Origin of the sequence: Pseudoxanthomonas koreensis (assembly GCF_010093225.1) — a bacterium.
GTDB lineage: Bacteria > Pseudomonadota > Gammaproteobacteria > Xanthomonadales > Xanthomonadaceae > Pseudoxanthomonas > Pseudoxanthomonas koreensis.
This window is the reverse complement of sequence record NZ_PDWM01000025.1, coordinates 1-46,398: the sequence shown is the minus strand read 5'-3', so window position 1 is coordinate 46,398 and position 46,398 is coordinate 1. Positions and strand designations below refer to the sequence as shown.

Annotated in this window: 44 protein-coding genes, 1 other RNA gene, 1 pseudogene and 1 riboswitch; of the genes and pseudogenes, 16 read left to right on the top strand and 30 right to left on the bottom strand. The window is 70.6% G+C overall.

Annotation, left to right across the window (positions count from 1 at the left end):
• The first annotated feature begins 97 nt into the window (after positions 1-97).
• The 11 genes from CSC64_RS09130 to coaE all read left to right on the top strand — a co-directional run bounded on the left by CSC64_RS09130 (position 98) and on the right by coaE (position 6,927).
• Positions 98-1,357, top strand: a complete 1,260-nt coding sequence (locus CSC64_RS09130) for a type II secretion system F family protein (RefSeq protein WP_162435008.1) — start codon at positions 98-100, stop codon at positions 1,355-1,357.
• A 346-nt stretch (positions 1,358-1,703) separates the two neighbouring features.
• Positions 1,704-1,925 (top strand): hypothetical protein, encoded by a 222-nt coding sequence (locus CSC64_RS09125; RefSeq protein ID WP_238389903.1) that lies wholly within the window; start codon positions 1,704-1,706, stop codon positions 1,923-1,925.
• Positions 1,926-2,226: 301 nt separating this feature from the next.
• The gene (locus CSC64_RS09120; protein WP_162435006.1) at positions 2,227-2,457 is read left to right on the top strand and encodes an addiction module protein; all 231 of its coding nucleotides are present in this window, start codon (positions 2,227-2,229) and stop codon (positions 2,455-2,457) included.
• Positions 2,454-2,753, top strand: coding sequence for a type II toxin-antitoxin system RelE/ParE family toxin (locus CSC64_RS09115; RefSeq protein ID WP_162435005.1), 300 nt, complete (start codon positions 2,454-2,456; stop codon positions 2,751-2,753). Before CSC64_RS09120 ends, CSC64_RS09115 begins: the two co-directional genes overlap by 4 nt.
• Positions 2,754-3,127: 374 nt before the next feature.
• Positions 3,128-3,406 (top strand): BrnT family toxin, encoded by a 279-nt coding sequence (locus tag CSC64_RS09110; RefSeq protein ID WP_162435004.1) that lies wholly within the window; start codon positions 3,128-3,130, stop codon positions 3,404-3,406.
• 5 nt (positions 3,407-3,411) lie between these two features.
• On the top strand, positions 3,412-3,660 hold the full coding sequence (locus CSC64_RS09105; RefSeq protein ID WP_162435003.1) for a BrnA antitoxin family protein: 249 nt from the start codon (positions 3,412-3,414) through the stop codon (positions 3,658-3,660).
• A gap of 395 nt (positions 3,661-4,055) precedes the next feature.
• Positions 4,056-4,919 carry a prepilin peptidase gene (locus tag CSC64_RS09100; protein WP_162435002.1) on the top strand — a complete coding sequence of 288 codons (864 nt, stop codon included), beginning with the start codon at positions 4,056-4,058 and terminating at the stop codon, positions 4,917-4,919.
• A gap of 200 nt (positions 4,920-5,119) precedes the next feature.
• Entirely contained in the window at positions 5,120-5,401 is a 282-nt protein-coding gene (locus tag CSC64_RS09095) for a type II toxin-antitoxin system RelE/ParE family toxin (protein ID WP_162435001.1), read from the top strand.
• Positions 5,402-5,413: 12 nt separating this feature from the next.
• Positions 5,414-5,710 (top strand): HigA family addiction module antitoxin, encoded by a 297-nt coding sequence (locus tag CSC64_RS09090; protein WP_162435000.1) that lies wholly within the window; start codon positions 5,414-5,416, stop codon positions 5,708-5,710.
• Between the two features lie 291 nt (positions 5,711-6,001).
• Positions 6,002-6,295: a HigA family addiction module antitoxin gene (locus CSC64_RS09085; protein WP_162435013.1), complete on the top strand. Its 294-nt coding sequence runs from the start codon at positions 6,002-6,004 to the stop codon at positions 6,293-6,295.
• Complete coding sequence (coaE, locus tag CSC64_RS09080) at positions 6,292-6,927, top strand: dephospho-CoA kinase (protein ID WP_162434999.1); 636 nt, start codon at positions 6,292-6,294, stop codon at positions 6,925-6,927. The genes CSC64_RS09085 and coaE overlap by 4 nt, the downstream gene beginning before the upstream one ends.
• A gap of 17 nt (positions 6,928-6,944) precedes the next feature.
• Here coaE and CSC64_RS09075 read toward each other — a convergent pair whose 3' ends face one another.
• The 4 genes from CSC64_RS09075 to CSC64_RS09060 all read right to left on the bottom strand — a co-directional run bounded on the left by CSC64_RS09075 (position 6,945) and on the right by CSC64_RS09060 (position 13,457).
• Positions 6,945-7,994 (bottom strand): GSU2403 family nucleotidyltransferase fold protein, encoded by a 1,050-nt coding sequence (locus tag CSC64_RS09075; RefSeq protein ID WP_162434998.1) that lies wholly within the window; start codon positions 7,992-7,994, stop codon positions 6,945-6,947.
• Between the two features lie 230 nt (positions 7,995-8,224).
• On the bottom strand, positions 8,225-9,175 hold the full coding sequence (locus tag CSC64_RS09070) for a Nudix family hydrolase (RefSeq protein WP_162434997.1): 951 nt from the start codon (positions 9,173-9,175) through the stop codon (positions 8,225-8,227).
• 332 nt (positions 9,176-9,507) lie between these two features.
• The gene (secA, locus tag CSC64_RS09065; protein ID WP_162434996.1) at positions 9,508-12,258 is read right to left on the bottom strand and encodes a preprotein translocase subunit SecA; all 2,751 of its coding nucleotides are present in this window, start codon (positions 12,256-12,258) and stop codon (positions 9,508-9,510) included.
• Between the two features lie 257 nt (positions 12,259-12,515).
• Entirely contained in the window at positions 12,516-13,457 is a 942-nt protein-coding gene (locus CSC64_RS09060; RefSeq protein WP_162434995.1) for a M23 family metallopeptidase, read from the bottom strand.
• A gap of 10 nt (positions 13,458-13,467) precedes the next feature.
• Here CSC64_RS09060 and CSC64_RS09055 point away from each other — a divergent pair, with 10 nt between their 5' ends.
• The gene (locus CSC64_RS09055; protein ID WP_162434994.1) at positions 13,468-13,950 is read left to right on the top strand and encodes a DciA family protein; all 483 of its coding nucleotides are present in this window, start codon (positions 13,468-13,470) and stop codon (positions 13,948-13,950) included.
• 276 nt (positions 13,951-14,226) lie between these two features.
• Here CSC64_RS09055 and lpxC read toward each other — a convergent pair whose 3' ends face one another.
• The 17 genes from lpxC to rsmI form a co-directional block, all read right to left on the bottom strand.
• On the bottom strand, positions 14,227-15,138 hold the full coding sequence (gene lpxC / locus CSC64_RS09050; protein WP_162434993.1) for a UDP-3-O-acyl-N-acetylglucosamine deacetylase: 912 nt from the start codon (positions 15,136-15,138) through the stop codon (positions 14,227-14,229).
• 264 nt (positions 15,139-15,402) lie between these two features.
• On the bottom strand, positions 15,403-16,662 hold the full coding sequence (gene ftsZ, locus CSC64_RS09045) for a cell division protein FtsZ (RefSeq protein WP_162434992.1): 1,260 nt from the start codon (positions 16,660-16,662) through the stop codon (positions 15,403-15,405).
• Positions 16,663-16,850: 188 nt separating this feature from the next.
• Positions 16,851-18,086 (bottom strand): cell division protein FtsA, encoded by a 1,236-nt coding sequence (gene ftsA, locus CSC64_RS09040; RefSeq protein ID WP_162434991.1) that lies wholly within the window; start codon positions 18,084-18,086, stop codon positions 16,851-16,853.
• Positions 18,083-18,856, bottom strand: coding sequence for a cell division protein FtsQ/DivIB (locus CSC64_RS09035; protein ID WP_162434990.1), 774 nt, complete (start codon positions 18,854-18,856; stop codon positions 18,083-18,085). The genes ftsA and CSC64_RS09035 overlap by 4 nt, the downstream gene beginning before the upstream one ends.
• Complete coding sequence (locus CSC64_RS09030; protein ID WP_162434989.1) at positions 18,853-19,854, bottom strand: D-alanine--D-alanine ligase; 1,002 nt, start codon at positions 19,852-19,854, stop codon at positions 18,853-18,855. The genes CSC64_RS09035 and CSC64_RS09030 overlap by 4 nt, the downstream gene beginning before the upstream one ends.
• A complete protein-coding gene (gene murC, locus CSC64_RS09025) occupies positions 19,851-21,302 on the bottom strand; it encodes a UDP-N-acetylmuramate--L-alanine ligase (RefSeq protein ID WP_162434988.1) in 1,452 nt (483 codons plus the stop codon). Before murC ends, CSC64_RS09030 begins: the two co-directional genes overlap by 4 nt.
• Entirely contained in the window at positions 21,299-22,369 is a 1,071-nt protein-coding gene (gene murG, locus CSC64_RS09020; RefSeq protein WP_162435012.1) for an undecaprenyldiphospho-muramoylpentapeptide beta-N-acetylglucosaminyltransferase, read from the bottom strand. Before murG ends, murC begins: the two co-directional genes overlap by 4 nt.
• A 44-nt stretch (positions 22,370-22,413) precedes the next feature.
• A complete protein-coding gene (gene ftsW / locus CSC64_RS09015; RefSeq protein ID WP_162434987.1) occupies positions 22,414-23,805 on the bottom strand; it encodes a putative lipid II flippase FtsW in 1,392 nt (463 codons plus the stop codon).
• The gene (mraY, locus tag CSC64_RS09010) at positions 23,805-24,890 is read right to left on the bottom strand and encodes a phospho-N-acetylmuramoyl-pentapeptide-transferase (protein WP_162434986.1); all 1,086 of its coding nucleotides are present in this window, start codon (positions 24,888-24,890) and stop codon (positions 23,805-23,807) included. Before mraY ends, ftsW begins: the two co-directional genes overlap by 1 nt.
• Positions 24,880-26,310: a UDP-N-acetylmuramoyl-tripeptide--D-alanyl-D-alanine ligase gene (locus CSC64_RS09005; protein WP_162434985.1), complete on the bottom strand. Its 1,431-nt coding sequence runs from the start codon at positions 26,308-26,310 to the stop codon at positions 24,880-24,882. Before CSC64_RS09005 ends, mraY begins: the two co-directional genes overlap by 11 nt.
• Entirely contained in the window at positions 26,307-27,776 is a 1,470-nt protein-coding gene (locus tag CSC64_RS09000) for a UDP-N-acetylmuramoyl-L-alanyl-D-glutamate--2,6-diaminopimelate ligase (protein WP_162434984.1), read from the bottom strand. The genes CSC64_RS09005 and CSC64_RS09000 overlap by 4 nt, the downstream gene beginning before the upstream one ends.
• Positions 27,773-29,623, bottom strand: coding sequence for a peptidoglycan D,D-transpeptidase FtsI family protein (locus CSC64_RS08995; RefSeq protein ID WP_162434983.1), 1,851 nt, complete (start codon positions 29,621-29,623; stop codon positions 27,773-27,775). The genes CSC64_RS09000 and CSC64_RS08995 overlap by 4 nt, the downstream gene beginning before the upstream one ends.
• Positions 29,620-29,883: a cell division protein FtsL gene (ftsL, locus tag CSC64_RS08990; RefSeq protein ID WP_162434982.1), complete on the bottom strand. Its 264-nt coding sequence runs from the start codon at positions 29,881-29,883 to the stop codon at positions 29,620-29,622. Before ftsL ends, CSC64_RS08995 begins: the two co-directional genes overlap by 4 nt.
• Positions 29,880-30,857 (bottom strand): 16S rRNA (cytosine(1402)-N(4))-methyltransferase RsmH, encoded by a 978-nt coding sequence (gene rsmH, locus CSC64_RS08985; protein WP_162434981.1) that lies wholly within the window; start codon positions 30,855-30,857, stop codon positions 29,880-29,882. The genes ftsL and rsmH overlap by 4 nt, the downstream gene beginning before the upstream one ends.
• A gap of 14 nt (positions 30,858-30,871) precedes the next feature.
• Positions 30,872-31,318 carry a division/cell wall cluster transcriptional repressor MraZ gene (mraZ, locus tag CSC64_RS08980; RefSeq protein WP_162434980.1) on the bottom strand — a complete coding sequence of 149 codons (447 nt, stop codon included), beginning with the start codon at positions 31,316-31,318 and terminating at the stop codon, positions 30,872-30,874.
• A 444-nt stretch (positions 31,319-31,762) separates the two neighbouring features.
• An RNA gene (gene rnpB / locus CSC64_RS08975) (RNase P RNA component class A) lies at positions 31,763-32,207 on the bottom strand.
• 185 nt (positions 32,208-32,392) lie between these two features.
• On the bottom strand, positions 32,393-33,214 hold the full coding sequence (gene rsmI / locus CSC64_RS08970; RefSeq protein WP_162434979.1) for a 16S rRNA (cytidine(1402)-2'-O)-methyltransferase: 822 nt from the start codon (positions 33,212-33,214) through the stop codon (positions 32,393-32,395).
• A gap of 158 nt (positions 33,215-33,372) precedes the next feature.
• Between rsmI and CSC64_RS08965 the strand changes: the two genes are divergently transcribed.
• From CSC64_RS08965 to CSC64_RS08950, 4 genes are read left to right on the top strand one after another with little or no spacing between them, the layout of a single operon-like run.
• Positions 33,373-35,106: a penicillin-binding protein activator gene (locus tag CSC64_RS08965; RefSeq protein ID WP_162435011.1), complete on the top strand. Its 1,734-nt coding sequence runs from the start codon at positions 33,373-33,375 to the stop codon at positions 35,104-35,106.
• 7 nt (positions 35,107-35,113) lie between these two features.
• Positions 35,114-35,494: a YraN family protein gene (locus CSC64_RS08960; protein WP_202922346.1), complete on the top strand. Its 381-nt coding sequence runs from the start codon at positions 35,114-35,116 to the stop codon at positions 35,492-35,494.
• A 36-nt stretch (positions 35,495-35,530) separates the two neighbouring features.
• On the top strand, positions 35,531-36,916 hold the full coding sequence (locus CSC64_RS08955; protein WP_162434977.1) for an FAD-binding oxidoreductase: 1,386 nt from the start codon (positions 35,531-35,533) through the stop codon (positions 36,914-36,916).
• Positions 36,913-38,103 carry a MalY/PatB family protein gene (locus CSC64_RS08950; RefSeq protein ID WP_238389901.1) on the top strand — a complete coding sequence of 397 codons (1,191 nt, stop codon included), beginning with the start codon at positions 36,913-36,915 and terminating at the stop codon, positions 38,101-38,103. Before CSC64_RS08955 ends, CSC64_RS08950 begins: the two co-directional genes overlap by 4 nt.
• A gap of 124 nt (positions 38,104-38,227) precedes the next feature.
• Here CSC64_RS08950 and thiL read toward each other — a convergent pair whose 3' ends face one another.
• The 9 genes and pseudogenes from thiL to glyA form a co-directional block, all read right to left on the bottom strand.
• Positions 38,228-39,253 (bottom strand): thiamine-phosphate kinase, encoded by a 1,026-nt coding sequence (gene thiL / locus CSC64_RS08945; protein ID WP_162434976.1) that lies wholly within the window; start codon positions 39,251-39,253, stop codon positions 38,228-38,230.
• Between the two features lie 66 nt (positions 39,254-39,319).
• The gene (gene nusB / locus CSC64_RS08940; RefSeq protein ID WP_162434975.1) at positions 39,320-39,790 is read right to left on the bottom strand and encodes a transcription antitermination factor NusB; all 471 of its coding nucleotides are present in this window, start codon (positions 39,788-39,790) and stop codon (positions 39,320-39,322) included.
• Positions 39,787-40,253, bottom strand: a pseudogene (gene ribH / locus CSC64_RS08935) (6,7-dimethyl-8-ribityllumazine synthase). The gene nusB and the pseudogene ribH overlap by 4 nt, the downstream one beginning before the upstream one ends.
• A 130-nt stretch (positions 40,254-40,383) precedes the next feature.
• Positions 40,384-41,478: a 3,4-dihydroxy-2-butanone-4-phosphate synthase gene (gene ribB, locus CSC64_RS08930; protein ID WP_162434974.1), complete on the bottom strand. Its 1,095-nt coding sequence runs from the start codon at positions 41,476-41,478 to the stop codon at positions 40,384-40,386.
• Entirely contained in the window at positions 41,475-42,098 is a 624-nt protein-coding gene (locus CSC64_RS08925) for a riboflavin synthase (protein ID WP_162434973.1), read from the bottom strand. Before CSC64_RS08925 ends, ribB begins: the two co-directional genes overlap by 4 nt.
• A gap of 200 nt (positions 42,099-42,298) precedes the next feature.
• A riboswitch (FMN riboswitch) is annotated at positions 42,299-42,514 on the bottom strand.
• 295 nt (positions 42,515-42,809) lie between these two features.
• On the bottom strand, positions 42,810-43,946 hold the full coding sequence (ribD, locus tag CSC64_RS08920) for a bifunctional diaminohydroxyphosphoribosylaminopyrimidine deaminase/5-amino-6-(5-phosphoribosylamino)uracil reductase RibD (protein ID WP_274381668.1): 1,137 nt from the start codon (positions 43,944-43,946) through the stop codon (positions 42,810-42,812).
• Complete coding sequence (locus CSC64_RS08915) at positions 43,943-44,422, bottom strand: GNAT family N-acetyltransferase (protein ID WP_162434972.1); 480 nt, start codon at positions 44,420-44,422, stop codon at positions 43,943-43,945. Before CSC64_RS08915 ends, ribD begins: the two co-directional genes overlap by 4 nt.
• A gap of 8 nt (positions 44,423-44,430) precedes the next feature.
• A complete protein-coding gene (nrdR, locus tag CSC64_RS08910) occupies positions 44,431-44,970 on the bottom strand; it encodes a transcriptional regulator NrdR (RefSeq protein ID WP_162434971.1) in 540 nt (179 codons plus the stop codon).
• 49 nt (positions 44,971-45,019) lie between these two features.
• Positions 45,020-46,273 (bottom strand): serine hydroxymethyltransferase, encoded by a 1,254-nt coding sequence (gene glyA / locus CSC64_RS08905; RefSeq protein ID WP_162434970.1) that lies wholly within the window; start codon positions 46,271-46,273, stop codon positions 45,020-45,022.
• Positions 46,274-46,398: the final 125 nt, after the last annotated feature.

Below are 46,398 nucleotides of genomic sequence, written 5' to 3'. Positions count from 1 at the left end.
GGCGGAGAGCGGGATGGGGTGGCGTGTCAGGCGACGCTTTAGCGGCTACCATGCGGCGGAAAGCCGGTGCGGGGAATGCCGGCGGGGAGACCTGAGCATGTCCGCGACCCGTAGCGCCGTGAAGAAAACCGTGCCCGTAGACCGGGCCACCAGCCAGTTGGTGCCCTTCGTCTGGGAGGGCACCGACAAGCGCGGCATGAAAATGAAGGGCGAGCAGCCGGCCAAGAACGCCAACCTGCTCAAGGCCGAACTGCGCAAGCTGGGCATCACCCCGACCGTGGTCAAGCCCAAGCCCAAGCCGCTGTTCGGCTCGGCCGGCAAGGTCATCGCACCCAAGGACATCGCCTTCTTCAGCCGGCAGATGGCCACGATGATGAAGTCCGGCGTGCCGATCGTGCAGGCGCTGGAGATCATCGGCGGCGGCCACAAGAACCCGCGGATGAAGGGCATGATCGACCAGATCCGCACCGACATCGAGGGCGGCTCCTCGATGCACGAGGCGATCAGCAAGCATCCGGTGCAGTTCGACGAACTGTTCCGCAACCTGGTCCGCGCCGGCGAAGGCGCCGGCGTGCTGGAAACGGTGCTGGACACCATCGCCAGCTACAAGGAAAACGTCGAGGCGCTGAAGGGCAAGATCAAGAAGGCGCTGTTTTACCCGACGATGACTATCGCCGTGGCAATCCTGGTCAGCGCGATCCTGCTGATCTTCGTGGTGCCGCAGTTCGAGGCCACTTTCCGCGACTTCGGTGCCGACCTGCCTGCCTTCACCAGGATGATCGTGGCCGCGTCGGATTTCATGGTCGGCTACTGGTGGATGATCCTGATCATCGTGGTGGGCGCCATCTTCGGCTTCATCTTCTTCTACAAGCGTTCACCCGGTTTCCAGCACTTCCTGGACAAGGTCGTGCTGAAGATCCCTGTGATCGGCGAGATCATGCACAACAGCGCGATCGCCCGTTTCGCCCGCACCACCGCGGTGACCTTCAAGGCCGGCGTGCCGCTGGTGGAAGCGCTGGAATCGGTGGCCGGTGCCACCGGCAACACCGTCTACGAAAAGGCGGTCTACCGCATCCGCGACGACGTGGCGGTGGGCTACCCGGTCAACATGGCGATGAAGCAGACCCACCTGTTCCCGCACATGGTCATCCAGATGACCGCCATCGGCGAGGAAGCCGGCGCGCTGGACACCATGCTGTTCAAGGTGGCCGAGTACTACGAGCAGGAAGTGAACAACGCGGTCGACGCGCTGGCCAGCCTGATCGAGCCGATGATCATGGTGGTGATCGGCATCCTGGTCGGCGGCATGGTGATCGGCATGTACCTGCCCATCTTCAAGCTGGCCGCGACGATCTGAGGGCCAGAAAAGGGGCCAGGGGAAATATCCGCTTGGATGCGGGCTTCCGGGACGAGCAGGTTCGCTCCGCCCCGCCACCACAAACCCCGCTCCGGCGGGGTTTGTTTTTGGCCGGACCGCCGCGCTCCTTGTAGGAGCTCCATTCATGGGCGACCCGAGGGAGCCGGATCGCAGCTGCGCTCAACGCGACCTGTCCGGAGGGGCCGCGTTGGACATGGTGCCTTCCGACGGCGTCGGGTCGCCCCCTGAAGCGGGCTCCTACAAGGGGGCGCTCGCGGCGGGAGAGAAGGAGCCCTTTTGGGGCTTTGTTCCAGTCCATACCCGGGAGTTGTAGGAGCTCCATTCATTGAGCGCCTGCTGGGCCTGGCTTAAAGTGCCTCATATGCTTTCCCGCCTTTTCCCCTCCAAGCCGGCCAAATCCAGCCCGTTCTCGGAGTTCATCCGGACGGCGTCTGCGGCTGAGAAGAAGCGGGTCTATGCCGACGTCTTGAAGAAGGCCACCGAGCGCCAGAATCAAGTCGAAGCGAAAGCCAGGGCCAAAAAGGGGCCAGAGGAAATATCCGCTTGAATGCGGGCTTCCGGGACGAGCAGGCCCACTCCGCTCCCTTACACAAACCCCGCTTCGGCGGGGTTTGTTTTTGGCCGGACCGCCGCGCTCCCTGTAGGAGCTCCATTCATGGGCGACCCGAGGGGGCTGGCGCGCAGCTGCGCTCAACGCGACCTGTCCGGAGAGGCCGCGTTGGACACGGCGCCTTCCAACGGCGTCGGGTCGCCCATGAATGGGGCTCCTACAAGGGGGTGCTCGTGGCGGGAGAGAAGGAACCCCTTTGCGCGTTGTTCCGGTCCATACCCGGGAGTAAGCTGACTGCATGGACATTTCCATCGAACAGATTGCCGAGGCCGCTCTCTCGCTACCGAGCGATGCCCGCGCGCTCTTGGCCGACCGCCTGGTCGAAAGCCTTGATCCCTTGGCCGATCCGGATGTTCGTAGCGCCTGGGCGGCGGAAGCCCAGCGCCGGCTGGCGGATCTTCGCTCGGGCAAGATCAAGGCCATTCCCGCCCATGAAGTGCTGGCCCATGTCCGCTCGCAATCCAAGTGAAGCCGGTCGAATTCCATCCGGAAGCGGCCGCCGAGCTTGAGGCAGGCGTCCGCCACTACGAGCAACAGCAGCGAGGCCTGGGCGAACGGTTCATTGCGGCAATCGAGTTCTCGCTGAGCGGCATTATCGAATCACCGCATGCCTGGCCAGTCCTGGAACGTGATGTGCGCCGCAAGCTGGCCCGTGTGTTTCCCTATGCGGTCCTCTACTCCGACGAGCCGGATCGCATCCTGGTTTTGGCAGTCATGCACTGTCACCGGAAGCCAGGGTACTGGCGGGTCCGAACCGACCGATGAAGCCCGGGGAAGGGGCAAAGAGAAATATCCGCTTGATTGCGGCCTGCCGGACGAGCAGGTTCGCTCCGCTCCGCCACCACAAACCCCGATTCGGCGGGGTTTGTTTTTGGCCGGACCGCCGCACTGCTCCCTGTAGGAGCCCCATTCATGGGCGACCCGAGGGGGCTGGATCGCAGCTGCGCTCAACGCGACCTGTCCGGAGGGGCCGCGTTGGACATGGTGCCTTCCGACGGCGTCGGGTCGCCCCCTGAAGTGGGCTCCTACAGGACGCCCCTCCGATTCTGGGTAGCGCGGCGATCTGGAGTCCAGCTCCCCTGAGCAAGGAGATTGGACGTGAATCTTGCAAAAGCCCCTTTCGTACATACAATGTGCATATGATCAAGTTCGATTGGGATCCGGCCAAAGCCGCATCGAACCTCAAGAAGCATGGCGTCTCCTTCGAGGAGGCCCAATCCGTGTTCTACGACGAGCTTGCTATCCAGTTCTACGACGAATCACATACATCTTCAGAAGATCGCTTTCTCATGCTTGGCATGAGCAGTGGCGCACACCTTCTGCTCGTCTGCCACTGTGAGCGTGGCAGCGGCAGCACCATCCGGATCATTTCTGCTCGCAAAGCCACAAAAACAGAAAGCTCCTACTACGGGCGGTGATTGACATGAAAGCCGAATACGACCTCTCCAGGATGAAGTCCCGCAGCAACCCTTACGCATCCAAGCTCAAGAAGCCTGTGACCATGCGCCTCTCGGAAGACGTAGTGGACTACTTCAAGGGCATGGCCAATGAAGCCGGGGTCCCCTATCAAAGCCTGATCAATCTTTACCTGCGCGATTGCGTCATGAAACACCGCAAGGTGCAGATCGCGTGGCCCGCCGAGAAAAAGGGGCCAGAGGAAATATCCGCTTGAATGCGGGCTTCCGGGACGACCAGGTCCGCTTCGCTCCGCCACCACAAACCCCGCTTCGGCGGGGTTTGTTTTTGGCCTGGACCGCCGCACCGCCCCCTGTAGGAGCCCACTTCAGGGAGCGACCCGGGGGAGCCGGATCGCAGCCGCGCTCAACGCGACCTGTCCGGATGTGCCGCGTTGGACATGGTGCCTTCCGACGGCGTCGGGTCGCCCCCTGAAGTGGGCTCCTACAAGGGGCGCGTGTAGTCGCAGATGCGCCCGATGCACTCGCTGTTGGCAGCGAGGTAGACACCGGGAAAGGGGCCAGAGGAAATATCCGCTTGAAAGCGCTTGTTTCCTCTGGCCCCTTTTAACCCGTACTCTTCCGGCTTGGTTCATCTCGTCACCGGGCACGCATGGCCTTCCTCGACACCCAGCCGATGCTGGGCTACCCCCTCGCCGCCGCCGTCGGCCTGGCCGTGGGCAGCTTCCTCAACGTGGTCATCCTGCGCCTGCCGCGGCGGCTGGAGTGGGAGTGGAAGCGCGACGCGCGCGAGGTGCTGGAGCTGCCCGAGCTCTACGACCCGCCCCCGCCCGGGGTGGTGGTGGAGCCTTCGCACGACCCGGTCACCGGCGACCGGCTGAAGTGGTGGGAGAACATCCCGGTGTTCAGCTGGCTGGCGCTGCGCGGGCGCTCGCGCTACAGCGGGCAGAAGATCTCGGTGCAGTATCCGCTGGTGGAGCTGCTGACCGGCCTGCTCACCGTGTTCTGCGCCTGGCGCTTCGGTTTCGGCTGGCAGGGCTTCGGGGCGATGGTGTTCACCTGGTTCCTGGTCGCCGCCTCGGGGATCGACCTGCGCACGCGGCTGCTGCCCGATTCGCTGACCCTGCCGCTGATGTGGCTGGGCCTGGTGGCCAGCATCGACAACCTGTTCATCCCGGCCAAGCCGGCGCTGCTGGGCGCGATGGCCGGCTACGTGTCGCTGTGGAGCGTGTGGTGGCTGTTCAAGCAGCTCACCGGCAAGGAAGGCATGGGCCACGGCGACTTCAAGCTGCTGGCGGCGATCGGCGCCTGGGTGGGCCTGAAGGGCATCCTGCCGGTGATCCTGCTGTCGTCGGTGGTCGGCGCGGTGATCGGCTCGATCTGGCTGGCCATGAAGGGCCGCGACCGCGCCACGCCCATCCCCTTCGGCCCCTACCTGGCCATCGCCGGCTGGATCGTGTTCTTCTGGGGCGAGCAGATAATCGGCGCCTATCTGCGCCTGGCCGGCCTGGGCTGAGGGCGGCTTCTTGTAGGAGCCCGCATGAGGGCGACCCGACGCCGCCTGGTGGCCGCCTCGTTGAACGCGGCCGGCGCCGGAGGCGGCGCGTTGAACCCCGCGTCCCCCGCGCTTCCGGGTCGCCCTCATGCGGGCTCCTACAGGGGGTGGTGCCCATGGTGACGTTGCGCGATACTAACGCGATGCGTTAGTATACGTCCATGTCAATCCTGTCCTTCAAGTGCAAGGACACCCGGTACCTGTACGAGGGAGGCCGGTCGCGTCGATTCATGAACATCGAAACGGTCGCCATGCGCAAGCTGGCGATGCTCAACCGGGCCGCCGCGCTCGACGACCTCCGGATACCACCCAACAATCACCTGGAAGCCCTGCGGGGCGACCGCGCCGGCCAGCACAGCGTCCGCGTGAACCGGCAATGGCGTATCTGCTTCGTCTGGACGGTCAATGGCCCGATGGATGTCGAGATCGTCGATTACCACTGAGGAGAAGCCAACATGCGCAAGGTTCCCTATCCGCATCCGGGCGAGATCCTGATGCACGAATTCCTGGAGCCGATGGGCATCAGCCAGTACCGGCTTGCCAAGGAAATCGGTGTACCGCAGCGCCGGATCGGTGAAATCGTGGCCGGCACCCGCGCCGTCACCATGGATACTGGGCTGCGCCTGTCGCGCTTCTTCGGCATGTCCGAAGGTTTCTGGACCGGGCTGCAGCTGGATTACGACGCGGCGACGGCGAAGGACGCGTTGGCCGAAGAGCTCGCCCGTATCCGCCCCTGGGCAACAGCGGCATAAAACGCGCCTGTAGGAGCCCGCATGAGGGCGACCCGACGTCGCCTGATCGCCGCCTCGTTGAACACGGCCGCTCCGGAGGCGGCGCGTTGAACCCCGCGCCCCCCACGCTTTCGGGTCGCCCTCATGCGGGCTCCTACAGGGGGAGGCGTTGCTTCCGCCAGGCCAGGACCCGACAGGTTTTTACTCGCGCTTGCGCTGTATCGCTTACCGATATACGATCCAGCCATGGCGATCAGGAGCTTTCGCTGCAGGGATACGCAGGCGTTGTTCCAGCGCACCACTGAGGTTCCCATGCCTGCCCTGCCCCCCCTCCATCCCGGTGAGATCCTGAGCGAGGAATTCATGCGCCCGCTTGGGCTTTCCAGCAACGCACTGGCTCGTGCCATCGGCGTTACGCCGGCGCGCGTGAACGAGATTGTGCGTGGGCGGCGCGGTGTGAGCGCCGATTCGGCCTTGCGCCTGGCGCGGTTCTTTGGCACCTCCGTCGAGTTCTGGATGAATCTCCAGCATCGCTATGACGTGGAATGCGCACGCGATGCGCTTGGCGACGAGCTGGAGAAGATCCGGCCGATACGGGCAGCATGAGCAACCTCATCATCGGCCTCACCGGCGGGGTGGCCTCGGGCAAGAGCGAGGTCACCCGGCGTTTCGAGGCGCTGGGCGTGATCGTGGCCGATGCGGACGTGGCCGCGCGCGCGGTGGTCGAGCCCGGGCAACCGGCGCTGGCGGCGATCGCGGCGCGTTTCGGCACCGGGATCCTGCTGGCGGACGGGCGGCTGGACCGGCGCCAGCTGCGCGAGCTCGTGTTCGCCGATATGCAGGCGCGGCGCGACCTGGAGGCGATCACCCATCCTGCGATCCGCGTGCTGCTGCGCGAACAGTGCCTGGCCGCGCCGGGGCCGTATGCGATCGCGGCGATCCCGCTGCTGGCCGAGGCCGGCGGGCGCGCGGGTTATCCGTGGCTGGACCGGATCGTGGTGGTGGACGCGCCGGTGGAGCTGCAACGGGCGCGGCTGATGCGCCGCGACGGGGTGGACGAGGCGCTGGCGCAGCGGATGATCGATGCCCAGGTGACGCGCGAGGCGCGGTTGGCGATCGCCGACGAGGTGGTGGTGAACGACGGGCACCCCGAGCACCTGGATGCACGGGTCGCCGAGCTCGACGCCCGCTTCCGCGCCATGGCTAAAAAGGGGACGGAGGCAATTAATCGAGATTAATTGCCTCCGTCCCCTTTTCAGCTGGAGGCCGGCCACCGCTCGGCAATCATCGGCTGCCGGGCGGCTAGACGCTCCATCGCCTTGCCGAACCGGCTACGCCACCCCGGCCCCCGGGCCTGGACCTCATCGGTCGCCTCCTGCAGCCGGTCGGCATAGCCCTGGTCCAGCATGCACTCGACCAGGGCCGCCGCCTGGGCCAGGTCCTTGTTGGCCTTGGGCCGCTCGCTGACCGGTCGCTCGCCAGCGACGATCATCTTGTGGACGGCGAACCTGGCCGGATCCGGCACGTTCACCACGACAGCCCCCTGGCCGGACAACAGTGCCGCATGCGCGGGCTGTTCCAGCAGGAAGTCGAGGAACCTGAGCGGTTGCAACGAGACCTTCAGGTTGGGCGCTTCGACTACCGCGTCATTGCGGCGCAACGGAGTGAGGAAGTCCAGGCGAAGGTCCGGCTCGACGGGGCTGACATACGTACCCGAGGGTGCACCTCCCAGGCCCAGGGAGGGAAGGAAGCCCATTTCCAGGCTCTCGATCGCGGTGCGCGGGTCCACATCCACGTCCGCCGGAAGGGCGACCGCGATATTGCCGCGACCGGCGTGGGCGAAGTCGATATCCAGGGTATGCGTGGGCTGTATCCAGTGCACGCCCAGCAGGTTTCCGAGCGCGACGAAGGCATGGCTGCCGACAAGCAGGCCACCCGCGCGGAAGAAGCCGGCATCGCCGATCTGCCGGATGATGCGGAAATGCTTTGGCGTGATGCTCGCGCACCCGTGCGCCAGTGCCGCGGCGGCCATGCGGGGGATGCCGGTTCCAGGCGGCTCGGCCGCCCGGGCCTTCAGCAGTTCCAGCTGCGCGGAATCCGGGCCCACGTATATCTGCCGGACCTTGCGGTCCAGCGCGTCGCGGTACGCGAAGTACCAGTACCGCTTGCCCTTGATGGTCTTGGACTGGAAGGAGCCGTTGAGCGAAGCCACACTGCGGTGCAGGTCGGCATGCCTGGCTGCTTCGTATGCCTCGCTGTAGGCTGCCTGGGCCCCTGCAGGCAGCTCCCGATAGAGGGCTGGCATGTGTTCCTCCGAGTTATACAACGGGGCGGCTGTCCGTTGTATAACATAGGAAGTTATACAACTCCACGGCCAGCGTTGTATAACCGATTGCCCGACTCCGCTCTTGTAGGAGCCCGCATGAGGGCGACCCGACACCGCCAGGTTACGCGGTGTTGAACGCAGCGCATCCCATAGAAAGGGGACGGAGGCAATTAATCGGGATTAATTGCCTCCGTCCCCTTTCTACGTTTTTACGACGGCCAGAGGCTGCGGATGGCGGCGATGCCCTGGGCGCCGTGGCGGCGGGCGGTGGGCAGGTCGGCCGGGGCCAAGCCGCCGATGGCGTAGATCGGCAGGGCCACCTGCTCGCGCAACGCGACGAACCCGTCCCAGCCCAGCGTCGCCGCACCCGGGTGCGTGGCGGTTTCATGCACCGGGCCGAGCACGGCGAAGTCGCAGCCCAGGGCCTGGGCCTGGCGCAGCTCGTCCAGGTCGTGGCACGAGGCGCCCACCGGCTGGCCGGCCGGCAGCGGGCGCCCGCGCAGGCCGGCGAGCTGTTCGCTGCCCAGTTGCACGCCGGTGCCCAGTTCGGCGGCCAGGGCGATGTCGCGGTTGAGCAGCAGCCCGGCGCCGGCCTGGCGGCAGTCGTCGGCGACCACGCGGGCCAGGGCGGCGGCGGCATCGGCGGGCAGGCCGCGCGCGCGCAGTTGCACGCGGCCGATGCCGGCCTCCAGTGCGCGCTGCAGCGAACGGCGCCAGGTGGCCGGGTCGCTGCCGGGTTCGGGGGTGACCAGGTAGCGGTCGGGCTGGCGCAGGGCGCCGACCACGGGCACGTCGGCCGAGGGCATGGAATAGCGGGCCAGGCGGTCGGGGGCGACCCAGGTCAGGGCCTGGCCTTCGCGTCCGCGCGGGGTGCCGGTCCAGCTCGGGATGGCGCGCACTTCCAGGCGCAGGCGCTTGCCGGGGTATTCCTGCGGGACTTCGATCAGGGCCTCGCCTACTTCGACGTCGATGCCCAGTTCTTCCTGCAGTTCGCGGATGAGGGCCTCTTCGGAAGTCTCGCCCGGCTCGCGCTTGCCGCCGGGGAACTCCCACAGGCCGGCCAGGTCACTGTCCTCGCCGCGCCGGGCCAGCAGCACGCGGCCGCGCGGGTCGGTGATGACGCCGGCGACGACGTGGATGGAGCGCAGAGGGGAATCCATCCCCCGAGCTTAACCGGGTTTTTTTGTAGGAGCCCGCATGAGGGCGACCCGGCGTCGGGGAATTGCCGCGGTCGACGCGGGGGTTCCGGAGCGGCCGCGTTGAACACCGTGCCGCCAGGGCGGCGTCGGGTCGCCCTCATGCGGGCTCCTACAAGAAGCGGAGGCCGGCCGAAGTGACGTTCAACGCCCCCTCCCCCAGCTCAAGCCCCCCTTGGTAAGGGGGGCGCGCCGGCAGGCGCAGGGGATCGGAAGTAAGGACCGTGTGCCCGAGGTCCGCACAGCGGACCTCGGGTGCGCAGGCCGCAACGCGGCCTGCGCCACGGGCAAATCAGCTAGCTGATTTGCCCGTGACAGTGCTTGTACTTCTTGCCGCTGCCGCAGGGGCACGGGTCGTTGCGGCCGACCTTGGGCGCGTCGCGGACCACGGTGCCGGCGGCAGCGGTACCCATCACCGCGGCGTGGCGCTCGCGCTCGATCGCGGCCACTTCGTCCTCGGTGTCGTAGCCCTGCGCGGTGGCGTGCTGGAACTGGGCCTGGCGCAGCTGCGCCTCGGCCTGGGCGCGCTCCTGCGCCTCCAGCGCGGCCACTTCCTCCTCGCTGCGGATGCGCACGCGCGCCAGCAGCGCCACCACCTGGTGCTTGACGTTGTCCAGCATCTCCGAGAACAGCTCGAACGCTTCCTTCTTGTACTCCTGCTTGGGCTGCTTCTGCGCGTAGCCGCGCAGGTGGATGCCCTGGCGCAGGTAGTCCATGCGCGCCAGGTGCTCCTTCCAGCCCTGGTCGAGCACGTTGAGCATGATGTGCTTCTCCAGCGCGCGCGCGGTCTCCGCGCCGAGCTGCTCTTCCTTGAACGCGAACATCGCCTCCACCGCGCCCTGCACGTGCTGCTCGATGCCCTCGGCGTCCAGCTCCTCGGCGGTCTTCGCCAGGCCCTGCAGGTCCAGGTCCAGGCCCAGTTCGCCCTGCAGCGCGGCCTCCAGGCCCGGCAGGTCCCACTGCTCGTCCACCGACTCGGCCGGCACGAAGCGCGCGACCATCTCGCCGATCACGTCGCCGCGGATGCCGTCGATGTTGTCCTTCACCGACTCGGCGTCGAGCAGCTCGTCGCGCTGGGCGTAGATCACCTTGCGCTGGTCGTTGTTGACGTCGTCGAAGTCGAGCAGGTTCTTGCGGATGTCGAAGTTGTGCGCCTCGACCTTGCGCTGCGCCTTCTCGATCTGGCGGCTGACCAGCTTGTCCTCGATGACGTCGTCTTCCTTCATGCCCATCATCCGCATCGCCTTCTGCACCCAGTCGGAGGCGAAGATGCGCATCAGGTTGTCTTCCAGCGACAGGTAGAACCGGCTCGAACCCGGGTCGCCCTGGCGACCGGAGCGGCCGCGCAGCTGGTTGTCGATGCGGCGCGACTCGTGGCGCTCGGTGCCGACGATGTGCAGGCCGCCGGCGGCCTTGACCGCGTCGTGGCGCACCTGCCATTCGCGCTTGGCCTTGGCCTTGTCCAGGGCGCTGGCCTCGTCGCCCATCTCGTGCAGCTCGGCCTCGAGCGAGCCGCCGAGCACGATGTCGGTGCCGCGGCCGGCCATGTTGGTGGCGATGGTCACCGCGCCGGGGCGGCCGGCGTTGGCGACGATCTGCGCTTCGCGCTCGTGCTGCTTGGCGTTGAGCACCTCGTGGGCGACGCCGGCCTTGGCCCGGTACTCGGAGAGCATCTCCGAGGTCTCGATCGAGGTGGTGCCCACCAGCACCGGCTGGCCGCGCTTGAAGCAGTCCTCGATGTCGGCCAGCACCGCGCGGAACTTGCCCTCGCGGTTGAGGAACACCTGGTCGGGATGGTCGTTGCGCTGCACCGGCTTGTGGGTCGGGATCACCACCACTTCCAGGCCGTAGATGCTCTGGAACTCGTAGGCCTCGGTGTCGGCGGTGCCGGTCATGCCCGAGAGCTTGCCGTACATGCGGAACAGGTTCTGGAAGGTGACGCTGGCCAGGGTCTGGTTCTCGCGCTGGACCGGCACGCCTTCCTTCGCTTCCACCGCCTGGTGCAGGCCGTCGGACCAGCGGCGCCCGGCCAGGGTGCGGCCGGTGAATTCGTCGACGATCACCACCTCGCCGTCGCGCACGATGTAGTCCACGTCGCGCTGGAACAGCGCGTGCGCGCGCATCGCCGCATTGAGGTGGTGGACCACGGCCAGGTTGTTGGCGCCGTACAGGGCCTCGTCCTCGGCCAGGATACCGGCGCGGCGCAGCAGCGCCTCGGCGTGCTCCATGCCCGCTTCGGACAGGTGCACCTGCTTGCCCTTCTCGTCGACCCAGAAGTCGCCCTCGCCTTCCTCGGTTTCCTGGCGGTGCAGCTGCGGCACGATGCGGTTGACCCGCACGTACAGTTCCGGCGATTCGTCGGCCGGGCCGGAGATGATCAGCGGGGTGCGCGCCTCGTCGATCAGGATCGAGTCCACTTCGTCGACGATGGCGTAATGCAGGCCGCGCTGGAAGCGGTCGGCCTTGCTCAGCGCCATGTTGTCGCGCAGGTAGTCGAAGCCGAATTCGTTGTTGGTGCCGTAGGTGATGTCGGCGTTGTAGGCTTCCTTCTTGTCGCCGTGCGGCATGCCCGGGTAGACGACGCCCACGCTCAGGCCCAGCCAGTTGTAGAGCTTGCCCATCCAGGCAGCGTCGCGGCGCGCCAGGTAGTCGTTGACGGTGACCACGTGCACGCCCTTGCCCTGCAGCGCGTTGAGGTACACCGGCAGGGTCGCGACCAGGGTCTTGCCTTCGCCGGTGCGCATCTCGGCGATCTTGCCCAGGTGCAGGACCATGCCACCGATCAGCTGCACGTCGTAGTGGCGCATGCCCATCACCCGGCGGCTGGCCTCGCGGCACACCGCGAAGGCTTCGGGCAGGACCTTGTCGAGGGCTTCACCACCGGCGATGCGCTGCTGGAATTCCGGGGTCTTGGCCTTCAGCGCGTCGTCGGAGAGCTGCTTCATCTCCTCTTCGAGCGCGTTGATCTTCGTGACGAGGCGGTCCAGCTGGCGCAGGAGCCGGTCGTTGCGGCTGCCGAAGACACGGGTAAGCAGTTTGTTGATCATCGATGAGGCCGGTTGGGAATGAACGCCCCGCGGGCCGGGCCGCAGGGCGGCGCGGCGACCGGGGCACAGGGACCCGGCCGGGCAACATGACATTGTAGCTTGGGTCGCCGGGCGGGGAATAAAAGGGGGACGGAGGCAATTAAGCGCATGCGCTTAATTGCCTCCGTCCCCCTTTTATTCCCCCTTTTATTCCCCCTCACCAACGAAAAAGCCCGCCCCTTGCCGGGACGGGCTCTTCTCGCTACACCTTCGCGCAATCAGCCGCGGCTGCGCTTCGCCACCGGCGCACGCCCGTCGGCCAGGAACTTGCGCGGGTTCACCACCTTGCCGTTCTCCCACACCTCGAAGTGCACGTGGGCGCCGGTGGAGCGGCCGGTGGAGCCGGCCTTGGCCACCTGCTCGCCGGCGCGGACCAGGTCGCCGACCTTCACGCTCAGGCGCGAGTTGTGCGCGTAGCGGGTCACGTAGCCGTTGCCGTGGTCGACCTCGACGGTGGTGCCGTAGCCGCTGCGCGAACCGGCATAGCTGACCACGCCGTCGGCCACCGACATGACCGCGTCGCCGACGTTGGCGTCGAAGTCGATGCCCTTGTGCATGGCGCGGCCGCGGCCGAACGGGTCGGCGCGGTAGCCGAAGCCCGAAGTGATGTAGCTGCGCCGCACCGGCGAACGCACCGGCAGCGCGTTGTTTTCCAGCTCGCGATCGAACAGCAGCGACTCCATCACCGACAGCTGGCGGCCGGAGGCTTCGAACTGGCGGGAGACGTCGTCCAGACCGGTGGTGAGCTCGTCCAGCGGCATGTCGCGGGCGGCGTCGCCACCACCCTGGCCGGGGGTGTCGTGGAAGTTGAATTCGCCGTCCTCAAGCTGGCCGGCTTCGGTGAGCCGTTCGCCGAGGGCGTTGAGGCGGTTGGCCTGGGCCTGCAGTTCGCCCAGGCGCGCGGCCAGCGCATTGATTTCCTGCTGCGACTGGCGCTTGACCTGCTCCAGTTCCTGCGCCTGTTCGGCCAGCTTCGACTCTGTGTGCGAGGCGCTGGCCAGGCCGATGCTGGCGCTGGCGCCGAGGCCGAGGACGGCGCCGGTGGCCACCAGGGCCGCGCAGGCGACCGCGGGGCGCCGCGAGGCCAGTCCGCGCAACCGGTCGGCCAACCCACTGGCCTGGCTGTCACGCGGGTTTCTTACGATGAATTTATAGCTCATGCTTTCGGGTATGCCTGATTCGAAGCCCAACGCCCGCACGGCGGCCGTCCCGCGTTCCGCGGCCGAGGCCGCTTTGGCGGATGGAACTGGCGCCACCTTGCGCCGAGCACTCTGGCTCGATGCGCTGGACCAGCAGTTGCGTCCCCTGCTGCCCCCCGGGATGGCCGGCCATTGCAGGCTGGCCAACGTATCCGGCGGACAACTCGTTTTTGTCACCGATTCGCCGGTCTGGCGGGCGCGCCTGCGCCTGTCCGAAACCCAGCTCCTCGATGCGGCCCGCTCCGTCGGGCTGAACCCCACCGCAGTCATCGTCAAAACGACTACCGGCCCGCTGCAGCCGCCGCTTCCGGCGAAAACAGCGCCCCCCCTGGTTTCAGCGACCGCCCGGCAAGCCGTGAGCGACGCACTGGCATCCCTGCAGGAATCCGCTCCCTTGGATTCCTCGGATCCCGGGGCTCCTGCCCCGGGGTCTTCAAGCGGCCGCTCAACGTAGTGTCTCGACGCCAGCGGCCAACCTGGCGGGCATCCTATCGTCACATTCCGCTCACGTCGTTAGCGATTAGTTAAAAAATCGTTACGCTGGCGGCGGCAGCCGGATGGGGTTCACGGTTCGTGAAAGTCCGTGAGGGCGGATCGGACCTTCCAGACTGAACAGGCTGTTCAGGTTTGGAGCAAAAAGGGGACGGAGGGAATTAAGCGCTTGCGCTTAATTCCCTCCGTCCCCTTTTCACTGCGCGGAAGACGCCGCGTTCAACGCGCCGGCCTCGCCTCACGCCAGCGCAGGCGTGCCGTAGGCCAGCGGCGCTTCGGCCGCGACGTCGTCGAAGCTCACCTTTTCCCACGCCGTGGCGTCGGCCATCAGCGCGCGGGCGAGCTTGTTGTTGAGCGCATGCCCGGACTTGTAGCCCTCGTACGCACCCAGGATCGGCGCGCCGACCAGGTACAGGTCGCCGATCGCGTCGAGGATCTTGTGCCGCACGAACTCGTCGGCGTAGCGCAGGCCGTCCTCGTTCAGCACCCGGAACTCGTCGAGCACGATGGCGTTGTCCATCGAGCCGCCCAGGCCGAGGTTGAGCTCGCGCATGTACTCCAGGTCGCGCATGAAGCCGAAGGTGCGGGCGCGCGAGATTTCCTGGATGTAGGCGGCGGTGGAGAACTCCAGCCGGTGCCGCGACTGCTTGGCCGGGATCATCGGGTGGTCGAACTGGATGGTGAAATCCAGCCGGAAACCGTCGAACGGGGTGAAGCGGGCGATCTTGTCGCCGTCGCGCACTTCCACGTCCTTGAGGATGCGGATGAAGTGCTTGGGCGCGTCCTGCTCGGAGATGCCGGCGGACTGCAGCAGGAACACGAACGGGCCGGACGAGCCGTCCATGATCGGCAGCTCGGCCGAGGACAGTTCGACGATCATGTTGTCCACGCCCAGGCCGGCGGCGGCCGACATCAGGTGCTCGACGGTCTGGATCCTGGCTTCGCCGCAGGTCAGGCCGGTGCACAGCGTGGTCTCGGTGACCAGGTCGGCGGCGGCGGGGACTTCGACCACCGGGTCCAGGTCGGTGCGGCGGAACACGATGCCATGGTCGGCCGGCGCCGGGCGCAGGGTCATGTAGACCTTGTTGCCGCTGTGCAGGCCGACGCCGGTGGCGCGGATCGTGTTCTTGATGGTGCGCTGCCGGGTCATGGGGTCACCGTGCGACGGAAAACTTCCGTATCGGGGTCGCGTGAAGGCGCTGAGAATATCACGCGTTTAGCTGAATCTTAACGGAGCGGAGTGCGCGGACCCTGGCGTGAAAACCTGCCGGGCCTTGCGGCCCGGCAGCAAAGGAACCACGGACGCCGGGACTGCAGCGCGCCATGGCGGGCGCGCCCCGGGTGTTGCGGGCCGTCGCGCGGGATACCGGCGACGGCTGTGTTTCCACGCTGCCGGCCGTGGCCGGCGGCGTGTTCAGTCCGCCTGGCGGCGCAGGAACGCCGGGATGTCCAGGTAATCGTTCGGCAGGTCGGCCGCCGCCGGAGCCGAGGCCGCGGGAGCGGACGCACCGGCGCTGGCGGCACCGCGACGCAGGCCCAGGGCACCGACCGCGCTGGCCACCGGATCGGTGCCGAAGCTGTCGTCGATCGGCAGGCCGGTGGTGCCGTCGCGGATCACCCGCATCTGCGGACGCACCGCATCCTGGCGCTGGCCGAAGTCGGCACGGGCGCCGAACTCGCGGTCGCTGCCGCGCACCGGCTGGCGCACGGCGGCGCGGTTGAGGCCGGTGGCGACCCCGGTCACGCGCACTTCGTCCTGCATGTCCGGGTCGAGCACGGTGCCCCCCACCACGGTCGCGTCCTCGGAGGCGAAGCCCTCGACGGTGCGGCCGATCTCGTCGAACTCGGCCATGGTGAAGTCCGGGCCGGCGGTGATGTTGACCAGGATGCCGTTGGCGCCGGCCAGGTTGACGTCGTCCAGCAGCGGGTTCTGGATCGCCGACTCGGCCGCGGCCTGGGCACGGTCGTCGCCGCGCGCGGTGCCGGTGCCCATCATCGCCAGGCCCATCTCGCTCATCACCGTGCGCACGTCGGCGAAGTCGACGTTGATCAGGCCCGGGCGCACGATCAGGTCGGCGATGCCCTGCACCGCGCCCTGCAGCACGTCGTTGGCGGCGCGGAACGCCTGCACCATGGTGGCGTTGCGGCCGAGCACGGTGATCAGCTTCTCGTTGGGGATGGTGATCAGCGAGTCGCAGTGCGCCGACAGTTCCTCGATGCCCTTGAGCGCGACCTGCATGCGGCGGCGGCCCTCGAACGGGAACGGCTTGGTGACCACGGCCACGGTCAGGATGCCCATCTCCTTGGCCAGCTGCGCGACGACCGGCGCGGCGCCGGTGCCGGTGCCGCCGCCCATGCCGGCGGTGATGAACACCATGTCGGCGCCGTCCAGCGCGGCGATGATCTGCTCGCGGTCTTCCAGCGCGGCCTGGCGGCCGACTTCAGGGTTGGCGCCGGCGCCCAGGCCCTTGGTGACGTTGCCGCCGAGCTGCAGCTGCATCTTCGCGCCGCAGTTCTTGATCGCCTGGGAGTCGGTGTTGGCGGTGATGAACTCAACGCCGTCGACGCTGCTGTTGACCATGTGCGCCACGGCATTGCCGCCGCCGCCGCCCACGCCGATGACCTTGATCACCGCGTTCGGAGCCATCTTCTCGATCAGTTCGAAATGTGCCATGTCCGTTGTCCTCTGTTTATAAGTGCCGGCTTTCTGTGTTCCGGCGTTCTTGTCGGGTACTGCCTTGTCGCCTTTCGTGCTTCGGGGTGTTGCCGGGTGCCGCCATCTGTCACGTCTTCGCTTCGCCTGTCGCGGTCATGCCCGCTCCTACAAAAGCCGCGGCATTGCATGCGCCGCGGGGTGCATCGTCAGAACTCGCCGCCGTACCACTTGAAGATCTTCCTGAAGAAGCTGCCGGCGCGGCCGCTGGGCAGCGACGGGCGGCGCGGGTGTTCGATCTGGCTGCCCATCAGCAGCAGGCCCACGCCGCTGGCATGGACCGGGTTGCCGACCACCTCGCCCAGGCCGGACACGTGCTGCGGGATGCCGATGCGCACCGGCATCTGCAGCATTTCCTCGGCCAGTTCGATCACGCCTTCCATCTTCGAGGCGCCGCCGGTCAGGACCATGCCCGCGCGGACCAGCTCCTCGAAGCCGGAGCGGCGCAGTTCCGCCTGGACCATCTCGAAGATCTCCTCGTAGCGGCCCTGCACCGCCTGCGCCAGCGAGGCGCGCGGCATCCGCCGCGGCGGGCGGTCGCCGACCGAGGGCACCTGGATGCTTTCCTCGGCGGTGGCCAGCTGCGCCAGCGCGCAGGCGTAGCGGACCTTGATCTGCTCGGCCTCCGGAGTGGGCGTGCGCAGCATGTGCGCGATGTCGTTGGTGACGTGGTCGCCGGCGATCGGCAGCGAGGCGGTGTGGCAGATCGCGCCCTGGATGAACACGGCGATGTCGGTGGTGCCCGCGCCCATGTCCACCAGCACCACGCCCAGCTCGCGCTCGTCGGCGGTCAGCACCGCGACCGAGGACGCCAGCGAGGACAGGATCAGGTCGTCCACCTGCAGGCCGCAGCGCTGCACGCACTTGGTGATGTTCTGCGCCGCCGACTGCGCGCAGGTGACCAGGTGCGCGTGCACTTCCAGGCGCACGCCGGTCATGCCGACCGGGTTGCGGATGCCTTCCTGCGAATCGTCGAGCACGTACTCGCGCGGGATCGCGTGGAGGATGCGCTGGTCGGCCGGAATTGCTACTGCCTTGGCCGCGTCGAGCACGCGGTCCAGGTCGGCCCAGGTCACCTCGCCGTCGCGGATCGGGACGATGCCCGGCGAATTCTTGCACTGCACGTGGTTGCCGGAGATCGAGGCGTAGACCGAGCGGATCTCGCAGCCGGCCATCAGCTCGGCCTCTTCGACCGCGCGCTGGATCGACTGCACGGTCGACTCGATGTCCACCACCACGCCGCGCTTGAGTCCGCGCGACTCGTGCGAGCCGATGCCGATGACCTCGATCGGGTTGCCGGGTGAATACTCGCCCACCAGCGCCACCACCTTGGAGGTGCCGATGTCGAGACCGACGATGAGGGACTTGTCGCCTTTGCGGTTCATGTACTGCTCGCCTGCCGGGGTTGCGCCCGCGCTGCGCCGGCCGGCGCCTGCGGGGAAGGAGAAGGAGCGGCGCCGGGCGTGCCCCGGGCCAGGGTGAATCCGTTGGTGTAGCGCAGGTCGGCCTGCGCGATCGGCCACGCCTGCCGGGCCAGCAGCTGCGGCAGCACGCGCGCGAAGCGGTGCAGGCGCGCGCGTGCATCGTCGCGGCCGACCACCACTTCCAGGCCGTTGTCCAGGGTCATCGACCAGCTGCCGCGCGCGTCCACCGCCAGCCGCGACACGCCGTAGCCCAGCGGCGCGAACAGGCCGCGGGCCTCGTTGTAGAGCGCCACCACTTCGGCGCTGCGCGCATCGGGGCCACCCAGTCGCGGCAGGCGCTGCTCGGCCAGGTCGGCCGGCAGCGGGAACAGCGCGCCGCGCCCGGACAGCAGCCGGTCCTCGCCCCAGAACGCGAACGGGGTGTGCTCGACGATGTGGATCTCCAGCACGTCCGGCCACGCCTTGCGCACCTGCGCCTGCTCGACCCAGGGCAGCTTCGCCACCGCGCGCCGCGCACCGTCCAGGTCCGCGGCGAAGTAGCCGCGCGCCGCGTACGGCGCCACCGCCGCGCGCAGCTGCTCGGCCTGGACCCGCTCGAACTGGCCGGTCACGCGCAGGCGCGACAGCGGCCAGCGCTCGGCGCCGACCCAGCCGTTGAGCACGGCCACCACCGGCAGCGCGACCAGCGCCACCGCGAGCAGCCAGGCCAGGATGCGCAGCAGCGCGTTCACGCGGCGGCACCTCCGGCGGTTGCGTCGCTGTCGCGCGGGAGCGTCTGCTCCAGGATCCGCCAGCACAGTTCCTCGAACTGCACCCCGACCTGGCGCGCGGCCTTGGGCACCAGCGAATGGCTGGTCATGCCCGGCGCGGTGTTGACCTCCAGCAGGTAGGGCTCGCCGGTGGTGCGCGCGCGCATCACGTCGACCCGGCCCCAGCCGCTGCAGCCGGCGGCGCGGAACGCGGCCAGCGCCAGCTCGCGCACGCGGCGTTCGTCCTCGCCGTCCAGGCCCGGGCACAGGTACTGGGTGTCCTCGGCGACGTACTTGGCGTCGTAGTCGTACCACTCGCCACGCGGCACGATCCGGATCGAGGGCAGCGCGACGTCGCCGACGATGCCGACGGTGAGTTCGTCGCCGACCACCATCTGCTCCATCAGCAGGTCGCCGGGATAGCGCGCGGCCAGCGCGACCGCTTCGTCCAGGCCGGCTTCGTCCAGCACCCGCGACACGCCCACGCTGGAACCTTCCGAGGACGGCTTGACGATCACCGGCAGGCCCAGGCCGCGCGCGGCGGCGTGCACGGTGGCGGCATCCACGCCGCGCGGCAGGTGCGCGTAGCGCGGCGTCGGCAGGCCCAGCGACAGCCACACCTGCTTGGTCCGGATCTTGTCCATCGCCAGCGCCGAGCCGAGCACGCCCGAACCGGTGTACGGCACGCCCAGCGCGTCCATCAGGCCCTGCACCACGCCGTCCTCGCCACCGCCGCGCTGGCCGTGGAGGATGTTGAAGACGCGGTCGAACTTCTGCGCCGCCAGCGCCTCGACCAGCGCCTGGATGCCGTCCACCGCGTGCGCGTCCACGCCGTGCGCGCGCAGCGCGTCGAGCACGTTGCGGCCGGAGTCCAGCGAGACCTCACGCTCGGAGCTGGTGCCGCCCATCAGCACCGCGACGCGGCCGAACACGGTCGGGTCGGTGAAGCGCGGCGGCGGCAGCAGCGGGGTCGCGCTCATGGCTGGCCTCCATGTGCCGGGCCGTCGACGCCGAAGCCGTCGGTGGCGATCTGGTGGGCGATGTAGCCGATGTCGCCCGCGCCCATCATCAGCAGCAGGTCGCCATCCTGGAGCACGTCGGGCAGCACGTGGGCCAGGTCGGCGACCTGCCCCACCACCACCGGCTCGCTGCGACCGCGGGCGCGGATCGCACGCGCCAGCGCGCGTGCATCGGCGCCGGGGATCGGCGCTTCGCCGGCCGGGTAGACCTCGCTGAGCACCAGCGCGTCGGCTTCGGACAGCACCGCGGCGAAGGCGTCGAACTGGTCGCGGGTGCGGCTGTAGCGGTGCGGCTGGAACGCCACCACCAGGCGCTTCTCGGGCCAGCCGCCGCGCGCCGCGGCGAACACCGCGGCCAGTTCCTTCGGATGGTGGCCGTAGTCGTCGATCACGCGCACCTTCGCGCCCGATGCGGTGGCCACTTCGCCCAGGTCGTTGAAGCGGCGGCCGATGCCGGCGAACTTCTCCAGCGCCGCGGCGATGTTCTGCGGCGACACGCCCAGCTGCCAGGCCACCGCGGCGGCGGCCAGCGCGTTGAGCACGTTGTGCCGGCCCGGCAGGGCCAGGGTCACTGGCACGGTGGCGCCCTCGGGCAGGCGCAGGGTGAAGCGCATGCGCGGGCCGTCCTGGACGATGTCGTCGGCGCGCACGTCGGCGTTCTCGGCGGTGCCGTAGGTCATCACGTGGCGCGGGGTGTTCGCGGCCAGCGCGGCCACTTCCGGGTCGTCGATGCACAGCACCGCCAGGCCGTAGAACGGCAGCCGCTGCAGGAACTCGGCGAACGCCGACTGCAGGCGGGCGAAGTCGCCGCCGTAGTTCTCCAGGTGGTCGGCATCGATGTTGGTGATGATCGCCACCAGCGGATTCAGGCGCAGGAAGCTGCCGTCGCTCTCGTCGGCCTCGGCCACCAGCCACTGGCCGCCGCCGAGCCGGGCGTTGGCGCCGGCGGCCAGCAGCTGGCCACCGATGACGAAGGTCGGGTCCAGCCCGCCTTCGCTGAGCACCGCCGCGGTGAGGCTGGTGGTGGTGGTCTTGCCGTGGGTGCCGGCCACCGCAATGCCGCGGCGGAAGCGCATCAGCTCGGCCAGCATCGCCGCGCGCGGCACGATCGGGATGCGCTGGCTGCGCGCTTCCATCAACTCGGGGTTGTCGTCGCGGATCGCGCTGGACACCACCACGCAATCGGTGCCGAGCACGTTGGCGGCGGAGTGGCCGCGGACCACGCGCGCGCCCAGGCGCGCCAGGCGGCGGGTGGCGGCGTTGTCGGCGTTGTCCGAACCGGACACTTCATAGCCGAGGGTCAGCATCACCTCGGCGATGCCGCTCATGCCGGTGCCGCCGATGCCGACGAAGTGCACGCGGGGAAAGGCGCGCACCAGGTCGTCGGTGTCGTGCAGGCGGCGGATCATGCGGAAACTCCAGGTTCGTGGATCGATTCTTCGAGGACGATGCCGGCGATGCGCGCGGCGGCGTCGGGACGGGCCAGGCCGCGCGCGGCGCTGGCCATCGCCAGCCGGCGCGCGGGGTCGGCGGCCAGTTCGCGCAGCTTCGGCAGCAGGTTCGCGGCCAGCTGCGCGTCCTGCTTCAGCAGCAGCGCCGCGCCGTGCTCGACCAGGTATTCGGCGTTGCGGGTCTGGTGGTCGTCGACCGCGGCGGCGAACGGCACCAGCACGCTGCCGACGCCGGCCGCGCACAGCTCGGCCAGGGTCGAGGCACCGGCGCGGCACACCACCAGGTCGGCCCAGGCGTAGGCGGCGGCCATGTCGTCGATGAACGCTTCCACGCGCGCGTCCACGCCGGCGGCGGCGTAGGCCTGTCCGGCCTCGGCACGCAGCTTCTCGCCGCACTGGTGGCGCACTTCGACGGCGACGCCGTCGAGCGCGGCCAGCGCCTGCGGCAGCGCGTCGTTGAGCGCGCGCGCGCCCTGGCTGCCGCCGAGCACCAGCAGGCGCAACGCACCTTCGCGGTCGGCGAAGCGCTGCGCCGGCGGCGGCAGCGCGGCGATCTGCGCGCGCACCGGGTTGCCGACCACTTCTTCCCGCTCGAAGCTGCCAGGGAAGCCGGCCAGCGTGCGCCGGGCCAGCCTGGACAGCACCCGGTTGGTCATGCCCGGCGCGCGGTTCTGCTCGTGCACCAGCAGCGGCACGCCGGCCAGGCGCGCGGCCAGGCCGCCGGGGCCGGAGGCGAAGCCGCCGAAACCGATCACCGCGCGCGGGCGGCGCCGGCGCAGCACCGCGCGCGCGGCGTTGACCGCCTTCAGCAGCCGGAACGGCGCGGCCAGCAGGGTCAGCTTGCCCTTGCCGCGCACGCCGGCCACCGGCAGCGTGTCGATCTCGATCCCGTGCTGCGGCCCCAGCCGGGTTTCCATCGCCCCGGCCGCACCCAGCCAGACCACCGGCACGCCGCGCTCGCGCAACACCTGCGCCACCGCCAGCGCCGGGAAGATGTGCCCGCCCGTGCCGCCGGCCATCACCATCACCGGCCGGCTCCCATGTGCGGGCTTGTGCGAGGGAGCCGCGTTCACGAGAAGCTCCCGAAGGTGGGCTCGATGCGCGAGGTGCCGCGGCCGCGCAGGCCGATGGCGGCGCCGTGCACGTTCGCCGTTGCGGGTGCAGGTGCCTGCACCGGTTCACGGGCCGGTGCGCGGGCCGGCGTGGGTGCAGGCTGTGGCTTCGCGGTCGCGCGTGGCGCCGGCGCTCCGGCCGTCGGCGATGCGGCGGGTGCCGGCGCGCCGGCGGGCATCGCTTCCTGCCGCACCGCGCGCTGCCGCTCGGCGCGCTCCAGTTCGTAGGACACGCGCAACAGCAGGCCGATCGCCACGCAGGTCATCATCACGCTGGAGCCACCGGAGGAAATCAGCGGCAGGGTCAGCCCCTTGGTCGGCAGCATGCCCAGGTTCACCCCGATCGAGACGAAGCTCTGCATGCCGATCCACAGCGCCACGCCGAAAGCGATGTAACCGGGGAAGTGGCGGCGCATTTCCACGCACTTCAGGCCCAGGTACAGGGCGCGGCCGACCAGCAGCGCGTACAGGCCGATCACCACGCACGCGCCCAGGAAGCCCAGCTCCTCGGCGATCACCGAGAAGATGAAGTCGGTGTGCGCCTCGGGCAGGTAGTTGAGCTTCTGCACCGACGCACCCAGGCCCACGCCGAACCATTCGCCGCGGCCGACCGCCATCAGTGCGTTGCTGAGCTGGTAGCCGGAACCGAGCTGGTCGGCCCACGGATCCAGGAACGAGGTGATGCGGCGCATCCGGTACGGTTCGATGATCGCGATCGCGGCCAGCGCCGGCAGGCCGATCACGATCGGCAGCGACATCCGCGGCAGGTTCACCCCGCCCAGCACCAGCATGCCGGCGGTGATCGCCAGCAGCAGGGTGGCCGAGCCGAAATCGGGCTGGACCAGGAGCATGCCCACCAGCAGCACCGCCACGCCCAGCGGCTTGAGCATCGCCACCCAGGTCGCGTTGACCTCGTCGCGGAAGCGGACCAGGTAGCTGGCCAGCCAGACGATGTAGATCACCTTCACCGCCTCGACCACCTGGAAGCGCGACACGCCCAGGTTGATCCAGCGCCGCGCGCCGTTGACGCTCACGCCCAGCCCAGGCAGCCACGGCATCAGCAGCAACAGGAAGCAGCCCAGCAGCAGCAGCTGGTTGTACTTCTCCACCGTCTTCAGTTCGGTGCGCATGGCCACCGCCGCCAGGGCGATACCGACGCCCAGGAACAGCACGTGCCGCACCAGGTAGTGGAACGGGCCCACGCCCAGGTTCTCGCCGATCGCCACCGAGGCCGAGCCGACCATCACCACGCCCAGGCAGGCCAGCGCCAGCGAGGCGCCGAGCAGCCACGGGTCGAAGCTGCCGCCGATGGCCTCCAGCCGGGTCGCCTGGCGCGAAAGGTCGTTCATCAGCGCACCTTCAACGTGGCCAGGCCGACCAGGACCAGGATCACCGAGATGATCCAGAAGCGCACGATCACCCGCGGCTCCGGCCAGCCCTTCAGTTCGAAGTGGTGGTGGATCGGCGCCATCCGGAACACACGCTTGCCGGTGAGCTTGAACGAGGCCACCTGGATCATCACCGAGAGCGTCTCGATGACGAAGATGCCGCCCATGATCACCAGCACCAGCTCCTGGCGCACGATCACTGCGATGGTGCCCAGCACCGCGCCCAGCGCCAGCGCGCCGATGTCGCCCATGAACACCATCGCCGGGTAGGTGTTGAACCAGAGGAAGCCCAGGCCGGCGCCGGCGATCGCCGCGCAGATGATGATCAGCTCGCCTGCGCCGGGCACCGCCGGGATCTGCAGGTAGCTGGAGAAAACTGCATTACCCGAGGCGTAGGCGAACACGCCCAGCGCGCAGGCCACCAGCACCGTGGGCATGATCGCCAGCCCGTCCAGGCCGTCGGTCAGGTTGACCGCGTTGGAGAAGCCGACGATCCAGAAGTAGGCGATGGCGACGAAGCCGATACCGGCCAGCGGCAGCGCGATCGACTTGAAGAACGGCACGTAGAAGGTCGTGGCCGCCGGCACGTCGGCGTACAGGTACAGGTACAGGCCGGCGGCCAGGCCGAAGATCGACTGCAGCAGGTACTTCCAGCGCGACTTCAGCCCGTTCGGATCGCGCTTGACGATCTTGATCCAGTCGTCGTACCAGCCGATCGCGCCGAACGCGAGCATCACCAGCAGCACGGTCCACACGTACTTGTTGCGCAGGTCGCCCCACAGCAGCACCGACAGCAGCACGGTGAGCAGGATCAGCGCCCCGCCCATGGTCGGGGTGCCGGCCTTGGAGAAGTGCGACTGCGGGCCGTCGCTGCGGATCGGCTGGCCGCCCTTGAGCTGGCCGAGGCGACGGATCACCGCCGGGCCCAGCCACAGCGACAGGAACAGCGCAGTCAACGCCGCGAGGATGCCGCGGAAGGTCAGGTAGCCGAACAGACCGAAGAAGTTCTCCAGCCCCTGCAGCCAGCGCGCCAGTTCAAGCAACATCGTCGGCTTCCCCTTGCGCCAGCAGCGCGGTCACGATCCTGTCCATCGCGCTGCCGCGCGACCCCTTCACCAGCACCCGCAGGGCATGGCCCGCGCTGCCTGCCGCGGACGCCGGCGCGCGCGCGCGAAGGTCCGCATGCAGGGCCGCGGCCAGCGCTTCGTGCGTGTCGAAATGGCAGCCGCCCTCGCCGAACGCGCGCGCGGCCGCGGCGCTGAGCGGGCCCAGCGCGTACAGGCGCGCGATCCGCGCCTGGCGTGCGCGGGTGCCGGCGTCGGCGTGCAGCTGCTCCGCTTCCGGACCCAGTTCGCGCATGTCGCCCAGCACCAGCCAGGCCTCGTCGCCGGACGCGGCCAGCGCGTCGATCGCCGCGGCCACCGAACCGGGATTGGCGTTGTAGCTGTCATCGATGAGCTGCACCGGCGCCGGCCCCGCGCCGGGCAGCGCGTGCGCGACCTGGCGCCCGGCGACCGGGCGCGCATCGGCCAGGCCGGCGACGATCGCTTCCAGCGGCACCCCGCAGGCCAGCCCGATTGCGGCCGCCGCCAGCGCGTTGCGTACGTTGTGCAGGCCCGGCAGCGCCAGCGCCACCGCGGCCTCGCCGTCGGGGGTGACCAGCACGAAGCGGCTGCCCTCGCCGCTGGCCTGGACCTCGCGCGCGAACACGTCGGCGCTGGCCTCCAGGCCGAAGCGCAGCACCCTGCGGCCGCTGTCGGCAGCGCGGATCACCTGCTGTTCGAACCATTCGCCGAAGGCATCGTCCGCGTTCACCACCGCAGTGCCGCCGTCGCCCAGCGCGGCGTAGATGGCGCCCTTGGTCTGGGCCACGCCGAGCAGGCTGCCCATCCGCTCCAGGTGCGCGGCGGCGACGTTGTTGACCAGGGCCACGTCCGGGCGTGCGATTGCGGTCAGGTAGGCGATGTCGCCGGGCTTGCCGGCGCCCATCTCGTAGATGGCGAAGTCGGCGTCCTCGGGCGCATCGATCACCGCCAGCGGCAGGCCGATCTCGTTGTTGCGGTTGCCCGGGTTGGCATAGGCCTGCCCGGCGCGCTGCAGCACCGCCAGCACCATCGTCTTGACGCTGGTCTTGCCGTTGCTGCCGGTGATCGCCACCACCGTGGCGCGGCGGTCGCGCTGGATGCCGGCGGCGATCCGCGCCAGCGCGCGCTCGCTGTCTTCCACCAGCACCTGCGGAACCTCGATCCCGTCGAGCAGGCGCTCGACCAGCAGCGCGCCGGCGCCGCGCATCACCGCGTCGGCGGCGAAATCGTGGCCGTCGAAACGCTCGCCGCGCAGGGCCACGTACAGGCTGCCCGGCGCCAGCTGGCGGGTGTCGTGGCGGATCGCGTCGACCGGGACGTCGTCGCCGTGCAGTTCGCCACCGGCCCCGTGCGCGATCAGCGAGAGCGGAAGCCGGTTCATGCCCGTGCCTCCAGCGCCCGGCGCGCGACGTCGGGGTCGTCGAACGGATGGCGGATGCCGGCCCCTTCCTGGTACGGCTCATGGCCCTTGCCGGCCACCAGCACGATGTCGTCCGCGCCGGCCTGGCCGATGGCGCGGGCGATCGCCGCGGCGCGGTCGCGCTCGACGGTCACCGCGTGCGGCGCGGTGAAGCCGGCGAGGATGTCGGCCACGATCGCGTCGCCGTCCTCGCCGCGCGGGTTGTCGTCGGTGACGATGACCGTGTCGGCCTCGGCCTCGGCGATCTGCGCCATCTGCGGACGCTTGCCGCGGTCGCGCTCGCCGCCGCAGCCGAACACGCAGACCAGCTTCGCCTCGGCGTGCGCGCGCAGGCTGGTCAGCGCCTGCGCCAGCGCGTCGGGCGTGTGCGCGTAGTCGACCACCACCAGTGGCACCACGCCGTCGCCGCCGAGGCGGTTCATGCGCCCGGCCACCGGCTGCAGCCGCGACAGGGTCGCGGCAATGGTCGCGGTGTCGTCGCCCAGGGCGTGCAGCACGCCGGCCACGGCCAGCAGATTGTCGACGTTGAAGCGGCCCAGCAGCGGCGAGCGCACCGGATGGGCTTCACCGCCGGCCACCAGGTCGAAGCCCAGGCCGCGGTTGTCGAAATGCAGGGCCTCGGCGCGCAGCGTCGCCCCGGCCTGCCCGCGCGAGCTCACGCCCACCGCCTGCAGCCCCGGCGCCAGGCTGCCGTGCAGGGTGTGGCCGTACGCATCGTCCAGGTTCAGCACCGCCGCCTTCAGCCCGGCGCGGTCGAACAGCCGCGCCTTGGCCGCGCCATAGCTGGCCATGTCGCCGTGGTAGTCGAGGTGGTCGCGGGTGAGGTTGGTGAACACCGCCACGTCGTAGTGGACGCCATCGACGCGACCCTGGTCGAGCGCGTGCGAACTGACCTCCATCGCCACCGCCTCCACCCCGGCGTCGCGCAGCTCGCCGAGCAGCGCGTGCATGCGCAGCACCAGCGGCGTGGTGAAGCCGGTCGGCTGCACCTGGCCGTGGCGGCCGGCGCCGAGCGTGCCGATGCTGCCGCTGTCGATCCCGCGCAGGTGCCAGGCCTGCGCCAGCAGCTGCACGGTCGAAGTCTTGCCGTTGGTGCCGGTGACCCCGACCATGGTCATCGCATGCGAGGGATGGTCGTGGAACAGGTCGCCCATCGCGCCCAGGCGCGAGCGCAGCCCGGGCACGGCGATGGCGTTGGCGGGCGCCGGGTATTCGGCCGGCGCCGGCGGCTCGAACAGGATCGCCGCGGCGCCCTTCTCTTCCACCTGCGCGGCGAAGGCCAGGCCGTGGGTGCCGAAGCCGGCGATGGCGACGAAGGCATCGCCGCGCTGCAGCTCGCGGCTGTCCATCACCAGCCCGGAAACGGCGATGTCGCGCGGCAGCGCGACGTCGGGCAGCAGGCGCGAGAGCGGCATCGTGCGGCTCATCGGCGTTCTCCCGCGCCGGCACCAGCCGCATGTATTGCCTGCATTGCCTGCATCGGCGGCGGGATGGTCGGGTCGTCGGCCATGCCCTCGTCCAGCGCCTGCGGCAGCTGCGGAAGCGCGGCCTGGCGCTTGGCCTCGCCGCGGGCCTGCGCCGCCAGCCAGGTCTCGATGTCGTCCGGCGGTACGTCCATCACCCGCAGCGCATCTTCCATCACCGCGCGGAACACCGGCCCGGACACCAGGCCGGCGTAGTACGAGCCGGCCTGCGGATCGTGGATCACCACCACGGTGGCGAAGCGCGGGTTGGTCGAGGGCACCAGCCCGGCGAAGGTGGTGGTGTAGCGGCGCGCATAGCCGCCGCCGGAGGCCTGGCGCGCGGTGCCGGTCTTGCCGGCGACGTGGTAGCCGAGGATCGCCGCGCCGGTGGCGGTGCCGCCCGGCTCGGTCACCGTCTGCATCATCTTCAGCACCTGGTCGGCGATCTCCGCCTTCACCGCCTGGCGCGGCTCGTTGATCTGGCCCGTGACGAAGGTCGGGGTGATCAGCTGGCCGTGGTTGCCCAGCGCCGCGTAGGCCTGGGCGATCTGCAGCGGGGTGGCCGACAGGCCGTAGCCGTAGGCCATGGTCGACTTGGTCAGGCCGTCCCAGCGCGCCGGCTCGCGCAGCGAACCGATCGCCTCGCCGGGGAAGCCGCTGTGCGGCGCGCTGCCGTAGCCGAAGCCCTTGATGAACTCGTAGAAGTACTGGTCCGGCAGCGGCTCGGCCAGCTTCACCGCGCCCAGGTTGGAGCTCTTGGTGATGATGCCGGTGCCGTCGAGCACGCCGTAGTTGCGGTGGTCGCGGATCGGGAACCGCCCCAGCATCATCGTGCCCGGGTTGGTGTCGAAGCGGGTCGCGGCGGTGATCTTGCCGGCGTTGAGCGCGGCGGCGGCGGTGATCGGCTTCATCGTCGAGCCGGGCTCGATCAGGTCGGTCACCGCGCGGTTGCGGTGCGCGTCCTGGGTGCCGCCGGTGACCGCGTTGGGGTTGTAGCTGGGCAGGTTGACCATCGCCAGCACTTCGCCGGTGGCCACGTCCAGCACCACCACCGAACCGCTGCTGGCCTTGTTGGCGACCAGCGCGTTGCGCAGCTCGCGGTAGGCCAGGAACTGGATCCGGCGGTCGATGCTCAGGGTCAGGTCCTTGCCCGGCTCGGCGGCGCGGACCAGGTCGATGTTCTCGACGATGCGGCCGTGGCGGTCGCGGATCACCCGCTTGCTGCCGGGCTTGCCGCGCAGCCATTCGTCGAACGCCAGCTCCAGCCCTTCCTGGCCGCGGTCGTCGATGTTGGTGAAGCCCAGCACGTGCGCCATCGCCTCGCCCTGCGGGTAGAAGCGGCGGAACTCGCGCTGCGAGAACACGCCTGGCACGTTGTGGGCGAGGATCGCCTTGGCCTGGTCCGGGTTGATCCGGCGCTTGAGGTAGACGAATTCCTTGTCCGCGCGCTGCGACAGGCGGCTGGTCAGCTCGTCGGCGGGCACGCCCAGCGCGCGCGCCAGCTCGGGCAGGCGGTCGGGGTGGCGCATCAGCTCCTGCGGGTTGCCCCACACCGACTCCACCGGCGTGGACACCGCCAGCGGCTCGCCGTTGCGGTCGGTGATCATGCCGCGCGAGGTCGGGATCGGGATCTCGCGGACGAAGCGCGCCTCGCCCTGGCGCTGGTAGAAATCGGAATTGACCAGCTGCACGTAGGCCGCGCGCCCGACCAGCGCGAACGAGCACAGGCCCAGGGCCACGCCGACCAGCAGCATGCGGCCGCGCAGGTTGAACGCGCTGCGGTTGCGGTTGGCGCGCGCCGGGCCGTTCATGGGCGCACCACCACGATGTCGTCGGCCTCGGGGAACTTCATCCCCAGCCGCTCGCGCGCGACCTGGTCGATGCGGTTGGACTGGGCCCAGGTGGCCTGTTCCAGCTGCAGCCGGCCGAATTCGATGTTGAGCTCGTCGCGCTCGCGCTCCAGCCGGGTCAGGTCGACGAACAGCTGGCGGTGGCGGTAGCGCTCGTACACCACCGCGATCGCGGTGGCGACGGTGGCCAGCAGCAGCACGGCGAGCAGCAGGCGGCTCATGCGGCCTTCCTCCCCTGCCCGTCCAGCTTCTCGGCCACCCGCAGCACCGCGCTGCGCGCGCGCGGGTTGGCGGCCAGTTCGGCCTCGTCGGCGCGGATCGCGCCGCCCAGGTCGGCCAGCGCCGGCACGAAGGTTTCCGCCTGCGGCAGCCGGCGGTTGGCCGGCGGCGCCTTGGCGTGGCGGGCGACGAACTGCTTGACCATGCGGTCTTCCAGCGAGTGGAAGCTGATCACCGCCAGGCGCCCGCCCGGCCGCAGCGCGGCCAGCGCCGCGTCGAGGCCGGTCTCGAGGTCGGCCAGTTCGCGGTTGATGTGGATGCGGATGGCCTGGAAGCTGCGCGTGGCCGGGTTGCTCTTGTCTTTGCCGCGCGGCACCACCGAATTGATCAGCTCGGCCAGCTCGGCGGTGCGGGCGATCGGCTGCTGCGCGCGGCGCGCGACGATCGCGCGGGCGATGCGCCGGCTCTGCCGCTCCTCGCCGTACAGCCACAGCACGTCGGCGATCTCGCGCTCCTCGGCGCGGGCCAGCCACTGCGCCGCGCTCTCGCCGGACTCCGGGTCCATGCGCATGTCCAACGGGCCATCCTTGCCGAAGGAGAAGCCGCGTTCGGCCACGTCCAGCTGCGGCGAGGACACGCCCAGGTCGAACAGGATCCCGTCCAGGTCGCGCGCCTGCTCCCAGCCGCCGAGCGAGGCGAAGCTGCCGCGACGGATCGACACGCGCGCATCGCCGCCGAAATTCACTTCGGCCTCCGCGATCGCTTCCGGGTCCTTGTCCATCAGCAGCAGCCGGCCTCCCGGGCCGAGTTGTTCCAGCACGCCGCGTGCATGTCCGCCGCGGCCGAAAGTGCCGTCCAGGTAGCGTCCATCGGCGACCACACGCAGCCCGTCCATGACCTGCGCGTACAGCACCGGCAGGTGCGCCGCCGGCGCCGACGGGTCCGCGGGGTGGCCGGGCTGCGCCGTGGTGCGCATCCGGTCCCCCGCCATCACAACTTCAGGTCGAGCATGTGCTCGCTCAGATCCTCGTCGGACAACGTCCGCTGGATCTGCGCGTGATGCGCCTGCTCGCTCCACAGTTCGAACTTGTCGCCCATGCCCAGCAGCACCGCCTTGCGGTCGATGCCCACCGCGCTGCGGTGGCTGGCCGGGATGGAAATGCGGCCGTTGCCGTCCAGCTCCACGTGGGTGGCCGCGCCGACCAGCTTCAGCTGCAGGCTGCGGTGCGCGGCGCGGGTGCTCGGCAGCGCGTTGACCGCGTCGCGCACCCGCTCCCACTCCTTCGTCGGATACAGGTAGAGCGAGCCGGCCTCGAACGGGTTGTAGGCGATCACCAGGCGGTTGCCGCAGGCACGCGCGACCAGGTCGCGGTAGGCCGTGGGAATGGCCACCCGTCCCTTGTCGTCCACCGTGATCGCGGTCTCGCCCTGGAACACGTTCGCTGCTACCCCGCACCCGTCGCTGGAAGGCAATTCAACCACGGAAAACCACAAAAATCCCGGTTTTCCCCCGAGGGCCCACCTTAGGTTCCACCAACAGGGTTGTCAACAGGATTGGAAGGAAAAAATCGCCAGTCCCGTCAATGGTTTGCAACGATCTTCACAGACAAGTTCAAGGGTTTTCCACAAGCTACTGTTTAGTCTCAAATTTTGAGATTCGGTGTTTGTGAAGGCCGTGTGAGATGCGCCGCCAGCGGCGTGTCCGGCCCCCTGTAGGAGCCCACTTCAGGGGGCGACCCGACGACCTCCGGAGGCGCCGCGCTCAACGCGCACCTCCCCGGATGGGTCGCGTTGAACGCGGTTGCCGGGAACGCCACCGGGTCGCCCCCTGAAGTGGGCTCCTACAGAAGGCGCGAAGGCTGTCGGGAAGGGCGAGGAAAGGGGCGGAGCCGGCCGATAAGCCGGGTTCTGTCGTGGACAGTCATTCCTCTAGGCGCCGCGTCACCGCGACGCTCAAGCAACCTACCCGGACCCGACGCGGGCAGCGCCATGAGGTCCCTATTTGGTCTTGCTCCCGGTGGGGTTTGCCGTGCCGGCCTGTTGCCAGGCTCGCGGTGCGCTCTTACCGCACCATTTCACCCTTGCCTGATCCCTCGCCACCCCGCTGCGGCCTCTTTGAGGGGACTTGGCCGATGCTTCGCATCGTCATGTTCCTTCGTTTCGGGGTCGCACCGGGGTGACGAGGGCCATCGGCGGTATCTTTCTGTTGCACTTTCCGTCGGCTCGCGCCGCCCAGGCGTTACCTGGCACCGTGCCCTGTGGAGCCCGGACTTTCCTCGGCACCTCCCCGCAAGCGGGGAGATGACGCGACTGTCTGGCCGGCTCCGCCACGGCCATTCTACGGCTTTTGCCGCGGCTTTCTGTAGGAGCCCACTTCAGGGGGCGACCCGGTGGCGTTCGCGACGACCGCGTTCAACGCGACCCGTCCGGGGAGGTGCGCGTTGAGCGCGGTGCCTCCGGAGGTCGTCGGGTCGCCCCCTGAAGTGGGCTCCTACAAAAGGCGACAGGCCGTCAGTCGGCGCCGTAGAGGGCCTTGCGCGGGGCGCCGGTGATTTCGGCGGCGAGTTTGGCGGCGGTGGACGGCGGCAGCTGCTTCGCCAGGATGGCGTGCACGCGGCGGCCTTCGGCCAGGGTGGCGTCGGCGTCTTCGCCCATGCCCTGCACCACCAGCACGAACTCGCCCTTGCGCTGGTCGGGGTCGGCCTCGACGCGCGCATGCAGGTCGGCAAGGGTGCCGTCGAGCGCGGTCTCGAACAGCTTGGTCAGTTCGCGCGCCAGTACCGCGGGACGATCGTCGCCGAAGGCGGCGCGCAGGTCGGCCAGCGACTCGCCGATGCGGTGCGCCGATTCGTAGAAGACCAGGGTGCGCGGTTCGCCGGCCAGTTCCGCCAGGCGCTCGCGACGGGCCGAGGCCTTGGCCGGGAGGAAGCCTTCGAAGGCGAAGCGGTCGCTGGGCAGGCCGGCCACGCTCAGCGCGGCGATCAGCGCCGACGGCCCCGGCACCGGGCTCACCTTCACGCCAGCCGCGCGCGCGGCGCGGACCAGGCGGTAGCCCGGGTCGCTCACTAGCGGGGTGCCGGCGTCGCTGACCAGTGCCAGCGAATCGCCGGCCAGCAGCCGCGCCACCAGGCGTTCGGCCAGCTGCTGCTCGTTGTGCTCGTGCAGGGCCAGCAGCGGCGTGCCGATGCCGAAGTGGGCCAGCAGCTGGCCGCTGCGGCGGGTGTCCTCGGCGCAGATGGCCGCCACGTCGCGCAGCACCTGCTGGGCCCGCGGCGAAAGGTCGCCGAGGTTGCCGATGGGCGTGGCGACGACGTGCAGGATGGCGGCGGGCATCACGGGTCCGTGGATCGGGTGGAAGGTAGAATCCTAAGCCCTTTCCCCCGACAGGCCCGGCCCGACGGATGGACATGCCGAACAACGACGCCCCCGCCCGGCGCCTGGATGGCGCGCTCCCGCAGCGTGCGCCCGCGCTCCGCACGTCCTGGCTCCGCATGCGCTGGCTGGTGCCGGCGCTGGCCGTGCTGCTGGCCGCCGGCTGCGCCAGCGTGGCCACCGCGCCGAGCGCGGCAGCGCCGGAGCATGCCGCCGCGCTGGCCCAGCTCGAACAGGGCCAGTCGCGCGAAGCGGCGCAGCGGCTGGAAGCGCTGGCCACCGCCGCGCGCGGCACGCAGCGGCACGCGCTGCTGGCCGACGCCGCCTTCGCCTGGCACGAAGCCGGCGACGACGCGCGCGCGCGCAGCCTGGTGGCGCAGCTGGATGCACGCCGCGTCGCCGGCGCCAGCCGCGCGCGCCTGGGCGTGCTGCAGGCCGAACTGGCCCTGGCCGCGCAGCAGCCGGGCGGCGTGGCCGCCGCGCTTGCCGGCAGCGACCCGGCGACCCTGCCGGCGCCGCTGCAGGCGCGCTGGCCCCTGGCCCAGGCCCGCGGCCTGGAAGCCGGTGGCGACAGCTTCGCCGCCGCCGGCGCGCGCGCGCGCGCCGACGCCGGGCTGCAGGGCGAGGCGCGCCGCGGCCACCGCGGCGAGAGCGAACGCCTGCTGTCCGCGCTCGACAACGCCACCCTGGCGGCGCGCGCGGCCGCGTTGCCGGCCGGCGACCCGCTGTACAACTTCGCCGGCCGCGCCCTGGTGCGTCGCGGCCTGCCGCTGCCGCGGCCGTTCGACACCGCCGGCGCCTGGAACTTCGGGCAGCGCGCGCCCGCCGCCGCCGACGGTTTCCGCCCGCCGAACAAGCTGGCGGTGCTGCTGCCGCTGTCCGGCCAGCTCGCGGTGGCCGCCGGACCGGTCCGCGACGGCCTGCTCGCCGGCTACTACGCCGAGCGCCGCACGCGCCCGGCGATCAGCTTCTTCGACACCGGCGGCACCCCGGCCGGCGCGACCGCCGCATACGCACGCGCGGCGGCCGAAGGCTACGACTTCGTGATCGGGCCGCTGGGCCGCGACGAGGTCAGCGCGGTGTTCGCCCAGCCCGACCTGCCGGTGCCGAGCCTGGCGCTGAACCGCGGCACCGTGGCGCCGCCGCCGGGGCACCTGGCGTTCTCGCTGGCACCGGAAGACGACGGCATCGCCGCGGCCGACTACCTGCTCGCGCGCGAGCACCGCAAGGTGCTGGTGATCGGCGGCAGCGACGACAACGGGCGCCGCGCGGTGGATGCGTTCCGCGCGCGGATCGGCGAACGCGGCGGCCAGGTGGCCGGCGTGGTCAGCGTCGGCGAGCCCGATGCCGAAGGCAAGTTCGCCGATGTGTCGGCGCAGCTGGCGCAGGCCGCCGCGAACGGTGCCGATTCGGTGTTCCTGGCCGTGCGCGGGCCGCAGGCGCGGGCGCTGGTGCCGCAACTGGCGATGGCCGGCTTTTCCTCGCGCACCCGGGTGGCCGCTTCGCAACTGGTGTCGGGCACCGGCAAGGCCAGCGAGGACGTGGTCCTGGACGGCATCGTGTTCCCCGGCGAAGCCTGGCCGGCGCGCGGCGTGGCCGGGCTGCCGCCGCACAGCCAGGTCGCGGAGATGCTGCCGACCGCGCGCGGCGGCGGCGCGCGCCTGTTCGCCTTCGGCCACGACGCGTGGCTGATCGGCGCCTTCCTCGAACGGCTGGTGATCTACAAGGATGGCGAACTGGCCGGCGCCACCGGCACGCTGCGCCTGGACGGTTTCGGCAACGTGGTGCGGCAGCCGCAGTGGTCGATCTTCAGCGGCGGCGTGCCGGTACCGATGGCCGGCGGTGGCCGCTGATCCCCGCGTGGATCGGCGCGCCCGCGGTGCGCTGGTCGAAGCGGCCGCGCGCGCGGAACTGGAGCGCGCCGGGCTGCGGCTGCAGGCGGCGAACGTCGGTTACCGCGGCGGCGAGCTGGACCTGGTGATGCTCGAGCCCGGTGGCGACGGCGGCACGCTGGTGTTCGTCGAGGTGCGCTATCGCGCCGGTTCGGGCTTCGGCGGCGGCTTCGCTTCGGTCGACCATGCCAAGCGGCGCAAGCTGGTCCGCGCCGCGCAGCTGTACCTGTCGGGGCGGCCACGGCTGGCGATGCTGCCGTGCCGGTTCGACGTGGTCGAGGCCAGCGGCGATCCGGCCGCACCGAAGCTGGAGTGGCTGAAGGACGCGTTCCGCCTCGACGACGTCTGAGCCGGCAGCGGGGCAAGCCCCGCTCTACAATGCGGCATGGCCTCCATGCTGCCTCCTGCCTTCGATGCCGAGATGTCCACGCTGCTGGGCGTGGACGGCTGGTTCACCGGCGAGCAGATCCGTCGCGCCCACGGCGAAGACGATTCGCGCATGTCGGCGCTACCCGATGCGGTGGCGTCGCCGCGCGACCGCGGCGAAGTCGCCGCGCTGGTGCGCGCCTGCCGCAGGCATGGCGTGCCGCTGGTGGCGCGCGGCGCCGGCACCGGCACCACCGGCGCGGCGGTGCCGTTCGCCGGCGGCGGGGTGGTGTCGTTCGCGCGCATGACGCGGATCCTCGACATCCGCCCCGGCGACCGCTGCGCGGTGGTCGAGCCGGGCGTCCTCAATGGCGACCTGCAGCAGGCGCTGCAGCCGCACGGCCTGTTCTGGCCGCCGGACCCGACCAGCTTCGAGCGCTGCACCATCGGCGGCAACCTCGCCTGCAATGCCGGCGGGGCGCGCGCGGGGAAGTACGGCGCCAGCCGCGACAACGTGCTCGGCCTGGTCGCGGGGACCGGCACTGGCGAGATCATCCGCTGCGGTGGCCCGTGGACCAAGGACGCCACCGGCTACGACCTCACCCACCTGCTGGTCGGCAGCGAAGGCACGCTGGCGCTGATCGTCGAAGCGACCCTGCGCCTGGTGCCGCGCCCGCTGGCGCAGGCCGGCCTGCGCGCGCTGTACCGCGATGCCGGTGCGGCGGCCGCAGCGGTGTCGCGGCTGATGCGCCAGCCGCAGGTGCCGGCGATGCTCGAGTTCATGGACGCCAGCGCGATCGCCCTGCTCCGCCGCAACGGCAGCGAGGTGCCCGACGCCGGCGCGATGCTGCTGGTCGAAGCCGACGGCGACCACGACAGCCTGCCGCTGGCGCTGCCGGCGCTGGCCGACGCGGCCGGAGGCGGCGGCCTGCTGGCGCGGGACGTGGCCGCCGACGGCAGCGCGCGCGACCGGCTGTGGGCGGCGCGGCGCGCGCTGTCGCCGGCGCTGCGCAGCATCGCGCCGGGCAAGATCAACGAGGACGTGGTGGTGCCGGTGTCGCGCATCCCGGAGCTGGTCGCCGGGGTCGAATCGCTGGCCGCCGCGCAGGCGCTGCCGATCGTGGTGTTCGGCCACGCCGGCAACGGCAACCTGCACGTCAACATCATGTACCACCCCGACGACCCGGCCGAGGACGCGCGTGCGCGCGTCGCGCTGGCGGGGCTGTTCGAACTGGTGCTGGCACTGGGCGGCACGCTGTCGGGCGAACACGGCATCGGCGTGGCCAAGCGCGACTGGATGGACCGCGCCTTCGACGCGCCGACCCTGGCCACGATGCGTGCGGTCAAGGCCGCGCTGGACCCCGACGGCATCCTCAACCCCGGCAAGCTGCTGCCGCTGCCGTGATTGCAGGAGCCCCCCTGGACACTCCGGCATTCGATGCGATCACGCTTGGACAGCTGCGCGCCGGCGGCGGGCTGAAGTGGCGCGCGTTCCCGGACTGCATCGGCGCCTTCGTCGCCGAGATGGACTTCGGCATCGCGCCGCCGATCCGCGACGCGCTGCTCGGGGCGGTGGAGCGCGGCCAGGTCGGCTATCTCTCCGCCGCGCCGCTGCTGGACATGGCCACCGCCTGCGCGGACTGGCAGCGGCGCCACCATGGCTGGGAGATCCCGCCCGAATCGATCCGCGCGGTGCCCGACGTGCTCGGCGCGCTGGAGGTGGTCTGCCGCCATTACCTGCCCGCGGGCGCGACGGTGGCGGTGCCGGTGCCCTGCTACATGCCGTTCCTGCCGCTGCTGGCGCTGCTCGGCCACCCGGTGCTGCAGGTGCCCATGCTGCGCGACGGCGGCGACGGCGGCGGCTGGACGCTGGACGAGGACGCGCTGGAACAGGCCTTCGCCGCCGGCGCGCGCATGCTGCTGCTGTGCAACCCGCACAACCCGATCGGCAAGGTGTACGCGCGCGAAGAGCTCGAACGCATCGCCGCGATCGCCGCGCGCCACGACGCACGCGTGTTCGCCGACGAGATCCATGCGCCACTGGTATACCCGGGCCAGCAACACGTGCCTTACGCCACCGTTTCGGACGAGGCGGCGCGGCAGGCGATCACCGCGGTGTCCGCCTCCAAGGCCTGGAACCTGGCCGGGCTGAAATGCGCGCAGCTGCTGTTCACCCGCGACGACGACCTGCGCCGCTGGCGTTCGATCGGCCACTTCGCCGGCAACAGCACCGCCACGCTGGGCGTGGTCGCGCACACCGCGGCCTGGCGCGAGGGCGATGCGTGGCTGGATGGCGTGCTCGGCTACCTGCACGGCAACCGCGAGCTGCTCGGGCGCATGCTGCGCGAGCGCCTGCCGCAGCTGGGCTACGTCGAACCACAGGGCACCTACCTGGCCTGGCTGGATTGCCGGGCGCTGCCGCTGGAAATGGCGCCGCATCTGTTCTTCCGCCGCCAGGCGCAGGTCGCGCTCACCGACGGCTGCGAATGCGGCCAGGGCGGCGAGGGCCACGTGCGCCTGAACTTCGCCATGCCCCGCCCGCTGCTGGTCGAAACCGTCGAGCGCATGGCCCGCGCCGTGGCCTCCCTGTAGGAGCCCACTTCAGGGGGCGACCCGACGTGCCCGGACCGCAGCCACGTTGAACGCGGCCGCTCCGGAGGCTGCGCGTTGAGCGCCGCACATCCAGCGGCATAGGGTCGCCCCCTGAAGTGGGCTCCTACAGGAAGTGGATGTAGCCGCTGCGGGGCGGGTGCCATTCGTGGCCGTCCGCGTCCAGCGCACGCACGCCGCTGCCGGCGACGATGCGGCCGATCCGCGTGCCTTCCACGCCGGCCTGTTCCAGCGCCAGCATCACCGCGTCGCGCAATGCCGGTGGCGCGGTGAAGCACAGCTCGTAGTCGTCGCCGCCACCGGCCTGCAGCGCGATGGCATGCATGCCGAACACGCGGCGCAGCGCGTCCGACGCCGGCAGCGACGCCACCGCCACTTCCGCGCCGACGCCGCTGCGCGCGCAGACATGGCCGAGGTCGGCCAGCAGCCCGTCGGACACGTCGACGCAGGCGCGGGCCAGGCCCTGCAGGCGGCGGCCGGCCTCCACGCGCGGCGTGGGCCGGTGCAGGCGCGCGGCCAGGAAGGCGGCATCGGACGGTGACGCCGCCGGCACGGCAGCATCCGCGCCCGCATGCACACTTGCATCTGCACCCGCACCCGGCGGCGGCAGGTGCCCGCCCAGCACCAGCGCGCCGGCCGCGTCGCCGAGCGCGCCGGTCACCCAGATGTCGTCGCCTGCGCGGGCGCGGGCGCGGCGCAACGCGGCGCCGGCTTCGACGTGGCCCATCGCGGTCACCGCGATCGACAGCGGCCCGCGGGTGGTGTCGCCGCCGGCGAGGGCGATGCCATGCGCGGCGGCCAGTTCGAGGAAACCGTCGAGGAAGCCGCCAACCCATTCCGCGTCGGCCTGCGGCAGCGACAGCGACAGCGTGCACCACGCCGGGCGCGCGCCCATCGCGGCCAGGTCGGACAGGTTGGCTGCCAGCGCCTTCCAGCCGATGTCCGCGGCGGTCGCGTCGGACGGGAAGTGCACGCCGGCGTTGAGCGTATCGGCGGTGACGACCAGTTCGTGGCCCGCCGGAACGCGCAGCAGCGCGGCGTCGTCGCCGATGCCGAGCACGACGTCGTCGCGCGCGTCGGCCAGCGCGCGCGAGCGCGCGCGGATCATCCCGATAAGGTCGAATTCGGCCATGCGGTCATCTTGCCCGCATGCGCCCGCGCCCGGTAGAGCCGGGCTTGCCCGGCTGCGCCTTCCCGATCAGTGCCGCGCCGGGCGGCCGGCCTGCACTTCGACCGCGCGCCATTCGGCGCTGGCGCGGTCGAGCACGCCGTTGACGTAGGTGTGGCCGTGCTCGGAGCCGAAACGCTTGGCGATCTCGATCGCTTCGTTGAGGACCACCCGGTACGGCACGTCCGGGCGGTGCAGCAGTTCGTAGGCGGCCAGGCGCAGCACGGCGCGTTCGATCGCGTCCACTTCCTCCACGCCGCGGTCCAGGTGCGGGGCGAGCGCGGCATCCAGGCCGCTGCGTTCGGCGAGCACGCCGCGGACCAGGTCCTCGAAGTACTCCAGGTCGGCGATCTCGTGGGCCTGCTCGTGGGCGAACTGGGCGATCACCGCCTGCGCGTTGCCGCCGGAGATCTGCCAGGCGTACAGCGCCTGCAGCGCGCGGCGGCGCGCGCGCGCGCGCAGGACCGGGTCGATCCCCCGGGGACGGTGCGGGTGGCTCATGGCAGGCGCTCCAGCAGGTTGACCATTTCCAGCGCGGCCAGCGCCGCTTCCTCGCCCTTGTTGCCGTGGCTGCCGCCGGCGCGGGCCTCGGCGTCCTCGAACTTCTCCACCGCGAGCACGCCGTTGAGGACCGGCACGCCGGTGTCCAGCTGCACGCGCATCAGGCCTTCGGCGCACAGGTCGGCGACGTGTTCGTAGTGGCGGGTGCGCCGCGCCCGACGCAGCCGAGCACGGCCAGGGCGCGATGGCCACCGGCGGCGGCCAGCCGCTGCGCGGCGAGCGGGAGTTCCCAGGCGCCGGGCAGGCGGACCACGTCGACCGCGTCCTCGGGCACGCCGTTGTCGGCCAGGCACTGGCGGGCGCCGGCGACGAGGGCGTCGGTGATACGCGCGTTCCAGCGGCTGGCCAGGATCGCGAAGCGGGCGCCGGCCGGGAGGCGCAGGTCGCCTTCGTAATGGGTCATGGGTGGGCGGGTCCTGGGGGGCGCACAGTTTACCGGACGCGGGGCCGCGGCCGCGGAGGGTGTTCGTGGCGAAGCGGAACGCACGCGGCTGCGCGGTCGCAGAGGTGCTCCTTCGTGGGGCCCCTGCAGGTCACGGGTGCAGGTATTCGACGACTTCCAGGCCGTAGCCGGCCAGGCCGACCTGGCGGCGCGGGGTGCCGAGGACGCGCAGGCGGCCGAGGCCGAGGTCGGCGAGGATCTGCGCGCCGGCACCGTTGCGGCGCCACTGGCCGACGTCCTTGGGGTCGCGGCGGACCTCGGGTTGCTTGCGCAGGCGGGCGAGCAGGTCCTCGGGATTGCGCGGGGCGGAGAGGACGACCATCACGCCCTGGCCTTCGGCGGCGATGGCGCGCAGGGCGTCGGTGGCGGCCACGCCGAAGTCGTCGCGGCGCCAGTGCAGCAGGTCGCTGAGCGGGTTCTCGACCTGCACCCGGACCAGGGTCGGGGTGGCCTTGTCGGGGGTGCCGCGGACCAGGGCGAAGTGCAGTTCGTGGGCGATGCGGTCGCGGTAGGTGACCAGCTGGAACGGGCCAAACTCCGTATCGATGTCGCGCGCGTCGATGCGCTCCACGGTGTGCTCGGTGGCCAGGCGCCAGGCGATCAGGTCGGCGATCGAACCGATCTTCAGGCCGTGCTCGCGTGCGAACACTTCCAGCTCGGGGCGGCGGGCCATGGTGCCGTCCGGATTCATCACCTCCACCAGCACGCCGGCCGGCTCCAGCCCGGCGAGCAGCGGCAGGTCGCTGGCCGCCTCGGTGTGGCCGGCGCGAGTGAGCACGCCGCCGGGCTGGGCGGTGAGCGGGAAGATGTGGCCCGGCTGGCTCAGGTCCGAAGGCTTGGCGTCCGGTCGCACCGCGGTGCGGATGGTGTGGGCGCGGTCGTAGGCGGAGATGCCGGTGGTCACGCCTTCGGCCGCCTCGATGCTGACGGTGAAGTTGGTCTGGAACTGGGCGGTGTTGGTCTGCACCATCGGCGCCAGGCCCAGCTGCGCGCAGCGTTCGCGGGTCAGCGACAGGCACACCAGGCCGCGGGCGTGGGTGACCATGAAGTTGATGTCGGCCGGGCGCACGAGTTCGGCGGCCATGATCAGGTCGCCTTCGTTCTCGCGGTCCTCGTCGTCGACGACCACCACCATGCGGCCGGCGCGGATCTCTTCCAGCAGTTCGGGGATGGGGGCGAAGTTCATGCCTGCGCCTCCGCTTCACCGCGTACGTCGCGCGCGCCGAGCAGGCGCTCGACGTAGCGCGCGACCAGGTCGATCTCCAGGTTCACCGCCTCGCCCAGCGCCGTTTCGGCGAAGCGCGTATGGGCCACGGTGTGCGGGACCAGCGCGACCTCGAAACCGGCGCCGTCCACTTCGTTGACGGTGAGGCTGACGCCGTCCACGCAGATCGAACCCTTCTTCGCGATGTACTTCAGTAGTGCCGCCGGCGCGGCGAAGCGCCAGCGCTGCGCGCGCGCGTCGTCGTGCACCGAGAGCACCGTGCCGACACCGTCGACATGGCCGCTGACCAGGTGCCCGCCGAGGCGGTCGGACGGGCGCATCGCCCGCTCCAGGTTCAGCACCGCGCCGACCGGCAGCGCACCGAGCGTGGTCAGCGCCAGTGTCTCGGTGGAGGCATCGGCCTGGAACGAGGCTGCGTCGAAGTCGACCACGGTCAGGCACACGCCGTTGACCGCGATGCTTTCGCCGAGGCGCACGTCGTCGAAGGGCAAGGTGCCGGTGGCGAAGGTGAAGCGCACATCGCCGCCACGCGGCTCGCGCGCGGCCAGGCGGCCGACGCCCTCGATGATGCCGGTGAACATCAGCGCACCTCCGCGTGGCGGCTGCCGCGGACGGCGACGGCGCGGGCGGGCCGCGGCGCGCGGACGCGGCACGGCGCCACGCGGGCGCTGGGACGGACGGGGGCAACGATGTGGGATTGCATGGGCGTCTTCCGCGGAATGGCTGCGAAAAACGTCCCCGGGGCTCGCGGGACGCCACCCGGCCGGGGGCCGGAGCGGCGCTGCGTCTTCTTTCATCCGGACTATGGGATGCCGCCCGGGAGGGCCACACCGCAACCGTCGGCTCCGGCATCGGACCGGATCTGCTGGCCTCCCGGCCCGCGACGGATCGCATGACGGGGAGCGCTCGCGGGCTCGCGCCGGTCTCCCGTGGGGATGGCCCCTGGGGACTGGCGCCTACCGCCGGTGGGGAATTCCACCCCGCCCTGAAGACGTTCGTTTCTGGTTTGGCTGCCGGCGAACCGGCGCGGGCATTCTAGCGCAGGCGGGTGAACGGCCCCGGCGCCAGGAGGTGGCATGGCTGCAACGGTGCATCCGCCCCGCGCCGATGGCGCGCCCTGCCTGTGTAGGAGCCCACTTCAGGGGGCGACCCGCGGGAGCTCGGCGCAGCGGTGTTCGACACGGCCTTTCCGGAGGTGTCGCATTGAACACGGCGCCTTCACAGGTGGACCGGGTCGCCCCCTGAAGTGGGCTCCTACAGGAACGGCCCGACGTGTCCCGCCGGCACGGCGTTCAAGGGCACACCAATCCTGGAAGTGGCGCGCTGGAGGCGGCGCCGGGCGGGATCGGGCGCAGCAGCAGGCGGCGGTCAGGGCCGAAGCGGGCTTCGTCGACCAGGGCGAAGCGCATCGCCTGTGCCATCGCTTCGATCCCCAGCCCGGCGAACAGCGGTCGGGCGGTGTCGCCCAGCAGCAGCGGGGCCTGGTAGAGCAGCAGTTCGTCGACCAGGCCGGCGCGCAGCAGTGCGCCGCACAGCGCGGGGCCGGCTTCGACCTGGACCTCGTTGATGCCGCGCCCGCCCAGCAGGTGCAGCGCGGCTTCCAGGTCAAGGCGGCCGTCGCGCAGTGGCAGCGCGGCGAATTCCGCGTCCAGCCTGGCCGGCGGCACCGCGCCGGGGCCGTGCAGGTACAGCGTCGGTGCGGCGCCATCGCGGACCTTGCCGCGCGCGAGGCTGCGCAGGCCACTGTCGAGTACCACCCGCAGCGGCGGCACGAAGTCCACGCCCTCGCCCAGGCGCACGGTCAGCGCCGGATCGTCGGCCAGCACGGTGTCGGCGCCGGTGAGGATCGCGCCGCTGCGCGCGCGCCAGCGCTGTACGTCGGCGCGCGCGGCCTCGCCGGTGATCCACTTCGATTCGCCGCTGGCCATCGCGGTGCGGCCATCGAGGCTGGCCGCCAGCTTGACCCGCAACCAGGGCCGGCCACGCTCCATGCGTGACAGGAAGCCGCGGTTGAGCTCGCGTGCTTCGGCCTCCATCAACCCGGAGGCCACATCGACCCCCGCGGCCTGCAACCGGGCGAAGCCGGCGCCGTCGACCCGCGGGAACGGATCGCGCATCGCCGCCACCACCCGTGCCACGCCGGCCTCGACCAGCGCGTCGGCGCAGGGCGGCGTGCGCCCGTGGTGCGCGCAGGGCTCCAGGGTCACGTAGGCGGTCGCGCCGCGCGCGCGCGCGCCGGCCTGGCGCAGCGCGAACACCTCCGCGTGCGGTTCGCCGGTGCGCGGATGCCAGCCCTCGCCCACCAGCTCGCCGTCGCGCACGACGACGCAGCCGACCATCGGGTTGGGCCGCGCGGTGTACAGGCCGCGTGCAGCCAGTTCCAGCGCCCGTTCCATCCAGGCGCGGTCGTCGGCATCGAACCGGTTCACCGCGAGGCCCCGGCGCAGTCGATCGCCATCACGTCCACGTGCAGCGGGCCGAGCACGACCCGGGAATGGCCACGCCAGCCCAGGCGCGCGTAGTAGCCGGTGAGCGCAGCGGTGCAGTACAGGTACAGGCGGCCCACACCCAGCGCGGCAGCCTCGTCCACGCAACGCGCCACCAGCGCGGCGCCCACGCCCTGCCCGCGCGCCTGCGGCCGCACGTACAGGCTGGCCAGCCACGGCGAGTACTGGCGGATGCGCCGGTGGTCCTCCTGCAGCAGGCTGGCCGAACCGAGCCAGTCGCCTGCCCCGTCCAGCGCCAGCAGGGTGGTCGGGATCGCGCAGGCGTGGATATGCGAGCGCAGTTCCCGCACCGCATCGGCCACGCTCCAATCGGGCACCAGGGCGCCGAACGCCTCGACGTGGGCGGCGGCGACCGCGTCGATGTACTGCGGATGGTCGCGCAGCCAGTCGATGCGCATGGCCGTGCTCAGCGCTTCTTCTGCCGGTCGGCGTGCCTGTCGATGGGGACCACCTCGCCGCCCTGCAGCAGCGGCAGCTGGCCGTTGCCAGGCGGCAGGTCGCGCTCCAGCTTCTCGATCTCCTCGCGGAAATCGGCCACGTCCTCGAAGCTGCGGTAGACCGAGGCGAAGCGCACGTAGCCGACGTGGTCGAGCTTGCGCAGTTCGTCCATCACGAACTCGCCGATCCGGCGCGAGGCCAGTTCGCGCTCGCCGCTCATGCGCACCGCGTGCACCACCGCGCGCACCGCCGCCTCGATCTGCTCCTCGGCCACCGGGCGCTTCTGCAGCGCGCGGTCGAAGCCCAGGCGCAGCTTCTTGGCGTCGAACTGCTCGCGGCGGCCGTCGCTCTTGATGATCGCCGGCAGTTTCAGCTCCACCGTTTCCAGGGTGCTGAAACGTTCGCCGCAGGCCTCGCAGCCGCGCCGGCGGCGGATGGTGGCGCCGTCTTCGGACACGCGCGAGTCGATCACCCGGGTGTCGTCGTGCTGGCAGTAGGGACAGTGCATGCGGCGCCCTTGCTGGTGGCGCCCGGGCGGGTGGCCCGGGCTGGCCCGGTCAGCCGTAGACCGGGTACTTCCTGCACTGCGCGGTGACCTTGCCGCGCACGGCCTCGATCACCGACGCATCGCCCGGTGCGTCGAGCACGTCGGCGATCCAGTTGGCCAGGTCCACGCAATCCTGCTCGCCATAGCCGCGCGTGGTGACCGCGGGCGTGCCGATGCGCAGGCCGGAGGTGACGAACGGCTTCTGCGGGTCGTTCGGCACCGCGTTCTTGTTGACGGTGATGTGGGCCTTGCCCAGCGCCGCCTCCGCGTCCTTGCCGGTGATGCCCTTGCCGATCATGTCGACCAGCATCAGGTGGTTCTCGGTGCCGCCGGACACGATCCGGTAGCCGCGCGCGACCAGGGTCCGGGCCATCGCCTGCGCGTTGCGTACCACCTGCTGCTGGTAGGCCTTGAACTCCGGCTCCAGCGCTTCCTTGAACGCCACCGCCTTGGCCGCGATCACGTGCATCAGCGGGCCGCCCTGGATGCCGGGGAAGACGATCGACTGCAGCTTCTTCTCGATCTCCTCGCCGGCGTCGAGCGCCAGGATGATGCCGCCGCGCGGGCCGCGCAGGGTCTTGTGCGTGGTCGAGGTGACCACGTGCGCGTGCGGCAGCGGGTTCGGGTACACGCCGGCGGCGACCAGGCCGGCGACGTGGGCCATGTCCACGAACAGGTACGCACCGACCTTGTCGGCGATGGCGCGGAAGCGCGCCCAGTCGATCTTCTGCGAATAGGCCGAGAAGCCGGCCACGACCATCTTCGGCTTGTGCTCCACGGCCAGGCGCTCGACCTCGTCGTAGTCGATCAGGCCCTGGTCGTTGACCCCGTACTGCACGGCGTTGAACAGCTTGCCCGAAGCGTTGACCTTGGCGCCGTGGGTCAGGTGGCCGCCGTGGGCCAGCGACATGCCCAGGATGGTGTCGCCCGGCTGCAGCAGGGCGAAGTACACGGCCTGGTTGGCCTGCGAGCCCGAGTGCGGCTGCACGTTGGCGTAGCTGGCGCCGAACAGCTGCTTGACCCGGTCGATCGCCAGCTGCTCGGCGACGTCCACGTACTCGCAGCCACCGTAGTAGCGCTTGCCCGGGTAGCCTTCGGCGTACTTGTTGGTCAGCACGCTGCCCTGGGCCTCCAGCACCCGCGGGCTGGCGTAGTTCTCGCTGGCGATCAGCTCGACATGGTCCTCCTGGCGGCGGGCCTCGCCGGCGATGGCCTGGGCCAGTTCAGGGTCGTAACCTTCGATACGGGCGTCGCGCGGGAACATCGTGGCTCCGGGGTGGGGACGGGGGCCCCCGATTGTAGCCCTTCCGCCTCCCGGCGGCCCGGCCGGGGGCGCCCCGGTGGGGACTGGCGATTTGGCGCCCCGCCCCCATATCCGGGATAATCGGC

Bases quoted from the DNA above. Each gene is read 5' to 3' on its own strand.
- murC (WP_162434988.1), bottom strand. From the start codon at position 21,302: ATGATCCGCCGCCTGCACGACACCGACGACCTGGTGCGCGCCTTTCCC.
- CSC64_RS09105 (WP_162435003.1), top strand. From the start codon at position 3,412: ATGAAAGCCGAATACGACCTCTCCAGGATGAAGTCCCGCAGCAACCCT.
- CSC64_RS09120 (WP_162435006.1), top strand. From the start codon at position 2,227: ATGGACATTTCCATCGAACAGATTGCCGAGGCCGCTCTCTCGCTACCG.
- ribB (WP_162434974.1), bottom strand. From the start codon at position 41,478: ATGAACTTCGCCCCCATCCCCGAACTGCTGGAAGAGATCCGCGCCGGC.
- ftsA (WP_162434991.1), bottom strand. From the start codon at position 18,086: ATGAACCGCAAAGGCGACAAGTCCCTCATCGTCGGTCTCGACATCGGC.
- coaE (WP_162434999.1), top strand. From the start codon at position 6,292: ATGAGCAACCTCATCATCGGCCTCACCGGCGGGGTGGCCTCGGGCAAG.
- thiL (WP_162434976.1), bottom strand. From the start codon at position 39,253: ATGGCCGAATTCGACCTTATCGGGATGATCCGCGCGCGCTCGCGCGCG.
- ftsZ (WP_162434992.1), bottom strand. From the start codon at position 16,662: ATGGCACATTTCGAACTGATCGAGAAGATGGCTCCGAACGCGGTGATC.
- CSC64_RS08965 (WP_162435011.1), top strand. From the start codon at position 33,373: ATGCGCTGGCTGGTGCCGGCGCTGGCCGTGCTGCTGGCCGCCGGCTGC.
- CSC64_RS09030 (WP_162434989.1), bottom strand. From the start codon at position 19,854: ATGAGCGCGACCCCGCTGCTGCCGCCGCCGCGCTTCACCGACCCGACC.
- CSC64_RS09070 (WP_162434997.1), bottom strand. From the start codon at position 9,175: ATGGATTCCCCTCTGCGCTCCATCCACGTCGTCGCCGGCGTCATCACC.
- CSC64_RS09005 (WP_162434985.1), bottom strand. From the start codon at position 26,310: ATGAACCGGCTTCCGCTCTCGCTGATCGCGCACGGGGCCGGTGGCGAA.
- ftsL (WP_162434982.1), bottom strand. From the start codon at position 29,883: ATGAGCCGCCTGCTGCTCGCCGTGCTGCTGCTGGCCACCGTCGCCACC.
- lpxC (WP_162434993.1), bottom strand. From the start codon at position 15,138: ATGACCCGGCAGCGCACCATCAAGAACACGATCCGCGCCACCGGCGTC.
- nrdR (WP_162434971.1), bottom strand. From the start codon at position 44,970: ATGCACTGTCCCTACTGCCAGCACGACGACACCCGGGTGATCGACTCG.
- glyA (WP_162434970.1), bottom strand. From the start codon at position 46,273: ATGTTCCCGCGCGACGCCCGTATCGAAGGTTACGACCCTGAACTGGCC.
- CSC64_RS09075 (WP_162434998.1), bottom strand. From the start codon at position 7,994: ATGCCAGCCCTCTATCGGGAGCTGCCTGCAGGGGCCCAGGCAGCCTAC.
- CSC64_RS09090 (WP_162435000.1), top strand. From the start codon at position 5,414: ATGCGCAAGGTTCCCTATCCGCATCCGGGCGAGATCCTGATGCACGAA.
- rsmI (WP_162434979.1), bottom strand. From the start codon at position 33,214: ATGCCCGCCGCCATCCTGCACGTCGTCGCCACGCCCATCGGCAACCTC.
- CSC64_RS09085 (WP_162435013.1), top strand. From the start codon at position 6,002: ATGCCTGCCCTGCCCCCCCTCCATCCCGGTGAGATCCTGAGCGAGGAA.
- CSC64_RS09100 (WP_162435002.1), top strand. From the start codon at position 4,056: ATGGCCTTCCTCGACACCCAGCCGATGCTGGGCTACCCCCTCGCCGCC.
- rsmH (WP_162434981.1), bottom strand. From the start codon at position 30,857: ATGCGCACCACGGCGCAGCCCGGCCACCCCGCGGACCCGTCGGCGCCG.
- CSC64_RS09060 (WP_162434995.1), bottom strand. From the start codon at position 13,457: ATGAGCTATAAATTCATCGTAAGAAACCCGCGTGACAGCCAGGCCAGT.
- CSC64_RS09095 (WP_162435001.1), top strand. From the start codon at position 5,120: ATGTCAATCCTGTCCTTCAAGTGCAAGGACACCCGGTACCTGTACGAG.
- CSC64_RS08995 (WP_162434983.1), bottom strand. From the start codon at position 29,623: ATGAACGGCCCGGCGCGCGCCAACCGCAACCGCAGCGCGTTCAACCTG.
- CSC64_RS09130 (WP_162435008.1), top strand. From the start codon at position 98: ATGTCCGCGACCCGTAGCGCCGTGAAGAAAACCGTGCCCGTAGACCGG.
- CSC64_RS09110 (WP_162435004.1), top strand. From the start codon at position 3,128: ATGATCAAGTTCGATTGGGATCCGGCCAAAGCCGCATCGAACCTCAAG.
- nusB (WP_162434975.1), bottom strand. From the start codon at position 39,790: ATGAGCCACCCGCACCGTCCCCGGGGGATCGACCCGGTCCTGCGCGCG.
- CSC64_RS08955 (WP_162434977.1), top strand. From the start codon at position 35,531: ATGGCCTCCATGCTGCCTCCTGCCTTCGATGCCGAGATGTCCACGCTG.
- CSC64_RS09000 (WP_162434984.1), bottom strand. From the start codon at position 27,776: ATGAGCCGCACGATGCCGCTCTCGCGCCTGCTGCCCGACGTCGCGCTG.
- ftsW (WP_162434987.1), bottom strand. From the start codon at position 23,805: ATGAACGACCTTTCGCGCCAGGCGACCCGGCTGGAGGCCATCGGCGGC.
- CSC64_RS08925 (WP_162434973.1), bottom strand. From the start codon at position 42,098: ATGTTCACCGGCATCATCGAGGGCGTCGGCCGCCTGGCCGCGCGCGAG.
- secA (WP_162434996.1), bottom strand. From the start codon at position 12,258: ATGATCAACAAACTGCTTACCCGTGTCTTCGGCAGCCGCAACGACCGG.
- murG (WP_162435012.1), bottom strand. From the start codon at position 22,369: ATGGTGATGGCCGGCGGCACGGGCGGGCACATCTTCCCGGCGCTGGCG.
- CSC64_RS09055 (WP_162434994.1), top strand. From the start codon at position 13,468: ATGCCTGATTCGAAGCCCAACGCCCGCACGGCGGCCGTCCCGCGTTCC.
- mraY (WP_162434986.1), bottom strand. From the start codon at position 24,890: ATGTTGCTTGAACTGGCGCGCTGGCTGCAGGGGCTGGAGAACTTCTTC.
- CSC64_RS08915 (WP_162434972.1), bottom strand. From the start codon at position 44,422: ATGCGCATCGACTGGCTGCGCGACCATCCGCAGTACATCGACGCGGTC.